The 54,557-nt window shown below is 61.0% G+C and carries 59 protein-coding genes and 1 pseudogene (2 of these 60 cut by a window edge); 34 read left to right on the top strand and 26 right to left on the bottom strand.

From position 1 onward, the window contains the following. The 6 genes from PYR65_RS21075 to rsmI all read right to left on the bottom strand — a co-directional run. Window positions 1–337, bottom strand: partial view of a sn-glycerol-3-phosphate import ATP-binding protein UgpC gene (locus PYR65_RS21075; protein ID WP_276119379.1) — the beginning only. Its footprint begins 773 nt before the window's first position; only the first 337 of its 1,110 coding nucleotides appear in the window; it begins with the start codon at window positions 335–337; its stop codon lies beyond the left edge, outside the window. 13 nt (window positions 338–350) lie between these two features. After that, window positions 351–1,193, bottom strand: coding sequence for a sn-glycerol-3-phosphate ABC transporter permease UgpE (gene ugpE / locus PYR65_RS21070; protein WP_113246747.1), 843 nt, complete (start codon window positions 1,191–1,193; stop codon window positions 351–353). Window positions 1,194–1,207: 14 nt separating this feature from the next. Next, window positions 1,208–2,032 carry an ABC transporter permease subunit gene (locus PYR65_RS21065; RefSeq protein ID WP_060638173.1) on the bottom strand — a complete coding sequence of 275 codons (825 nt, stop codon included), beginning with the start codon at window positions 2,030–2,032 and terminating at the stop codon, window positions 1,208–1,210. A gap of 449 nt (window positions 2,033–2,481) precedes the next feature. Beyond that, entirely contained in the window at window positions 2,482–3,780 is a 1,299-nt protein-coding gene (locus tag PYR65_RS21060; protein ID WP_276119378.1) for an extracellular solute-binding protein, read from the bottom strand. A 104-nt stretch (window positions 3,781–3,884) separates the two neighbouring features. Further along, a complete protein-coding gene (locus PYR65_RS21055; RefSeq protein ID WP_276119377.1) occupies window positions 3,885–4,253 on the bottom strand; it encodes a YraN family protein in 369 nt (122 codons plus the stop codon). Continuing rightward, window positions 4,243–5,277: a 16S rRNA (cytidine(1402)-2'-O)-methyltransferase gene (rsmI, locus tag PYR65_RS21050; RefSeq protein WP_407951260.1), complete on the bottom strand. Its 1,035-nt coding sequence runs from the start codon at window positions 5,275–5,277 to the stop codon at window positions 4,243–4,245. Before rsmI ends, PYR65_RS21055 begins: the two co-directional genes overlap by 11 nt. Before the next feature lie 151 nt (window positions 5,278–5,428). On the opposite strand from rsmI, the gene dnaN reads away from it, so the two are divergent. From dnaN to pyrF, 4 genes are all read left to right on the top strand, one after another. Beyond that, window positions 5,429–6,547 (top strand): DNA polymerase III subunit beta, encoded by a 1,119-nt coding sequence (dnaN, locus tag PYR65_RS21045; RefSeq protein ID WP_060638053.1) that lies wholly within the window; start codon window positions 5,429–5,431, stop codon window positions 6,545–6,547. Between the two features lie 237 nt (window positions 6,548–6,784). After that, window positions 6,785–7,381 carry a phospholipid N-methyltransferase PmtA gene (gene pmtA / locus PYR65_RS21040; RefSeq protein WP_060638054.1) on the top strand — a complete coding sequence of 199 codons (597 nt, stop codon included), beginning with the start codon at window positions 6,785–6,787 and terminating at the stop codon, window positions 7,379–7,381. A gap of 9 nt (window positions 7,382–7,390) precedes the next feature. After that, a complete protein-coding gene (locus PYR65_RS21035; RefSeq protein WP_276119376.1) occupies window positions 7,391–7,981 on the top strand; it encodes a histidine phosphatase family protein in 591 nt (196 codons plus the stop codon). Further along, the gene (gene pyrF / locus PYR65_RS21030; RefSeq protein WP_276119375.1) at window positions 7,978–8,691 is read left to right on the top strand and encodes an orotidine-5'-phosphate decarboxylase; all 714 of its coding nucleotides are present in this window, start codon (window positions 7,978–7,980) and stop codon (window positions 8,689–8,691) included. Before PYR65_RS21035 ends, pyrF begins: the two co-directional genes overlap by 4 nt. Window positions 8,692–8,703: 12 nt before the next feature. On the opposite strand, the gene PYR65_RS21025 is transcribed toward pyrF, so the two are convergent. After that, complete coding sequence (locus PYR65_RS21025; protein ID WP_276119374.1) at window positions 8,704–9,771, bottom strand: right-handed parallel beta-helix repeat-containing protein; 1,068 nt, start codon at window positions 9,769–9,771, stop codon at window positions 8,704–8,706. A gap of 150 nt (window positions 9,772–9,921) precedes the next feature. Between PYR65_RS21025 and PYR65_RS21020 the strand changes: the two genes are divergently transcribed. The 3 genes from PYR65_RS21020 (at window position 9,922) to PYR65_RS21010 (ending at window position 11,727) form a co-directional block, all read left to right on the top strand. Beyond that, complete coding sequence (locus PYR65_RS21020; RefSeq protein ID WP_060638058.1) at window positions 9,922–10,209, top strand: DUF1330 domain-containing protein; 288 nt, start codon at window positions 9,922–9,924, stop codon at window positions 10,207–10,209. Between the two features lie 121 nt (window positions 10,210–10,330). Beyond that, complete coding sequence (locus PYR65_RS21015; RefSeq protein WP_060638059.1) at window positions 10,331–11,311, top strand: complex I NDUFA9 subunit family protein; 981 nt, start codon at window positions 10,331–10,333, stop codon at window positions 11,309–11,311. 251 nt (window positions 11,312–11,562) lie between these two features. After that, complete coding sequence (locus tag PYR65_RS21010; RefSeq protein WP_112834648.1) at window positions 11,563–11,727, top strand: hypothetical protein; 165 nt, start codon at window positions 11,563–11,565, stop codon at window positions 11,725–11,727. 95 nt (window positions 11,728–11,822) lie between these two features. Here the strand turns inward: PYR65_RS21010 and PYR65_RS21005 are convergent, their stop codons facing one another. Continuing rightward, window positions 11,823–12,629, bottom strand: coding sequence for an undecaprenyl-diphosphate phosphatase (locus PYR65_RS21005; RefSeq protein ID WP_276119373.1), 807 nt, complete (start codon window positions 12,627–12,629; stop codon window positions 11,823–11,825). Window positions 12,630–12,806: 177 nt separating this feature from the next. On the opposite strand from PYR65_RS21005, the gene PYR65_RS21000 reads away from it, so the two are divergent. From PYR65_RS21000 to PYR65_RS20955, 10 genes are all read left to right on the top strand, one after another. Continuing rightward, window positions 12,807–13,499, top strand: a complete 693-nt coding sequence (locus PYR65_RS21000; RefSeq protein WP_060638061.1) for a glutathione S-transferase family protein — start codon at window positions 12,807–12,809, stop codon at window positions 13,497–13,499. Window positions 13,500–13,510: 11 nt separating this feature from the next. Next, on the top strand, window positions 13,511–14,671 hold the full coding sequence (gene queG, locus PYR65_RS20995; protein ID WP_276119372.1) for a tRNA epoxyqueuosine(34) reductase QueG: 1,161 nt from the start codon (window positions 13,511–13,513) through the stop codon (window positions 14,669–14,671). Continuing rightward, window positions 14,671–15,543, top strand: a complete 873-nt coding sequence (locus PYR65_RS20990; protein WP_276119371.1) for an SDR family oxidoreductase — start codon at window positions 14,671–14,673, stop codon at window positions 15,541–15,543. Before queG ends, PYR65_RS20990 begins: the two co-directional genes overlap by 1 nt. 463 nt (window positions 15,544–16,006) lie before the next feature. After that, window positions 16,007–16,408, top strand: a complete 402-nt coding sequence (locus PYR65_RS20985; protein WP_276119370.1) for a septal ring lytic transglycosylase RlpA family protein — start codon at window positions 16,007–16,009, stop codon at window positions 16,406–16,408. Window positions 16,409–16,590: 182 nt separating this feature from the next. Then, the gene (locus PYR65_RS20980) at window positions 16,591–17,880 is read left to right on the top strand and encodes an RsmB/NOP family class I SAM-dependent RNA methyltransferase (protein ID WP_276119369.1); all 1,290 of its coding nucleotides are present in this window, start codon (window positions 16,591–16,593) and stop codon (window positions 17,878–17,880) included. A gap of 229 nt (window positions 17,881–18,109) precedes the next feature. Then, a complete protein-coding gene (locus PYR65_RS20975) occupies window positions 18,110–19,390 on the top strand; it encodes an imelysin family protein (protein WP_276119368.1) in 1,281 nt (426 codons plus the stop codon). A 308-nt stretch (window positions 19,391–19,698) separates the two neighbouring features. Beyond that, window positions 19,699–21,210: a di-heme oxidoreductase family protein gene (locus PYR65_RS20970; RefSeq protein ID WP_276121124.1), complete on the top strand. Its 1,512-nt coding sequence runs from the start codon at window positions 19,699–19,701 to the stop codon at window positions 21,208–21,210. Beyond that, complete coding sequence (locus PYR65_RS20965; protein ID WP_276119367.1) at window positions 21,210–22,337, top strand: imelysin family protein; 1,128 nt, start codon at window positions 21,210–21,212, stop codon at window positions 22,335–22,337. Before PYR65_RS20970 ends, PYR65_RS20965 begins: the two co-directional genes overlap by 1 nt. Window positions 22,338–22,554: 217 nt before the next feature. Next, complete coding sequence (locus tag PYR65_RS20960) at window positions 22,555–23,544, top strand: magnesium transporter CorA family protein (protein WP_060638068.1); 990 nt, start codon at window positions 22,555–22,557, stop codon at window positions 23,542–23,544. Window positions 23,545–23,683: 139 nt separating this feature from the next. Next, a complete protein-coding gene (locus PYR65_RS20955) occupies window positions 23,684–24,787 on the top strand; it encodes a DUF1513 domain-containing protein (RefSeq protein ID WP_276119366.1) in 1,104 nt (367 codons plus the stop codon). Window positions 24,788–24,797: 10 nt separating this feature from the next. Here PYR65_RS20955 and PYR65_RS20950 read toward each other — a convergent pair whose 3' ends face one another. Further along, window positions 24,798–25,337, bottom strand: coding sequence for a GNAT family N-acetyltransferase (locus PYR65_RS20950; protein ID WP_276119365.1), 540 nt, complete (start codon window positions 25,335–25,337; stop codon window positions 24,798–24,800). Window positions 25,338–25,420: 83 nt separating this feature from the next. Between PYR65_RS20950 and PYR65_RS20945 the strand changes: the two genes are divergently transcribed. The 4 genes from PYR65_RS20945 (at window position 25,421) to guaA (ending at window position 28,684) form a co-directional block, all read left to right on the top strand. Beyond that, the gene (locus PYR65_RS20945; protein ID WP_276119364.1) at window positions 25,421–25,873 is read left to right on the top strand and encodes a TspO/MBR family protein; all 453 of its coding nucleotides are present in this window, start codon (window positions 25,421–25,423) and stop codon (window positions 25,871–25,873) included. A gap of 22 nt (window positions 25,874–25,895) precedes the next feature. Beyond that, complete coding sequence (locus PYR65_RS20940) at window positions 25,896–26,378, top strand: PaaI family thioesterase (RefSeq protein ID WP_276119363.1); 483 nt, start codon at window positions 25,896–25,898, stop codon at window positions 26,376–26,378. Beyond that, the gene (locus PYR65_RS20935) at window positions 26,375–27,013 is read left to right on the top strand and encodes a 5'-methylthioadenosine/S-adenosylhomocysteine nucleosidase (protein WP_276119362.1); all 639 of its coding nucleotides are present in this window, start codon (window positions 26,375–26,377) and stop codon (window positions 27,011–27,013) included. The genes PYR65_RS20940 and PYR65_RS20935 overlap by 4 nt, the downstream gene beginning before the upstream one ends. A gap of 108 nt (window positions 27,014–27,121) precedes the next feature. Next, on the top strand, window positions 27,122–28,684 hold the full coding sequence (gene guaA, locus PYR65_RS20930) for a glutamine-hydrolyzing GMP synthase (RefSeq protein WP_060638078.1): 1,563 nt from the start codon (window positions 27,122–27,124) through the stop codon (window positions 28,682–28,684). Window positions 28,685–28,747: 63 nt separating this feature from the next. On the opposite strand, the gene PYR65_RS20925 is transcribed toward guaA, so the two are convergent. From PYR65_RS20925 to PYR65_RS20915, 3 genes are all read right to left on the bottom strand, one after another. Continuing rightward, window positions 28,748–29,851, bottom strand: coding sequence for an agmatine deiminase family protein (locus PYR65_RS20925; protein ID WP_276119361.1), 1,104 nt, complete (start codon window positions 29,849–29,851; stop codon window positions 28,748–28,750). Between the two features lie 145 nt (window positions 29,852–29,996). Then, complete coding sequence (locus tag PYR65_RS20920; RefSeq protein WP_276119360.1) at window positions 29,997–30,560, bottom strand: methylated-DNA--[protein]-cysteine S-methyltransferase; 564 nt, start codon at window positions 30,558–30,560, stop codon at window positions 29,997–29,999. Between the two features lie 60 nt (window positions 30,561–30,620). After that, window positions 30,621–31,118: a methylated-DNA--[protein]-cysteine S-methyltransferase gene (locus PYR65_RS20915; RefSeq protein WP_276119359.1), complete on the bottom strand. Its 498-nt coding sequence runs from the start codon at window positions 31,116–31,118 to the stop codon at window positions 30,621–30,623. A 375-nt stretch (window positions 31,119–31,493) separates the two neighbouring features. Between PYR65_RS20915 and PYR65_RS20910 the strand changes: the two genes are divergently transcribed. The 5 genes from PYR65_RS20910 (at window position 31,494) to PYR65_RS20890 (ending at window position 35,698) form a co-directional block, all read left to right on the top strand. Continuing rightward, window positions 31,494–31,985, top strand: a complete 492-nt coding sequence (locus tag PYR65_RS20910; protein ID WP_276119358.1) for a 2'-5' RNA ligase family protein — start codon at window positions 31,494–31,496, stop codon at window positions 31,983–31,985. Window positions 31,986–32,152: 167 nt separating this feature from the next. Continuing rightward, window positions 32,153–33,211: a M14 family zinc carboxypeptidase gene (locus PYR65_RS20905; RefSeq protein WP_276119357.1), complete on the top strand. Its 1,059-nt coding sequence runs from the start codon at window positions 32,153–32,155 to the stop codon at window positions 33,209–33,211. A gap of 172 nt (window positions 33,212–33,383) precedes the next feature. Continuing rightward, window positions 33,384–34,514 carry a TIGR03364 family FAD-dependent oxidoreductase gene (locus PYR65_RS20900; protein WP_276119356.1) on the top strand — a complete coding sequence of 377 codons (1,131 nt, stop codon included), beginning with the start codon at window positions 33,384–33,386 and terminating at the stop codon, window positions 34,512–34,514. Then, entirely contained in the window at window positions 34,511–35,290 is a 780-nt protein-coding gene (gene phnX / locus PYR65_RS20895) for a phosphonoacetaldehyde hydrolase (RefSeq protein ID WP_276119355.1), read from the top strand. The genes PYR65_RS20900 and phnX overlap by 4 nt, the downstream gene beginning before the upstream one ends. Before the next feature lie 63 nt (window positions 35,291–35,353). Next, window positions 35,354–35,698 carry an ArsC family reductase gene (locus PYR65_RS20890; RefSeq protein WP_276119354.1) on the top strand — a complete coding sequence of 115 codons (345 nt, stop codon included), beginning with the start codon at window positions 35,354–35,356 and terminating at the stop codon, window positions 35,696–35,698. 49 nt (window positions 35,699–35,747) lie between these two features. On the opposite strand, the gene PYR65_RS30485 is transcribed toward PYR65_RS20890, so the two are convergent. Beyond that, the gene (locus PYR65_RS30485) at window positions 35,748–35,954 is read right to left on the bottom strand and encodes a hypothetical protein (RefSeq protein WP_328518493.1); all 207 of its coding nucleotides are present in this window, start codon (window positions 35,952–35,954) and stop codon (window positions 35,748–35,750) included. A 36-nt stretch (window positions 35,955–35,990) separates the two neighbouring features. Here PYR65_RS30485 and ybaK point away from each other — a divergent pair. The 4 genes and pseudogenes from ybaK (at window position 35,991) to PYR65_RS20865 (ending at window position 39,471) form a co-directional block, all read left to right on the top strand. Further along, window positions 35,991–36,463 (top strand): annotated as a pseudogene (gene ybaK, locus PYR65_RS20880) (Cys-tRNA(Pro) deacylase). Between the two features lie 10 nt (window positions 36,464–36,473). Beyond that, window positions 36,474–37,358 carry an MBL fold metallo-hydrolase gene (locus PYR65_RS20875; RefSeq protein WP_276121123.1) on the top strand — a complete coding sequence of 295 codons (885 nt, stop codon included), beginning with the start codon at window positions 36,474–36,476 and terminating at the stop codon, window positions 37,356–37,358. An 86-nt stretch (window positions 37,359–37,444) separates the two neighbouring features. Next, complete coding sequence (locus tag PYR65_RS20870; protein ID WP_276119352.1) at window positions 37,445–38,692, top strand: aminopeptidase; 1,248 nt, start codon at window positions 37,445–37,447, stop codon at window positions 38,690–38,692. Further along, window positions 38,689–39,471 (top strand): pyrroline-5-carboxylate reductase family protein, encoded by a 783-nt coding sequence (locus tag PYR65_RS20865; RefSeq protein ID WP_276119351.1) that lies wholly within the window; start codon window positions 38,689–38,691, stop codon window positions 39,469–39,471. Before PYR65_RS20870 ends, PYR65_RS20865 begins: the two co-directional genes overlap by 4 nt. Here PYR65_RS20865 and PYR65_RS20860 read toward each other — a convergent pair. After that, window positions 39,461–40,363: an EamA family transporter gene (locus PYR65_RS20860; RefSeq protein ID WP_276119350.1), complete on the bottom strand. Its 903-nt coding sequence runs from the start codon at window positions 40,361–40,363 to the stop codon at window positions 39,461–39,463. The genes PYR65_RS20865 and PYR65_RS20860 overlap by 11 nt on opposite strands. A gap of 57 nt (window positions 40,364–40,420) precedes the next feature. Here PYR65_RS20860 and PYR65_RS20855 point away from each other — a divergent pair, with 57 nt between their 5' ends. Beyond that, window positions 40,421–40,933, top strand: coding sequence for a MarR family winged helix-turn-helix transcriptional regulator (locus PYR65_RS20855; RefSeq protein ID WP_276119349.1), 513 nt, complete (start codon window positions 40,421–40,423; stop codon window positions 40,931–40,933). 3 nt (window positions 40,934–40,936) lie between these two features. Here PYR65_RS20855 and hemW read toward each other — a convergent pair whose 3' ends face one another. The 4 genes from hemW to rph form a co-directional block, all read right to left on the bottom strand. Next, entirely contained in the window at window positions 40,937–42,112 is a 1,176-nt protein-coding gene (gene hemW / locus PYR65_RS20850) for a radical SAM family heme chaperone HemW (protein WP_276119348.1), read from the bottom strand. 311 nt (window positions 42,113–42,423) lie between these two features. Next, window positions 42,424–43,068, bottom strand: coding sequence for an RdgB/HAM1 family non-canonical purine NTP pyrophosphatase (gene rdgB, locus PYR65_RS20845; RefSeq protein WP_060638091.1), 645 nt, complete (start codon window positions 43,066–43,068; stop codon window positions 42,424–42,426). A 40-nt stretch (window positions 43,069–43,108) separates the two neighbouring features. Then, window positions 43,109–43,528 (bottom strand): VOC family protein, encoded by a 420-nt coding sequence (locus PYR65_RS20840; RefSeq protein WP_276119347.1) that lies wholly within the window; start codon window positions 43,526–43,528, stop codon window positions 43,109–43,111. Window positions 43,529–43,668: 140 nt separating this feature from the next. Continuing rightward, window positions 43,669–44,388: a ribonuclease PH gene (rph, locus tag PYR65_RS20835; protein WP_060638181.1), complete on the bottom strand. Its 720-nt coding sequence runs from the start codon at window positions 44,386–44,388 to the stop codon at window positions 43,669–43,671. A gap of 210 nt (window positions 44,389–44,598) precedes the next feature. Between rph and hrcA the strand changes: the two genes are divergently transcribed. Continuing rightward, window positions 44,599–45,657: a heat-inducible transcriptional repressor HrcA gene (hrcA, locus tag PYR65_RS20830; protein ID WP_407951259.1), complete on the top strand. Its 1,059-nt coding sequence runs from the start codon at window positions 44,599–44,601 to the stop codon at window positions 45,655–45,657. A 115-nt stretch (window positions 45,658–45,772) separates the two neighbouring features. Continuing rightward, entirely contained in the window at window positions 45,773–46,387 is a 615-nt protein-coding gene (gene grpE, locus PYR65_RS20825) for a nucleotide exchange factor GrpE (protein ID WP_060638093.1), read from the top strand. 128 nt (window positions 46,388–46,515) lie between these two features. Here grpE and PYR65_RS20820 read toward each other — a convergent pair whose 3' ends face one another. The 8 genes from PYR65_RS20820 to lptC form a co-directional block, all read right to left on the bottom strand. Beyond that, window positions 46,516–47,751, bottom strand: a complete 1,236-nt coding sequence (locus PYR65_RS20820; protein ID WP_276119346.1) for a D-arabinono-1,4-lactone oxidase — start codon at window positions 47,749–47,751, stop codon at window positions 46,516–46,518. A gap of 23 nt (window positions 47,752–47,774) precedes the next feature. Further along, complete coding sequence (locus tag PYR65_RS20815) at window positions 47,775–48,542, bottom strand: SDR family NAD(P)-dependent oxidoreductase (protein ID WP_060638095.1); 768 nt, start codon at window positions 48,540–48,542, stop codon at window positions 47,775–47,777. A 173-nt stretch (window positions 48,543–48,715) separates the two neighbouring features. Next, window positions 48,716–49,180 carry a PTS IIA-like nitrogen regulatory protein PtsN gene (gene ptsN / locus PYR65_RS20810; protein ID WP_060638096.1) on the bottom strand — a complete coding sequence of 155 codons (465 nt, stop codon included), beginning with the start codon at window positions 49,178–49,180 and terminating at the stop codon, window positions 48,716–48,718. Window positions 49,181–49,356: 176 nt separating this feature from the next. After that, the gene (gene hpf / locus PYR65_RS20805; RefSeq protein ID WP_060500852.1) at window positions 49,357–49,932 is read right to left on the bottom strand and encodes a ribosome hibernation-promoting factor, HPF/YfiA family; all 576 of its coding nucleotides are present in this window, start codon (window positions 49,930–49,932) and stop codon (window positions 49,357–49,359) included. A 295-nt stretch (window positions 49,933–50,227) separates the two neighbouring features. Further along, a complete protein-coding gene (gene rpoN / locus PYR65_RS20800) occupies window positions 50,228–51,754 on the bottom strand; it encodes an RNA polymerase factor sigma-54 (RefSeq protein WP_456238696.1) in 1,527 nt (508 codons plus the stop codon). 441 nt (window positions 51,755–52,195) lie between these two features. Next, window positions 52,196–53,005 (bottom strand): LPS export ABC transporter ATP-binding protein, encoded by an 810-nt coding sequence (lptB, locus tag PYR65_RS20795; protein WP_060638098.1) that lies wholly within the window; start codon window positions 53,003–53,005, stop codon window positions 52,196–52,198. Between the two features lie 13 nt (window positions 53,006–53,018). Then, window positions 53,019–53,579, bottom strand: coding sequence for an LptA/OstA family protein (locus PYR65_RS20790; protein WP_276119344.1), 561 nt, complete (start codon window positions 53,577–53,579; stop codon window positions 53,019–53,021). Between the two features lie 15 nt (window positions 53,580–53,594). Further along, window positions 53,595–54,263 carry an LPS export ABC transporter periplasmic protein LptC gene (gene lptC / locus PYR65_RS20785; protein ID WP_060638100.1) on the bottom strand — a complete coding sequence of 223 codons (669 nt, stop codon included), beginning with the start codon at window positions 54,261–54,263 and terminating at the stop codon, window positions 53,595–53,597. A 247-nt stretch (window positions 54,264–54,510) separates the two neighbouring features. Between lptC and sppA the strand changes: the two genes are divergently transcribed. Then, window positions 54,511–54,557, top strand: the 5' portion of a protein-coding gene (sppA, locus tag PYR65_RS20780; protein ID WP_276119343.1) for a signal peptide peptidase SppA. Its footprint extends 913 nt past the window's final position; only the first 47 of its 960 coding nucleotides appear in the window; its start codon is at window positions 54,511–54,513; the stop codon falls past the right edge of the window.

Below are 54,557 nucleotides of genomic sequence, written 5' to 3'. Positions count from 1 at the left end.
CATCGATCTCGGCCTTTGGCGTGCCGCGGTTTTTCAGGCCATAGGCGAGGTTGTTGTAGACGGTCATGTGCGGATAGAGCGCATAGTTCTGGAAGACCATGGCGATATCGCGCTCGGCCGGTTCGACATCGTTGATGACGCGGTCGCCGATCTCGACGGTGCCCTTCGATATGGCCTCGAGCCCTGCCACCATGCGCAACAGCGTGGACTTGCCACAGCCGGACGGGCCGACCAGCACGATGAATTCGCCGTCGGCAATGTCGATGGAAACGGATTTCACCGCCTCGACGCCGCCGGCATAGATCTTTGAAACATTGGTGATGTTGATCGCTGCCATAGCGGCGTCTCCCTTACTTGTCGCTTTCGGTGAGGCCTTTGATGAACCAGCGCTGGAAGATCATGACGATCATCACAGGCGGCACCATGGCGAGGATCGCCAGGGCAAAGGCCTCGTTGTAATCGGGAATGTTGGAGCCGACCCAGACAAGCAGGATCTGCTTGATGCCGCGCACCAGCGTGAAGAAGCTCTCGTCGGTGGTCATCAGGGTTGGCCAGAGATACTGGTTCCAGCCATAGACGAACATGATGATGAAGATCGCCGCGATCATGGTTTTCGAGAGTGGCACGATCACGTCGATGAAGAACTTGAAGGGTCCGGCGCCATCGATGCGGGCGGCTTCCAGAAGTTCATCGGGGATCGATTTGAAGAACTGGCGGAAATAGAACGTGCCGGTGGCGGACGCCAGGAGCGGCACGATCAGGCCGGTATAGGTGTTGGTGAGTTTCAGCGTGTTCATCACCTCGTAGGACGGCAGGATGCGCACTTCGAGCGGCAGGAGCAGCGTCGTGAAGATCATCCAGAAGGTGATGGTGGCAAAGCGGAAGCGGAAATAGACCAGCGCATAGGCCGCCAGCATCGACAGGATGATCTTGCCTGCGGCAAAGCCGATGCCGAGGATCAGCGAGTTCATCATCATCCGCAGACCGGTAATCTTGCCGGTAAAGCCGCCCTGCTTGGTGAGCACGGTGGTGTAGGTATCGATGAAATGGCCGCCGGGCAGGATCTGCAAGCCGTTGCGGTGGATATCGGCGGCCTCGTGGCTGGAGGTCATCAGCGCCACCAGCAAAGGGCCGACCATGAAGAAGACGCCCATCATCAGGATGACATGGTCGAAAAGTTTCGTGCGATGCATTGTCTCGCCCCCGCTCAATTATAGTGGACGCGCCGCTCGATGAAGCGGAACTGGAAGATGGTGAGCACGAAGACGATGATCATCAGGATGACCGACTGGGCCGAGGAACCGCCAAGGTCGTTGCCGCGAAAGCCGTCCATATAGACTTTGTAGACCAGCGTGATCGGGTTGTTGGCAGCCTTGTCCTTCACCATCACGTCGATGACGCCGAACGTGTCGAACAGGGCATAGGTCGTGTTGATGATCAGGAGGAAGAAGGCGGTGGGCGCCAAGAGCGGCAGGATGACCGTCCAGAAGCGGCGAAAACCCGAGCGGCAATCCATCAGCGCCGCCTCGCGCACCGAAACCGGAATGCCCTGCAGGCCGGAGAGAAAGAAGATGAAGTTGTAGGGGATCTGCTTCCAGACCGAGACAACGATCATCGCAAAGGCGGTGTCGTTGTAGTTGAGCCCGACTTTCAAATCCCAGCCGAAGAAGGCGGCGAATTTTACCAGCGGGCCGATATGCTGATCGAACATCATCATGCCCATCAGGCCGGCAACCGGCGGGGCAATGGCATAGACCCAGATCAGCAGCGTCTTGTAGGTGGCATTGCCGCGAATGACGCCGTCGGCCTTGACGGCGAGGAGCAGGCCGATCGACAGCGAAAAGAAGGTTACGAGGACGGTGAAGACGGCGGTGAAGCGGGCAATGCCCAGATATTCGCCGGATTTCAGCACGTCGGTATAGTTGGCAAGGCCAACGAAAGTGGAGCCGAAGCCGAACGGGTCCTCCAGGTAGAAGGACGACTGGATCGCCTGCACCGAGGGCCAATAGAAGAACACGAAGATGATCGCCATCTGCGGCGCAAGAAAGAGATATGGCAGGAGCCGCGAATTGAACTGCACGCGCTTGGCACCGGTCTCTTCCGGCGGCTTGGCGGCGGATTTGTTCAGGCCGAAAATGCGCCAAAACCCGCCGGGCGCGGGGGCAGTTGATTGAGGCGACAAGGATGATGAGTGCGTCATTTCCGGATCTCAAATGCGTTTGGTGGATGGGCTATGATGGCTCTGCGTGTGCCGCGTCACCCCCCTCTGTCACTTCGTGACATCTCCCCCTCAAGGGGGGAGATTATTCTTTCCGCTCGTAACGCTGTTGCTGCTAGCGAGGGAGTGCCGGCTGCCGATCTCCCCCCTTGAGGGGGAGATGCCCGGCAGGGCAGAGGGGGGTGGGCGGCATACTCTGAATGTCAGGCCCCCTCATCTGGCCTTTGGCCATCTTCTCCCCGAGGGGAGAAGAGGACCGGAGATCAACCAGCCGTCTTTGCGAAGCGGGCGAGAAGTGCGTTGCCTTCCTTCTCGATCGTGTCGAAGGCGTCCTTGACGGAGACTTCGCCGGCGAAGATGCGGCCGTATTCGCGTTCCATGATTTCGCGGATCTGCGGGTAGAAGCCGAGGCGGTAGCCCTTCGACCATTCACCGGCCGGCAGCATCAGCTGCTGGATGCCGACTTCCGCAGCAGGCTTTTCCTTGTAATAGCCCTGGCTCTTGGCCAGCTCGTAGGCTGCCTTGGTGATTGCGACGTAACCCGTGGCTTCATGATAGAAGACCTGGATTTCCGGCGAGGTCAGGAACTGGAAGAAGTCGGCCACGCACTTGTTTTCCGCTTCCGGCTTTCCGGCCATGGCGAAGAGTGCTGCACCGCCAATGAAGGACGAGGTGCCCGCACCCTTGATCGAACCCCAATAGGGCAGGAAGGTTGCCGAGAACGGCATCTGTGCCGTCTTCTGCAGGCCGCCGAACGAACCCGACGAGCCGATCCAGAGCGCTGCCTTGTTTTCCTCGAACATCTTCTGGTTATCGTTCCAGCCGGCGCCGTAATAGGCGAAATAGCCTTCGTCGGCCCAGGCCTTCAGCTTGTCGAACATCATGACGAGGTTCGGGTCGGTAACCTTCAGCGTCGTGTCGGTGACGCTGTCATAGCCGTTATTGTTGGAAGCGAACTGGATGTTGTTGCGCGAGAAAAAGTTCTCGGTGAACTGCCAGGTTAGCTGCGACTGGACGAGCGGGATGAAACCGGCTTCCTTCAGCTTCGGAGCGGCCGCTTCGAATTCCTCCCAGGTCTTCGGGGCTTCGACACCGGCCTTCTTCAGGGCTTCGTCGTTGATATACATGATCGGCGCCGAGGAATTGAACGGCATGCCGACGAACTTGCCGTCGCTATCGGCGTAGAAATAACGGACGCCATCGATGAAGGCTTCGCGGTCGAATTTATAGCCGGCGTTGTTGATCAGGTCTTCAGCCGGGATGACGGCACCCTTGGCGTTGATGATGGTTGCCGCACCAGCGTCGAAAACCTGCAGGATGTTGGGCTGTTCGCCCGAACGGAAAGCGGCGATGCCGGACGCGAGCGCCTCCTCATAGGTGCCCTTGGAAACCGGGGTGAGCGCGCAAGCCGTCTGCGAGGCGTTGAACTTGGTGGCGATCTCGTTGATGACTTCGCCGTTGCGGCCGGCCATGCCGTGCCACCAGCTGATATTGGTCGCGGCAAAGGATGAGGTGGCGGAGAAGGCCAGCGCGAGGCCGGTCATCGTGAATTTCCTGATCATGGCAGTTCCTTTCACCAGGGTTAAGGTGAGGAACCGGCTAAAGCTCTTTCATGACATCAGGATAACGCTTTTGTGTCGGGACGATTACAACTGTGCACAGCTGTTCAAAAGGCATCGGGAAGATGGATCGGCCAGCGCCGGGGTATCACGGCGATGATGTCGTAGCGGATTGAAAGTGCCGCGCAATCCCGTTGTTTTCCGAGCCAGAGGTCGCTTGCAGCGCGAATGCGGCGTTGTGCAAAATCGGAAACGGCAAAGACGGAATCCTCCAGCGAGCTGCGGGCTTTGACCTCGACGCAGGCGACCAGATTGCCCTTGCGTGCAATAATGTCGATCTCACCCAGCTTCGTGCGGTAGCGGAATGCGACGATACGGTAGCCCTTGAGAAGAAGGCAAAGCGCGGCGCGATATTCCGCCAGCGCGCCGCGCCGGAGCGCTTTTCGTCTTTTCTGGCTTTCCGGCTCAGGTCTCATTCCGGTCTTTGAGCTCCAGCAGGCGGTCGTAGAGGTCCTTGCGGTTGAGGCCGGTCTGTTTTGCGGCCTCGGTCGCTGCCTTGCCGGTCGGCATATCCTTGACGAGCTTCAACAGGATGGCATCGACATCATCGGCCTCCGGCGCTGCCGGCGCATCCGGCGGGCCGATGACCAGCACGATCTCGCCCTTGACGGTGGCGCCCTCGTCATAAAAGGCCTTGAGTTCGGCCAGCGTGCCGCGCCGGAATTCCTCAAACGTCTTGGTCAGCTCACGGCAGACCGCTGCCCGCCTCTCTCCGCCCAAAACATCATGGGCGGCAACGATGGCGGCCGCGATCCGGTGCGGGGATTCAAAGAACATCAAGGTGGCTGGAACATGGGCGAGTTCGGCAAAGCGGTCGCGCCGCGCCTTGTCCTTGGAGGGCAGGAAACCGGCAAACAGGAAAGCATCGTTCGGCAGGCCCGAACCGACCAGCGCTGCGAGCGGCGCTGAAGCGCCGGGAATGGGCACAACCCGGTGCCCGGCCTCGATGGCGATCTGGCCGAGCCGGTAGCCGGGATCGGACACCAGCGGCGTGCCGGCGTCGGACACAAGCGCAACGGACTTGCCGTCGTCGAGCGCTGCCAGAAGCTTGGGGCCAACCTCGTTGGCATTATATTCGTGATAGGCATAGGGACGGTTGACGATGCCGTAGCGATCGAGCAGCACGCGGGTGACGCGCGTGTCCTCGCAGGCCAGCACATCGGCGCCAGCCAATGTTTCCAGCGCGCGAAGCGTAATGTCGGAGAGATTGCCGATCGGGGTTGCGACCAGATAAAGCGCCGGTTCCAGCGGCCGGGCGGGCACGGAGATATTGTGCAGCCGGTAGCTTTTCTGCCGCTCGTTCGTCTGCGTTTCGCCCGATGCCTGCTTTTCCAAAACGGTATGCCCTTCAGCCTTTGCCCGCCGTTCAGCCGGCGCCCGGTCTTTATGGGTGAGCGGCAGCGCTTCGGCAAGAGAGCCGATTTGCGGCAATGCAAACATTACTGGGGCGCAACCTGCGTTACCCCTTGCTTTTCACGGCTTGTTTCTGCCATTTTGCCCGTCCACATCTTGCCCCTCCGAAAGGGGACACTTCAAAGTTCAAGCCGGGAGGCGCGGCCCGCCCGGCGATGGTTGAAAGCGGTAGCATCTCATGCGCATTACTCTCGAGCGGTCCAATCTCCTGAAGTCGCTGAACCACGTTCACCGCGTGGTCGAGCGTCGCAATACCATTCCGATCCTCTCGAACGTGCTTCTGCGCTCCGACGGCGCCAGCCTTGAGATGAAAGCAACCGACCTCGATCTCGAGATCACCGAGGCGACGCCGGCGCAGGTGGAAACGCCTGGTGCGACGACCGTGCCTGCGCATCTGCTCTACGACATCGTCCGCAAGCTGCCTGACGGTTCCGAGGTGGTGCTCGCCACCAATGCCGAGGGCACGGCCATGACCGTGCAGTCCGGCCGCTCGAAATTCTCGTTGCAATGCCTGCCGCAGTCCGACTTCCCGGATTTGACCGCCGGCGCCTTCACCCATACCTTCCGCATGAAGGCAACGGACCTGAAGATGCTGATCGACCGCACCCAGTTTGCGATCTCGACGGAAGAGACCCGCTATTACCTGAACGGCATCTATATCCACACGATCGAAAGCAAGGGTGCGCTGAAGCTGCGTGCCGTCGCCACCGACGGTCACCGTCTTGCCCGCGCAGACCTTGAAGCCCCGGCAGGCTCGGAAGGCATGCCCGGCATCATCATTCCGCGCAAGACGGTCAGCGAATTGCAGAAGCTGGTCGACAATCCGGATGTGGTCGTCACCGTCGAAGTGTCGGATGCCAAGATTCGCCTGACGATCGGCTCGATCATCATGACCTCGAAGCTCATTGACGGCACGTTCCCGGACTACCAGCGGGTCATTCCGGCCAATAACGACAAGGAACTGAAGATCGACTGCCAGTCCTTTGCACAGGCCGTTGACCGCGTTTCGACGATTTCGTCCGAGCGTGGCCGCGCCGTCAAGCTGGCGCTGTCGGACGGACAATTGACGCTCACCGTCAACAACCCGGATTCGGGCAGTGCCACGGAAGAGCTTGCGGTCGGCTATGACAACGAGCCTCTGGAAATCGGCTTCAATGCCAAATATCTGCTGGATATTACCGCCCAGCTTTCCGGCTCCGACGCCGTTTTCATGCTGGCCGATGCCGGCTCGCCGACGCTGGTGCGCGACATGGCGGGCGACGACGCTCTCTATGTTCTGATGCCGATGCGGGTTTAGGCTCGGTACTGCGTTTTGAGATGGAAAACGGCCGGACCTGATCCGGCCGTTTTCGTATGCGCTTGTCAGTTGGGGACTGGATTTACCCGGTTGTTGGCTACGTAATATAATGGCGCGAAATGACTTGTTTTTGTCGCACAGGGTACGACATAATCATGGCGCGGTTGGAGCCGCTAAGTTTGCGCCATTGGGTATGATGCCTGTTTGAGCGTGGGCGAGGGATTGCTGGAGATACGCATGAATTTTCGTCTGAAAGAGCGTTTTGGCAAGAAATTCGATGAGGAAATCCGTTTCTTCAAAGGGTGGCGAAGCAATATGAAGGCCGTCGGCTCGATCGTGCCGACATCCGGCATCACCGCCCGGCGCATGGCGAGCGTCGTCAATCCGCATTCAGGCCTTCCCGTTCTCGAGCTTGGCCCGGGCACCGGCGTCATCACCAAGGCGATCCTGCAGAAAGGCATTCTGCCGGAAAATCTTGTCTCCGTGGAATTTTCCACCGATTTCTATCAGCACCTCGTGAAAACCTTTCCCGATGTCGGTTTCATCAATGGCGATGCCTTCGATCTCGACAAGACGCTCGGCGCGCGGCGCGACCAGCAGTTCGACAGCGTCATTTCCGCCGTGCCGCTGTTGAACTTTCCGATGCATATGCGGGTCTCGCTGATCGACGATCTTCTGTCGCGCATTCCCGTCGGCCGTCCCGTGATCCAGATTTCCTACGGGCCGCTCTCGCCCGTCGTTGCCATGCCGGATCGCTATCAGATTTCCCATTATGATTTCGTCGTGCGCAATATCCCGCCGGCGCAATTATGGGTGTACCGCAAGACGCATTGAGGCCGGCGAATGTTCGGGGTCTACATCACGCATCCGCAAATCCGCATTGAGCCGGATGTGCCGGTGCCGCGCTGGGGACTGTCCGAGACCGGCATCGCGCGGGCGCAACAGGCGGCGCAGTGCGATTGGGTACGCCAGCTTTCCCGTATTCTCTCTAGCGACGAGACCAAGGCGCTGGAAACGGCGGCAATCATAGCCCATCCCGGCGGCATTGATGTCGAAATGCTGGCGCAGTCCGGTGAAAACGACCGCTCCGCCACCGGTTTTCTCGTGCCAGACGAATTCGAGAGGGCGGCGGACTGGTTCTTTGCCTATCCTGAACAGAGTTTTCAGGGCTGGGAGCGGGCCATCGATGCGCAGAAGCGGATCGTTGACGCAGTAACGACAGTGCTTGACCGGCACGATCCGGCAAGGCCGATTGCCTTTGTCGGGCATGGCGGCGTCGGCACGCTGCTGAAATGCCACCTTTCGGGCCTGCCGATTTCACGCGGCGGCGATCAGCCGGCAGGCGGCGGCTGCCTCTACGCATTTTCCCTTGCAGACCGTTCCCTTGCATGCGACTGGACCGCGATGGAGCTCTGGCAAGGATGGCAAAAATGACTGAGACCGCTCGCGACCGGCTGATTGTCGGGCTTGATATCGCAACCGTCGGCGAGGCCGAGGGCATCGTCAAGACGCTTGGCGACGACGTGCTGTTCTACAAGATCGGCTATCAACTGGCCTTTGCCGGTGGACTGGAATTTGCCCGCGATCTCACTGCTGACGGCAAGAAGATCTTCCTCGACATGAAGCTGCTCGATATCGACAACACCGTTGCCAAGGGCGTCGAGAACATCGCCAAGATGGGCATGTCGATGCTGACGCTGCATGCCTATCCGAAGGCGATGAAAGCGGCGGTCGAGGCGGCGCAGGGGTCCGGTCTCTGCCTGCTCGGGGTGACCGTGCTCACCTCCATGGACGAACAGGACGTCATCGACGCCGGCTATCAATATGATCCGCGCACGTTGGTGCTGCGGCGCGCCGCACAGGCCCGCGATGCAGGCATGGGCGGTATCGTCTGCTCGGCCGAGGAATCCACCGCCGTGCGCGATATCGTCGGTCCCGACATGGCCATCGTCACGCCCGGCATCCGCCCGGCCGGCAGCGAGGCCGGGGACCAGAAAAGAGTGATGACGCCCTACGATGCCCTGAAGGCCGGCTCCAGCCATCTCGTGGTCGCCCGCCCCATCGTGAAAGCCGCCGATCCGAAGGCCGCCGCACGCGCAATCCTAAACGAGATGCTGACGGCGTCCTGGCCTGCCAACCGGTAACGAGCCGTCCGGTCACTGCCCGCTATTGCCGGTTACGATATTGCTGGGGTCGGAATTCCAGATCAGCGACGGCGTTGCGCCGGTAAAGCGGTTGCCGGTCACGGTGTTGAACTGGGCGAAGTCCTGCGAACTGAGGCTGCTGCCGAACGGGTGCGCGGGGTCGCGGAAGCAATAGAGCCGCATGCCGTTGCGCGAGTTCATCCAGACCGCAGGCTTGACCAGGAATGTCCTGCGATATTCGAATATATTGCCGGAAATCGTATTGTGCTGCGGTTTCTGGTGGCGGATCGTTCCGCCTTCGCCGCAGTTGCGATAGAGAAAAATGCCGCCGCGCACCGGGTTGTCGAAGGTGTTGGCGCTGATCGTGTTCCTTGCTGACCCGTCGATGGCGATCTGCTCGCGAGCGCTGTCCACCGCGAACCGGTTTTCGGAAATGGTGTTCTCAGCCGATTCCGCATCGAGATAAAGGGCCGGGCCGTTGCTCCGTCCCGTAAACGTGGATTTTTCGACACGCACTTTGGTGACCCCAGGTCCGATATAAAGCGGCACTCTCTCGTCTGCGACGATGGTCAGAGCGGACAACAGGATGTTCGCCGGAGCCGATGCCTGGGCAAAGGCGGTGTGATCCTCCGTGAGCGACGACGCTTTGACGGCCTTTGCCTGGCCGTTGGTGCCCAGCCCCTGAAGGCGGACCGCGCCCTTGATGACGCAGTTGCGCACCGTGATATCCGAGGGCGCGCTCCAGGCGCCGTTTCCGGGCTTGGTAGAGCGGATGAGGATGGATGGCCGGCTGAAATTCACCGTACCGCGCGACCCGTCCAGCGTCGCCCCCTTGCAGTCCAGCACCGTTCCCGAAGCTGCAGCGCCGGATAGGATCAGGCGTTTGGTGATGATATCGCCGGGTGACAGGGTCAGATTGCAGCTGAGCTCGACGGTTGCATCCTGTTTCGTCGCGGGCGCCCTGACCCTTTCATAGACGCTGGCATCGCATTGCACGGGCTTGGCGGCCGACAATCCGGGGGAGAGGAACAGGGCAAACAATCCGGCTGAGAGGGCTGCAAATTTTGTGCCGGCAAACATGCGCAATCTTTCCAATTCCAGAGGTCTTTTTAAGCCGGTTGCACGGCTGTCGCACTTTCCTGAGAAGATTGTATATCTTGACCGGTCAGGTGATTTGGCTGACAAACCGGGACGATACGTCCAGCTTGCGACGAAATAAGGGAGATTGCCATGGCCAAGGGCTACTGGATTGCGCGGGTCGATGTCCGCGATGCCGAACGTTACAAGGATTATGTTGCTGCCGCCAAGCCGGCCTTTGAGAAATACGGTGCGAATTTTCTGGCCCGCGGCGGTGCTTTCCAGCGTCTGGAGGGCGATGTGCGTGCCCGCAACGTGGTGATCGAGTTCCCGTCGATGCAGGCGGCGATCGACTGCTACAATTCGCCGGAATACCAGATCGCCGCCGCGATCCGCCAGGAAGCCGCCAGCGCTGAAATGGTCGTCGTCGAGGGCGCCTGAGACAGCTGTGCACCTGCGGCGAAAAGCGGTGCGAAAGCCGTTGCGATAAGCCTTCCCGTGGCCCGCCGATTGGTCTATGTAGCTCTGAGACGCCATACTGCAGATCAGGAGTGCCTGTGCCATGACTTTGTCCAATCTTCCGCCGCTCGTCACCGTTTTCGGCGGTTCCGGATTTGTCGGCCGGCATGTGGTGCGGGCTCTGGCCAAGCGCGGGTTTCGCATTCGCGTCGCCGTGCGCCGCCCGGATCTGGCCGGTTTCCTGCAGCCTTTGGGCAATGTCGGGCAGATTTCTTTCGTCCAGGCCAACCTGCGCTACCGCAAATCGGTCGATGCGGCCGTCCATGGCTCCGATCACGTCGTCAATTGCGTCGGCATCCTGTTTGAGGCCGGGCGCAACACGTTCGACTCAGTCCAGGATTTCGGTGCCCGCGCCGTGGCCGAAGCCGTGCGCGCCACAGGCGCCACGTTGACGCATGTGTCGGCCATCGGGGCCGATACCAAGGCCGAATCGATTTATGCCCGCAGCAAGGGCCGCGCGGAAAAGGCGATCCTTGAGACAGTTCCGGAAGCGGTGATCCTGCGGCCGTCGATCGTCTTTGGGCCAGAGGATGGCTTCTTCAACAAGTTCGCGGAAATGTCGCGCTTCTCGCCGGTTCTGCCGCTGGTGGGCGGTGGCAATACGGCGTTCCAGCCGGTCTATGTCACCGACGTTGCCGAAGCGGTTGCCAAATCCGTCGAGGGCAAGGTGGCGCGCGGCCGTATCTACGAGATCGGCGGCCCGGATGTTCTCACCTTCAAGAACTGTCTTGAAATTCTCCTGAAAACCATCGATCGCAAGCGCACCCTGCTGCCGCTGCCCTTCGGTGTCGCCTCCCTGATCGGCTCTGTCGCCTCGCTGGTGCCGTTCGTGGCGCCGCCGCTCACGGCCGACCAGGTTACGCTGTTGAAGAGCGACAATGTCGTCTCCGCGACGGCTGAAGCGGAAGGCCGCACGCTGAAGGCGTTCGGCATCGAGCCGACATCCGTAGAGGCCGTGCTGCCGTCCTACGTGGTCCGTTACCGCCCGCAGGGCCAGTATACCCGCTCCGGCAGCGCCGCCTGATCCTCTGCATACACTGCTTGAAACGATCGTGTTCCATGAGCCGCCGGTGCCCACCGGCGGCTTCTTTTTGACTGTCGCAGAACAAACCGTTGCAGTTCTGCCTCACTAAAAAAAGCGATTGGTCTTTACCGTCGATTCAACATGTATCGATATTGATAAGAACAGTTCCAGCACATACACAGCAGCCGCACCGCATCGTTTACCCAAGGAACGGCCGGGGCAGTCACATCACCTTGAGAGGCACATTTTTTATGGGCAAGTCGATCGCGATTTTCTTTGCGTGCGCGGCACTTATTATCCTGGCTGGATCCTTCGCTGCGCCGAAGACGGTCGCCAGCAATCACAGCGGTTGCGCGCCGGCCTATGGCGTCGATCCCTGCACGACGGCGTCGATCGGCACGCTCGCTGCAGAATAAGAATTTCCGCCCGTAACACGGCGGCACGGACTATGGCGGGGGCCAGGGACCGCATGCATCCTCTTCAATGAGGTGCATGCGGTTTTTTATTGGCTTCAGCCGAACAGCCAGAGGCCGATAAGGCCGGCAGTGCCGACCAGGATGCGCCAGATGGCAAAGGGCGCAAAGCCGCGGTTCGAGACGAAATTCAACAGCGAGCGCACCACAATCAGCGCGGACACGAAGGCGGCGATGAAGCCGACCGCGATCACCGTGACGTCGTTGAAATCGAGTGCGGCGCGGTTCTTGTAGAGATCGAGCGTGAAGGCGCCGAGCATCGTCGGCATGGCGAGGAAGAACGAAAACTCGGCGGCGGAGCGCTTGTCGGTTCCCATCAGCAGCGCGCCTGCAATCGTCGCGCCGGAGCGCGAGGTGCCGGGGATCATCGCCAGGCACTGGAACAGGCCGATCTTGAAGGCGAGCGACGGCGGATAATCCATGACGTCGCGATAGACCGGCTTCAAGGGCATGCGGTCGATCGCATAGAGAATGACACCGCCGACGATCAGCACGACGCAGATCAGAGCTGGCGTTTCAAACAGAACCGTCTTGATGAAGTCATGCGCGATGGCGCCGATCACGGCAGCCGGCAGGAAGGCAACCAGAACCGACAGAACGAAGCGGCGTGCCTTTTCGCTGGAGGGCAGGGCAAGGGCGATGGACAGCAGGCGCTGGAAATAGACCAGCAGGATGGCGAGGATCGCGCCGAGCTGGATGAGAACCGCAAAGGTGTTTCCGGGAGACTTGAAACCCAGGAAATGCCCGGCGAGCAGGACATGGGCGGTGGACGATACCGGAATGAATTCGGTCAGGCCTTCGATAAGGCCAAGGATAAGCGCACTGATGATCGATTGATCGGCCATGAATTAAGCTTCCCTGAAGCATTGGAGGTTAGGCTCTGGGGCCAACGAGGGGCTTTGGCTGATTCGCTTGTGTTTGCGGCAGCAAGTTCCTATAGCTTTTTCTAACGCATCGTGGCCAGACGAAACCGCCACGCAACATCCGTTCCCTCCCAACGAACTGACGAAATCCGATCGCTGATGCCGACACTTTATCACCACCCGATGTCCACCTCCTCCCGGTTCGTCCGCCTGATCCTGTCGGAATACGGCTATCAGACGGAACTGGCGGAAGAGCAGCCCTGGGAAAGGCGGCGGGATTTCCTGACGCTCAACCCGGCCGGCACATTGCCGGTTTATGTCGATGACAGCATGCGGGCGCTCTGTGGCGCGATGGTCATTTCCGAATATGTCGATGAGACCCACGGTGTCTTGAAGCGCGACCGGCGGCTTCTGGCGGAAGACCCGTTCCAGCGGGCGGAAATCCGCCGGCTGGTCGAGTGGTTCCTGCAGAAGATGGAAGCCGACGTGACGCGGCCGCTGGTGCGCGAGCGTATCTTCAAGCTGCAGATGACGCCCGACCAGGGCGGTGGCGCGCCGGACTCCAAAATGCTGCGAACATCGCGGTCCAATATCCGCCAGCATCTGAAATATCTGGGCTGGCTTGCGGGCTCGCGCACCTATCTGGCCGGCGACCGGCTGTCCTATGCCGACCTCGCGGCGGCGGCTGCCATTTCGGTGCTGGACTATCTCGGCGAAATCGACTGGTCGGAGGCGCCGGCCGTCAAGGACTGGTACCAGCGCCTCAAGTCGCGCCCGTCGTTCCGGCCGTTGCTGGCCGAGCGCGTGCGCGGCGTCACGCCGGTGTCCCATTACGCCGATCTCGATTTTTAAGGAGCGGTCCAGTGCCCGGCAATGCGCTCCTTGAGGAGAAGCATGACAGGAGGCGCCGGACGCTCACCAGTTTCCTGAAGGATGAGGCCCGCGACAAGGGTTTCGACGTCTGCCGGGTGACGCTGCCCGATTCCATTCCCCAAGCACCTGAGCGGCTCGCCGATTTCCTCTCGCACGGCTATCACGGCACCATGGACTGGATGGCGGAGACGCAAGCGCGCCGCGCCGATCCCCGCGTGCTGTGGAGCGACGTGCGCTCCGTCGTGCTGTTCGGCATGAACTATGGGCCGGACGAAGACCCGCGCACCATTCTCGACAAGCGGGAGCTTGGTGCGATCTCGGTCTATGCGAGAAACCGCGACTATCACGATGTGATCAAGGGCAAGCTGAAAGAGGTGGCGACGCGCTTTGCCGCGAGGGCAGGCGAAGACGTCAAGGTTTTCGTCGATACGGCACCTGTGATGGAAAAGCCGCTGGCAGAACAGGCCGGCCTTGGCTGGCAGGGCAAGCATACCAATCTTGTCAGCCGCGAATTCGGCTCCTGGCTGTTTCTCGGCAGCCTGTTCACCACCGCCGATCTTGCGATCGACTTGCCCGAACGGGATCATTGCGGCTCGTGCCGCGCCTGTCTCGACGCCTGTCCGACCGATGCGTTTCCGGCACCCTACCGGATCGATGCGCGCCGTTGCATTTCCTATCTGACGATCGAACATAAGGGCCCGATCGATCCCGCCCTTCGCCCCCGGATCGGCAACCGCATCTATGGTTGCGACGACTGTCTGGCCGCCTGTCCCTGGAACAAGTTTGCAGCCGCAGCCTCCGAGATGAAGCTGAAGGCGCGCGAGGACCTGAAGGAGCCGCCGCTCTCGTTTCTGCTGCAGCTCGACGATTCCGCATTTCGCACCTTCTTTTCCGGATCGCCGGTGAAGCGTATCGGCCGCGACCGGTTTGTCCGCAACTGCCTGATCGCTGCCGGAAATTCCGGCGATAGCGGGCTGACCAGCCTCTGTCTCACCCTTTCGGCCGATCCATCGCCAGTGGTGCGGGGCATGGCGGTTTGGGCGCTGTCGCGGCTGATGACGGCGGGCGATTTCTCCGCTATTGCGGCAAGACGGCAGGACGAGACCGATCTCGAGGTCATCGCCGAATGGAAACTGGCAGGAGTTGTCTGATGCATGTTCTGGTTCTGGGCGCCGGGTTTTCCGGCTCGGCGATTGCCAAGGCTTTCCTGCCCGCCGCGCAATCGGTCACGGGAACCACCCGGTCTGAGGAAAAGGCGTCGGGCCTGCGCACGCTCGGGATCGATGCGCTGGTTTATGACGGCGCCGTGATCTCGTCAGAGCTTGCGGCCGTCATGAAGCGCACGACGCATCTCATCCAGTCGATTGCGCCCGGGCGCGACGGCGATCCGATGATGCGGGAGGACGCGCCGGCGCTTGCCGGTCTGATGCCGAACCTCAAATGGGCGGCCTATCTCTCGACAGTCGGCGTCTATGGCGACCATGGCGGCGCATGGGTGACGGAGGACGCGTCGCTGGAGCCGGTCTCAGCACGCTCCGTCGAGCGGGTCGCTGCCGAACAGGCATGGCTGGCTTTTGGCGAAGCGAGCAACATTCCTGTGGCGGTCTTGCGGCTGTCCGGCATCTATGGACCCGGCCGCAATGCGTTCTGCAATCTTGCCGCCGGCACCGCGCGCCGCCTGATCAAGCCCAACCAGGTTTTCAACCGCATCCGTGTCGAGGATATTGCCGGCGCTGCCCTGTTTTTGTCCGGACGGGCGACGGGTGGCATCTATAATGTCACTGATAACGAACCCGCACCGCCGCAGGATATCGTGGCCGAGGCCGCCCGCCTCATGGGTATCGCGCCACCGCCGGAAATCCCCTTCGAAACCGCCGAACTCTCGCCGATGGCAAGGTCTTTCTATGGCGAAAACAAGCGGGTTTCCAATAGACGCCTGCGCGACCTTGGCTTCGACTTCCGCTTTCCAGACTATCGGATTTCGCTAGCTGATTTATGGAGTAACGGCCACTGGCGTGGCTAATATTTCAAGTAAAAACAGCTGCGGATAGTCTATGTTCCGGTTCCGATAGATCGGGGCGAATTGTGGCGAAATATCGCCCCCGAGATGGCGGTTTGGTCTGCCCAAAAGGCAAGAATATCCCTTTAGTGCCGCCAAAATCATGCACCTATGGCGCGCATATCGGATTCTCTAGCTTCGAAACGGGATGGATTTAGCCAATTTCAAAAAATTGAATCCTTTTTCTTCGGCCGATAGATGATCGAACGGGTGCGTACGGCCTTCAGAAGGTTAAGCGCTGAATCCAAAGGGTTTAACTGGCTGAATCATAGAATTTCAAAATTTCGCAATTTTAAATTATCCCAGATTGTTAATAGAGCCTAATGCAACGTTAAAGGTTGAGGCACGTTTTCGCCATTTTTCCCCCCGAAAAACCAAGCCTTCGTTATTAAGACTTAACTAAATTTCAAGCGTAGGGGTCATCTGTTTGATCAAGATGAAGATAACGTCCGTTGCTCTGGCAACGGTGTTTGCCTTGGGGGCAACATTTACTGCGGTGACGCCGAGCCAGGCTGCACCTGGTCAGGGAAAGCCAAGCCAGGCACGGGCCGGTAATTGCGGCGGTGCATCCTGGTATGCCCTGTCATCGCGCACCGCCTCTGGCGAACGGATGAATGCCAGCTACCTCACAGCGGCTCATCGCAATCTGAAGTTCGGCACCAAGGTCGCCGTCACCAACAAGCGCAACGGCAAGACCGTCGTCGTTCGCATCAATGACCGTGGCCCCTTCATTCGCGGCCGTGTTCTCGATCTCTCCAAGGCCGCCGCGTCCCATATCGGCATGGTCAGCTCCGGCACTGCCAGCATCTGTTATCGCGTCGTCAGCTGACGCAAAACACCCCTGTCCGGGATTTGTTCCGGATAGATTGATAGGGGTTTCGCCGGGACGAGATGATCTTCCGGTCTGAAACCACAGCCTCCCATCTGGTCAGCATTCGTCATCGGCTTTCGCCTCCCGGCTTGCTCTTGACGGCCTTCACCGCTACCACGGCGGAAAATGGAGTTTGAAAGATGCGACTGGGTGGCAGGCTCGCCGGAGCCATTGAGGTTCTCGCCGATATCGAAACGCGCAAGCGTCCCGTTGCCGATGCCCTCAAGGATTGGGGGCTGGCACATCGTTTCGCCGGGTCCGGCGATCGTGCCGCGATCGGCAACATCGTCTATGACGCGCTGCGCATGAAACTCTCGCATGCCTATCTGATGGACAGCGACAGTGCGACAGCGCTCGGCCATGCCGTCATGTTCCGCCAATGGGGCGTTTCGCCAGAGCAGCTGGCGGCCGAGCTGGACGGCGACAAATTCGCGCCCGAGCCTTTGACGCAGGACATGTCCGCCGCCTTTGCCAGCCGCAAGCTCGAAGATGCGCCGCTGTATGTGCAGGGTGACATCCCGGAATGGGTCCAGCCTTCCTTTGAGGAAAATTTCGATGAAGACTGGCTTGCCGAAGCGCAGGCCCTTGCCGGCCGCCCGGCGCTGGACCTCAGGGTCAATACGTTGAAATCGACGCGCGACAAGGTTTTGAAGGCGCTCGATCGCAGCGCGGTCGAGCCGGCGGCGATTGCCCGCAACGGCATCCGCGTCAAGGCCGGCGAGGGCGCCTCCCGCCTTCCCAACGTAACCGCCGAAATCTCCTTCGAGAAGGGCTGGTTCGAGGTCCAGGACGAAGGCTCGCAGATCGTTGCCGATCTCGTCATGCCCAAGGAGGGCGACCAGATCCTCGATTATTGCGCCGGCGGCGGCGGCAAGACCCTGGCCATGGCGGCAGCCATGAACAACAAGGGCCAGATCCACGCCTATGACACCGACCGCAAGCGCCTGGCGCCGATCATCGAGCGCCTGAAGCGCGCCGGTACCCGCAATGTCCAGGTGCATGACCGGCTGGACGGCCTGATGCCGTTTACCGGCAAGTTCGACCGTGTCCTCGTCGATGCGCCCTGCACCGGCACCGGCACCTGGCGCCGCCGTCCGGACACCAAGTGGCGGCTGACGCAGAAGAACCTTGAGGAGCGGCTCGGCCAGCAGCAGGAAGCCCTTGCCGGCGCCGCATCTTTCGTGCGTCCCGGCGGTCACCTGATCTACGTCACCTGTTCGGTTCTGCCGGAGGAAAACGAGGCGCAGGTCTATGCGTTCTGCGAAGACAATCCGGAATTCGAAATCCTGTCGGCAGCCGATGCCTGGGCCGATCTGTTCGGCACCGACAAGAAGCAGCCCTGGTCGGCGGACATGAAGACCGTGACGCTGACCCCGGCCTCCACCGATACGGACGGCTTTTTCTTCTGCCTGATGGGCCGCAAGGTTTAAGTTTAGAAGGCGTTTTGACCAGACCTGGCGCAGCTGTTGCGGCGGGTCTGGTCAGCCCCATTCGAATTTGAAAACGTTCTAAACTATACACTTTGACACAAGTTTAGTTTTGGTTCATGAAAACGCGGCTGAACAGCCACGTCCATCCATCGGGCCGCGCGGCTTGCGCGACCGGGGGAGCCGGGCGGTGGGGAACGCCGAATTCATTCGGACAATACCAGGAGAGGTCATGACCAAATCATTCCTTCGCAGCGCGGCGCTCGCGCTTGCCACTGCCACCTCGATGCTTGCGCTGCAGCCGGCGCAGGCCGCGACCGATGCGGCCGCAGTCGTCAAGCATTATGCCGATGTGGCGCATGCCAAGTTTTCGGATGCGCTTTCGACCGCAGAAGCCCTCGACAAGGCCGTCGATGCGCTGATCGCCGCACCGAGCGACGCAACGCTGAAGGCAGCCCGCGAAGCCTGGCTTGCCGCGCGCAATCCCTATCAGGAAACCGAGGTCTACCGTTTCGGCAACCCGATCGTCGATGAATGGGAAGGCAAGGTCAACGCCTGGCCGCTGGATGAAGGCCTGATCGATTACGTCGATCCGAGCTACGGCGCGGAAAGCGACGAGAACGCGCTGTTCACCGCCAATGTCATTGCCAACAAGACGATCAAGATCGACGGCAAGGATGTGGACGCCAGCAAGATCACCCCGGAATTTCTCGCAGGAACCCTGCAGGAAGCCGGCGGCATCGAGGCGAACGTGGCGACAGGCTACCACGCCATCGAATTCCTGCTCTGGGGCCAGGACCTGAACGGCACCGGCCCGGGCGCCGGCAACCGCCCTTACACGGACTATGACACGACAGCCTGCACCAACGGCAATTGCGACCGCCGCGCCGCCTATCTGAAGGCTGCCAGCGACCTGCTGGTCTCCGATCTCAAGGACATGGTGGCCAACTGGACGCCGGACGGCGCTGCCACCAAGAATGTCGAAGCCGATCCGAAGGCTGGCCTTGGCGCCATCCTCACCGGCATGGGCTCGCTGTCCTACGGCGAACTGGCGGGCGAGCGCATGAAGCTTGGCCTTCTGCTGCACGATCCGGAAGAAGAACATGATTGCTTCTCCGACAACACCTACAACTCGCATCTGCATGATGCGATCGGCATCCAGTCAGCCTATACCGGCGAATATACCAGGGTCGATGGCACCAAGGTGACCGGCCCGTCGCTCTCCGAACTCGTTGCCGCCAAGGATCCGGCGCTCGACAAGGAAATGAAGGAAAAGCTGGCGACTACGATCGCCGCAATGCAGGCCATGGCCAAGCGCGGCGAAACGGTTGAAAAATACGACCAGATGATCGGCGAAGGCAATAAGGAAGGCAATGCCGTGGTGCAGGCTGCCATCGATGGCCTTGTTGCGCAGGCAAAGACGGTCGAGCGCGTCATTGCGTCGCTGGAACTTGGTACGATCGAGCTTGAAGGTTCCGACAGCCTGGATAATCCTAACGCTGTCTTCCAATGAGAAAGCAAAGGCGGGCCGCCGCTTGTGGTGAGCGGCCCGGTTTTTTCTGAATGTGTGCTTGGCTTGTCCGACGCCTGATCCTGCCGTCTGCCGTTCTGTTCCTGACAGCGGCGGGCGGCTTTTCCGTTTCTGGCGGGGGCATCTTGGCGGGGGAGGCATACCCCCCTCTGCCACTGCGTAACATTTCCTCTTCAAGGGGGGAGAGTGGTTCCGAGCTAGACCAACTTTCAGAGGCCTTGCCGGTAAAGACTGAAAAATTCGAGAGGGTGCGCGAGATCGCCACATCGATCTCCCCGCTTGAGGGGGAGATGCCCGGCAGGGCAAAGGGGGATAAACCGCCGGCAAAAACGGAAGGACGCGCGGAAACGCTTCCTCAATCCGCCACCCGCGATGACCTGACCGAGGCCGACCGCGCCCGTGTCGAAGCCGTGACCCGCCCCGCGACCATTTTTTCCAAGGCGGAAAAGTTCGAAGCCATGTCCGGCGGTGCCGGCACGTCGATCGCCTCCGTCAACCAGGACAGCCTTTCGCAGTTTTCCGCCAATATCAGTTTTGCCGAGGAAGAGAGCTTCAAGCTTGGCAACGCTCTGTTTCGCAAGCTCTGGGTCTCGTCGCCCTCCTCGACGCAGGCATCGGATGGTCTGGGACCGCTCTACAACGCCCGTGCCTGCCAGACCTGTCATCTGAAGGACGGCCGCGGTCACCCGCCGGAAGGCTCTAGCGACGCCACGTCGATGTTCCTGCGGCTGGCGCGCGCCCCTCGAACCGACGCCGAGCGCGCGGCGATCGCCGCACATGAGATGCTGAACTTCCCCGACCAGGTCTATGGTCAGCAATTGCAGGACAGTGCTGTCCCCGGTCTTCCCGCCGAGGGGCATATGCGCATCCGCTACAGCGAGATGCCGGTCAAGCTGGCGGGTGGAGAGACCGTGTCCCTGCGCAAGCCAGAATATGCGATCGACACGCTGGGTTACGGCCCGCTCGATCCGGCGACAACGCTGTCGCCGCGTGTGACGCAGGTGATGTCAGGGCTCGCTCTGATCGAAGCCATTCATCCCGCCGACATCATCGCCAATGCCGATCCCGATGACACGGATGGCGATGGCATCAGCGGCAAGGTGCCTGTCGTGCGCGATCCGCAATCGGGAAAGCTGGCGCTCGGTCGGTTCGGCTGGAAAGCCCAAAGTGCCACGGTGCGCCAGCAGGCGGCCGAGGCGCTGGCCAACGATATCGGCATCTCCTCGCCCGATGCCCGGCGCAGCCATGGCGATTGCACGGCCGCGCAGACGGCGTGCCTCTCGATGGCCGATGGCGTGCAGGCGCGTCTCGGCGATACGGAAGCGCCCGACCCGGTGCTCGGTCTCATTACCTTCTATTCCGAAAACCTGGCCGTTCCGGCCCGCCGCAAGGCAAGCTTTGCCGAAACGCTTGGCGGCAAGAAGGTGTTTTACGAGGCGGGTTGCGTCTCCTGCCACGTGCCGAAATTCGTCACCCGCCGCGATGCCGCCAACCCCGCACATGCGTTCCAGCTGATCTGGCCCTATTCCGATTTTTTGCTGCATGACATGGGCGATGGGCTTGCCGATGGGCAGCCGGTGGGTGTCGCGTCCGGCAGCGAATGGCGCACGCCCCCGCTCTGGGGGATCGGATTGACGAAGACGGTCAGCGGCCACACGTTCTTCTTGCACGATGGGCGCGCGCGGAACCTGACGGAAGCCATTCTGTGGCATGGCGGCGAGGCCACAAAAGCCCGCGACCGGTTTGCCGCGCTGGAAAAAGCCGATAGACAAGCCCTGATCACATTTCTGGAGTCCCTCTGATGCGCCACCGGCATATCCTGCTTCTCGGTTTGAGCCTTTCCTTCCTGCCGCTGCCCGCCATGGCAGACGATGAAGAGACGGTGGCGCCGCGCGCCGGGCTGAAACAGGAGGCGGTGGCTGAAGTCATGCGAAAGGCTGTCGATGATTTCATCCGGCCCGGCTACCGCGATCTGCTGGAGGGAACCGAAACCCTGGCGGAGGCGGCGCATATGCTGTGCGAAAAGCCATCCGATGAGACGCTCGGCGATGTACAGATGAGCTTCGACGAGGTCATCCAGCAATGGTCGACCATCGAGATCGTCCGGGTGGGGCCGGTGATCGAAGGCAATCGCTTCGAGCGCTTCCTGTTTTTCCCCGATCGCAAGAGCACCGGCCTGAAACAGGTCCAGCGCATTCTGGCGACCAATGACGAAACGGCAACGTCGGCGGACAGCCTGAAAGGCAAGAGCGTGGCGGCACAGGGGCTCGGCGCGCTCGAATATGTGCTCTACGGCGCGGGAGCCGACGTCCTGACGGCGGAAAAGAACGGCTTTCGCTGCCGCTATGGCGCAGCCATTGCCGACAACCTGAAAGCGGTGGCCGGCGAGCTGCATGCCGAATGGGAAAAGCCGGATGGCATCCAGTCCGCCTGGAAGAACCCGGGGCCGGACAATCCGGTCTACCGCGACGGCAAGGAAGCGGCAACCGAACTGCTCGGTATCCTCGTCCACGGTGTCGAGGCGATCCGGGACCAGCGGTTGCGGCCGTTCTATGCCGGGATCATCAAGGGAGAGCCCGACAAGGGGCATCCGAAAATGGCGATCTACTGGCGCTCCGGCAACACCATGCCGGCGCTCTCGGCGAATTTCGCCGCGCTGCAGACCCTGTTCGACACGGCCGGCATGAAGGCGCTGCTGCCGGATGGCAATGCCGATGTGGTCACCGCCGTAAACTACCTGCTGCAGGCGATCGTCGATGATCTCGACGAGATCGATCTGCCGGTCGAAGAGGCGATTGCCAATGATGAGCAGCGCGGCCGGCTGAACCGTATTTTGCAGAATACCAACGACGTCCTGCAGCGGCTGAACCTCGATTTCGGCGCCGCGATCGGGCTGAGCTCGGGCTTCTCTTTTGCCGATGGCGACTGAGCGAAAAAGACTGCATTCCGGCATCCGGCAAGCGGTTGACAACAAACGTACATTGGCGCAATGGATCGGCCGTGTTCACCTGTGGGCACTGCCAAACAAGGATCAACGGATCATGAACCCCGACAGTCGAAGTAGAGCTTCGATTTTTTCGACCGTCAGGCCCTGATCACACGGGGTTTCCGCTGGCGGTCGATGACTTGCCAGATTGGAAACCGACATGCTGCGCATCTATTCCTGCCAGAACAATCACCTTGCCGTTATCGACGCCATCCCGGAACTGAGCGATATCACGCCGGTCGTGTGGTTCGACCTGTTCAATCCCGCTCAGGATGAAACCCGCATCGTCGAGCAGCAGCTCGGCATCGAAATTCCCACGCGTGACGAAATGCAGGAGATCGAGCTCTCCGACCGCCTCTATCAGGAGGACGGCGCCGAATTCATGACGATGACGGCGGCGACCGAGCTCGATGGCGACAACCCGATCAAGGTGCCCGTGACCTTCATCCTGAAGGGCGCCACGCTTGTCACCGTGCGCCATGCCGATCCCAAGCCGTTTCATCTCTATGCCGCGCGCATGCAGCGGCTGAACGGCGTGTCCTGCGAAAGCGGCGAGCTGGTGATGCTTGGCCTTTTGGAAGCGATGATCGACCGCACCGCCGATGCCCTCGAGCGGATCGGCAACGAGATCGACGGTATCTCGCGCGAAGTGTTCCGCAAGAACCATTCGAGCGTTACCAAGAAGACCCGCGACCTGCAGTCGCTGATCGAGCAGATCGGCCAGAAGGGCGATTTCTTGAGCGTCATCCGCGAAAGCCTCGTCAGCGTCGGCCGGCTCGTCGCCTATCATACGGCGCTGGATGGGATCGGCACGCGCAAGGCGATTAAGGAAAGCCGGCAGCGGATCAAGCTGATCCAGCGCGATGCCGCCTCGCTGGGCGATCACGCGCTGTTTTTGTCGAACAAGATCAATTTCCTGCTCGATGCGACGCTCGGCCTGATCAATCTGGAGCAGAACCAGATCATCAAGATCTTCTCGGTCGCCTCCGTCGTCTTCCTGCCGCCAACCCTGGTCGCCTCGATCTACGGCATGAACTTCGATGCCATGCCGGAACTGAAATTCGACTTCGGCTATCCGCTGGCCCTGTTCATGATGGTGCTGTCGGCTCTGTTGCCGTTCCTCTATTTCAAGCGGCGCGGCTGGCTTTGACCGGCATTTTCGCCCCGGTGTCTCTGGCGATTTTCCAGATTCTCCGTCATCCTCCCCCTTGCGGCGGGGATACAGTTGCGGCGCGGACGCGCCGCAAGAGGCTCTAGAAAGCGCCACCGGCCAATTTGGATCTGTTTACATGGCCTATCGACACATCTCCGGTCAAAATCTCACCGATCGCCGCACCTTCCTGACGATGGCGGGTGCTGCCTGGGCGGCCACCCTTGCCCCGAAAGCCGCCTTCGCACTGTCGCGCACCGATGCGATCTATGCGTCCGCCTTCATGGCGCCCGACGGCTCCTATGGCGTGGCGACGCTGACCGAGGCCGGAGAGATTATCGAGCGGGTGCCGCTGCCCGCCCGCGCGCATGGCATGACCTGGTCGCCGGTGACCAACCGTGCTGTTGCCTTTGCGCGCCGCCCCGGCACCTATGCGATGATCTTTGCGCCGGATGACAGCATCGAGCCGATCGTCATCACGTCGGTCGAGGGACGGCACTTCTACGGCCATGGCTGCTTCTCGTCAGACGGGCGGCTGCTCTATGCCACGGAGAATGATTTTGCCGGCAATCGCGGCATGATCGGCGTCTATGACGGCACGGACGGCTTTGCCCGCATCGGCGAATTCCCCTCCTATGGCATCGGACCGCACGACATGACCCTGTCGGCCGGCGGCCATATGCTCGTCGTCGCCAATGGCGGCATCGAGACCCATCCGGATTTCGGCCGCACCAAGCTCAATCTCGACCATATGGAACCGTCGCTGGCGCTGATCGACACGGCCACAGGCGCTCTGATCGAACGCCATGCGATGCCCGATACCCTGCGGCAGCTTTCCACCCGCCATGTCGATATCGATGCCACAGGAAAGATCTGGTTTGCCTGCCAGTACGAGGGCGCCCGCAACGACCTGCCGCCGCTCGCCGGTTCATTTGCGCGCGGCGAAGACATCCGCTTTCTGGACCTGCCTGAAGAGGTGACGCTGGCGCTCGCCAACTATGTCGGCGCCATCGCCGTCAACCGGCGCGACGGGCTGGTCGGGCTGACATCGCCAAAAGGCGGAACCGCCGTGACGGTCGATGCCAGGACCGGGCTTGTGGTGCGTCAGGAACAATTGGCCGATGCGGCAGGCATTGCCCCCGCAGCGGACGGTTTCGTCGCCTCGTCCTATTCAGGCACGTTCGGGAAGACCCGCAGCCGGGTCGCCTGGGACCAGCATATCGTGCGGGTGGGCAAGCTCTGATCGCGCGCCGTTAGCGGTTCAACAGCGTGGTGATGTCGTCCCAGAGATAGGCAACCTGATCGTAATGCCTGTTGTCGAGCCAGATGCTGGAGGTTTCCACCGCCTTGGCACCCAGCCGCTCGTAAAATTTCCGGCTGGGATTGCCCGACAGGACCCAGGCAAACAATGATTTCGCCCCTTGCTGCGCGCAGTGCCCTGCCGCCGTCGAGACCAGCGCGGTGCCGATGCCCACACCCTGATATTCGGCCCGGACATAGAGCGCATAAATCTCATTTAGATCGGCCGGCACCGTGCCGCGTCCCGGACCGAAATTGGCAAAGCCGACGATTCCGCCTTCCGAAGGCTCCACCGCAACGAGATAGTTGACACCGGGAGCGCCCATGCGCCGGGCGTGGCGGACGGCCTGATCCTCGCGCGACATGCCGTCGAGAAAATCGCCCGCCAGCAGGCCGCGAAAGGCCGATCGCCAGGTATCGACCAGGACGCCGGCGATCTCGAACAGATCGTCGCCCGTGCCCGGCCTGATCTCAAAAGGATTGTCGTCGCTCATGACGATGATAGTGGGATTGCCGGCGGAAAATTAAAAGCCCGGTCCATCTGGCGCTTCGCATCTCATCGCCCTATTTCGCCCGCATGAACCGTATCCTGATCCATATTCTCTTCATTATCACCGTTCTCGGCTGCGGCCTTTTGATCGGCATCAACAATATTCCCGGCGAATGGTATCAGTCGCTGGAGAAACCCTCCTTCAATCCGCCCAACTGGATTTTCGCGCCGGTCTGGTCGGCGCTGTACATCGTCATCGGCTTTGTCGGCGCCCGCACCTTCCTCAACCACCGCGCCTCGGCGGCGATGCGGTTCTGGGTGGCGCAGATGGTCTTCAATTTCGGCTGGTCGCCATTATTCTTCGGATTTCAGGAAATCGCGCTGGCGCTGATCGTCATCATCGCGCTCCTGATCTCGATCCTCGGTTTCATGGCCATGAGCCGCAGACAGGATTATCTCTCGGCACTGCTGTTTGTGCCCTATCTCGCCTGGGGTGCCTTTGCCACTTTGCTCAACACATCGATTTTCCTCATGAATTGAGGCTTGTCCTTGTTTTTGCGCCATGCGACTGTCTGCGCAACGGCGACCGGCAGACAATAGAGAGCACACGGTGGAATTTCGCGAGCGCATCCGCAACAGCTTCGGCCGGCAGGCCGCCATGGCCACGATCGGCGCAGAATTGACGCGGGTGGAGCAGGGCTCGGTGGAGATCGAGCTGCCGTTCGATGAGAAGCTGACGCAGCAGCACGGATTTCTGCATGCGGGGATCATTTCGGCGGCGCTCGATGCCGCCGGCACCTACGCTGCCTATTCGGTGATCGATCCCGATGCGTCCATCCTCACCATCGAATTCAAGGTCAACCTGATGTCACCAGGCCGGGGCGAGCGTTTTCTGTTTCGCGGCGAAGTCACCAAGCCCGGCACGACGATCATCGTCTCGGATGGCCGCGGCTACGCGATTTCGCCGGACGGACCGGCCAAGCTGATCGCCTCGATGACCGCAACGATGATGGTGATCCGCGGGCGCGAGGGGATCGAAGGATGACATATGAACTGAAGACGATCGCGGGCCGGACGATCCTCTACGTCATGGCCGTCGATGCCGAATATGGCGTGCATCTGCGCGAGCGCATTTCGCCGCTGATGACCGGCGTCGGCCCGGTCGAAGCGGCGGTGACCTTGACCCGCACGCTTGCTGAGCTCGGCGGCCGTGGCAGCCCGCCCGGCCTTGTCGTCTCGCTCGGCTCTGCGGGCTCCGCCCGGCTGGAACAGGCCGAGGTCTATCAGGCCACATCGGTTGCCTATCGCGACATGGATGCCTCGCCGCTCGGCTTTGAAAAGGGCGCGACGCCGTTTCTCGACCTGCCCGTCACTGTCGATCTGCCCTTGCGCATTCCCGGCGTGAAGACCGCAAGCCTTTCGACCGGCGCCAATATCGTTTCGGGCGCCGCCTATGACGGCATCGCCGCCGACATGGTGGAAATGGAAACCTTCGCCGTCCTTCGCGCCTGCCAGTCCTTCCGCATTCCGCTGATCGGCCTGCGCGGCATTTCCGATGGCAAGGCCGAGCTCAAGCATATCGGCGACTGGACAGAATATCTGCACGTGATCGACGAGAAGCTGGCAAGCGCCGTCGATGCCCTGGAAACAGCCGTCAAAACCGGCGAAATCACGGTTTGAGGCCGCAAAATTGTCCGGGTGCAATGTAATCATTGCGCTTGGAGCCACCTTTAATTAAAGGCTCGGCCTTAGTTCCCCATCACATAAGCCAAGCCACGGAAGCGCGTTATGACAGCGACAGTCCATCCCGATACCGTTCTCATCATCGATTTCGGCAGCCAGGTCACCCAGCTGATCGCACGGCGCGTGCGCGAGACCGGCGTCTATTGCGAGATCGTGCCCTTCCAATCGGCGGAAGAGGGCTTCAAGCGCCTCAATCCGAAGGCGATCATCCTGTCCGGCAGCCCGGCCTCGACGCTCGACATCGGCTCGCCGAGGGCGCCACAGGTCGTGTTCGACAGCGGCCTGCCGGTGCTCGGCATCTGCTACGGCCAGCAGACCATGTGCGAACAGTTGGGCGGCAAGGTTGAAGCCGGCCATCACCGCGAATTCGGCCGCGCCTTCATCGAGATCGACAAGGACTGCGCGATTTTCGACGGCATCTGGACCGTCGGCTCCCGCCACCAGGTCTGGATGAGCCATGGCGACCGCGTCACCGCGATCCCGGATGGCTTCGAAGTCGTCGCCACATCGCCGAACGCGCCGTTCGCCTTCATCGCCAATGAAGCCAAGAAATTCTATGCCGTGCAGTTCCATCCGGAAGTCGTACACACCCCTGATGGCGCCAAGCTGCTTGCCAATTTCGTCCACAAGATCGCCGGTCTGAAGGGCGACTGGTCGATGGCCGCCTATCGCGACAAGGCCGTTGCCAATATCCGCGAACAGGTCGGCGACAAGCGCGTCATCTGCGGCCTCTCCGGTGGCGTCGACAGTTCCGTTGCCGCACTTTTGATCCACGAGGCGGTCGGCGACCAGCTGACCTGCATCCTTGTCGATCACGGCCTGATGCGCAAGAACGAGGCGGCCGATGTGGTCGCCATGTTCAAGGAGCACTACAACCTGCATCTTGTTCATGTCGATGCGTCCGACATGTTCATCAATGCGCTGGAAGGCGAGAGCGATCCGGAAACCAAGCGCAAGACCATCGGCCGCCTGTTCATCGACGTCTTCGAAGCCGAAGCCAAGAAGCTCGGCGGCGCCGATTTCCTCGCCCAGGGCACGCTCTATCCGGATGTGATCGAAAGCGTGTCCTTCACCGGCGGCCCGTCTGTCACCATCAAGTCGCACCACAATGTCGGTGGACTTCCGGCCCGCATGAACATGCAGCTGGTCGAGCCCTTGCGCGAACTGTTCAAGGACGAAGTGCGCATCCTCGGCAAGGAACTGGGTCTTCCCGACAGCTTCATCGGCCGCCACCCGTTCCCGGGTCCGGGCCTTGCCATCCGCTGCCCGGGCGGCATCACCCGCGAAAAGCTGGAGATCCTGCGCGAAGCCGATGCCGTCTATCTCGACGAAATCCGTAAAGCGGGCCTCTACGATGCCATCTGGCAGGCGTTTGCCGTGCTTTTGCCGGTGCAGACCGTCGGCGTGATGGGCGATGGCCGCACCTACGAATTCGTCTGCGCCCTGCGCGCCGTCACCTCCGTCGATGGCATGACGGCGGATTTCTACCACTACGACATGGACTTCCTCGGCCGCGCCGCCACCCGTATCATCAACGAAGTCCGCGGCATCAACCGCGTCGTCTACGACGTGACGTCAAAGCCGCCGGGAACCATCGAGTGGGAATGAGGCAATAGCGGAAATCTGGCCGCGCATGTCGCGGCCAGCGTTATGTTCCCGATCCAGTTGGTTTCAAGCGGGCTGCTGCTGCGTCGTGCAGTGAATTCCACCGCCACCGGCGGCGATGCCGTCAATGTTCAACTGGATGATGTCACGCCCTGGAAACAGATCCCGTAAGGCGTCGCGGGCATTGTTATCGGCTTTCCGGTCGCCGAACTCCGGGGCGATGACGGCGCCGTTGCAAACATAAAAATTGATATAGCCGGCTGCGAAATCCGCATTCTCATAGGCCTTGCGTATGGTTGACGGCCCCGGCATGACCACCACATCCAGCTTATGTCCTTTGACGTCGGTGGATTGCCGCAGGATGTCGAGGTGGCGCTGGGTGACGGCGTGGTCATAGGATTGCGGGTCCAGATCCAGTCCGGCAACGACCACGCCGGGGGTCGCAAACCGCGCATAGAAATCGGTGTGACCATCGGTGATGTCCATACCGGCAATGCCCGGCAGCCAGATGACTTTTCGCACCCCCAGCAGGCGCGAGAGTTCCTGTTCGCATTGCGCCTTGCTGACGCCCGGATTGCGATTGGCGTTGAGCACGCAGCTTTCGGTGATGATGGCGGTTCCTTCACCATCCACCTCGATACCGCCGCCTTCCAGCACCAGATTGGTCTCGATAAACTCCGAGTTAACCGTTTGGGAGATGAAGCCTGCAACTTCGGCATCATCAGCGTGCGCCTGCTTTCCGCCCCAGCCATTGAAATTAAAGCTGACCGCGCCGGACTGCGCGGCCTGATTTTTCACGAAGACCGGCCCTGTATCGCGCATCCACAGATCGTCGATGGGCTGTACCACGAGCGTCACCGAGGAGCCGCACAGGCGCGCCGCGATATCGTATTCCTCCGCGCGCACCAGCATCTTCACCGGTTCGTGCGCTGCAATCGCCTTGGCGATGCTGGCCAGGTTTTCTCTGGCAACGGGAAGCAGCTTTCGGCCCCAGATATCCACGCCCGGACCGAAGGCCATCCACGTTGCCGCATGCGCTGCTCCTTCATCCGGCATCAGCCATGTGCCGTCAGGCGCGGCGGCGGCCGTGTTGACATCATGCGCCAATGCGCCGGTTGCCAGAGCGCCGCCCAGCAGTCCCCGCGTCAACAATTTTCGCCGCGTCATCATCAAGGGCTCCATTTCTGACTGGGTCACTGCGATGTATCACCGGTGAGCGGACCGGGCACGGAATTTCAAACGCGTCAAGCAATGGCAAAAGCGGCTGCGTGCACACCGGCTGCGAAACGGCTGTTCAGGTGTCAAAGCCGTTTGTTCACAAGAGCAGCGACTGCTGCGCCGGTTCCGGTGTGCCGACATGTACGCCTTCCAGTTCTAGCATATGAACCTTGGCAGTCGCGCCACCGGGGGCGGAAAAGCCGCCGACCTTGCCGCCGGCGGCCAGCACGCGGTGGCAGGGAATGATCAGCGGCACCGGGTTCTTCGCCATGGCCTGGCCGACATCGCGGGCGGCCTGCGGTCCGGCGCCGAGCGCCTTGGCCAGCGTGCCATAGGTCGTCGTACGGCCCCAGCCGATGGCGCGCAGCGCCTGGTAGATCTGCCGGAAAAAGTCGTCCTGGTCGTCAAGGTCGAGGGCAACGCTGGAGAAATCGATAATCTCGCCGTCAAAATAGCGTTGCACCGCAGCGATGACCTCGCGGATCGCCGGGGTGGGGTCCCCGCGTTCAGCGTCCGGCACGCGGCGCAGAATGTTGCGTTCCGTGGCCTCGGCGCTGCGTGCCGGCAGCTGGAACCGGGTGATGCCGATCGCGTTCCAGGCAATGCCGCAATAGCCGCCGGCAGTCTCAAAAACATGATAGGTCTGTGCTTTCTCAGCCATCGGTCCGTTCCTTGTCCAACTCCCGCGCCAATGCGTGGGGTCAAAATACGCCTCTGTTTGTCACGCTGCCACGCTCATGCGCTTGCGTTCCAGTGCCAGCAGATATCGCTTGGCCTCCAGCCCGCCGGCAAAACCGTGCAACTGCCCGTCCGATCCGATCGCGCGGTGGCAGGGGACGATGATCGATACCGGGTTTCTGCCGTTTGCCGCCCCCATCGCGCGATAGGCTTTGGGGTGCCCGATCTGCCGGGCAATGGCGGCATAGGTCCGGGTTTCGCCAAACGGGATCGTCAACAGCGCCTGCCAGACCGCCTTCTGGAATGCGGTACCGGTGAGATCCAGCCGGATGCTGAATTCCGTGCGCTCGCCCGCAAAATATTCCGCCAGCTGCCGTTCGGTTTCGAGCAGGATCGGATGGTTGGCGCTTTCCACGCGTTCGCCAAGCCTGACGCGGTTGGGCGCGTCGTTCTCCCACAAAATGGCAGCCAGCCCGTCGCCGCGGGTAACCAGCTCCAGTGCCCCGACCGGCGAGGCGATGATTTTGGAAACAGTGATCATGGTTCGAGTTTCGCTCAGTTTTACCGATCCCGCCACCCGATTCTTGCGTCGGAAGGGGTGGATCGAACGCCGTATCCGCTTGGCTGGGGCAGGCTCGATTTGACGCAACGTCCAACCCATCCATTTCACGATCGTGGGAATAAATTCACAATGTTCATGTTTTGTTCTTGATCAAATATCCGACTCGAATATACTGGTGGCATCCAGAAAGAGATGAGGTCTGCCATGCTTGGAAAAGCCGAGGTTTTGCGCATTGAACAGCAGTCATTTTTACGCGGTCGGGCGGGCAGCACGGTGCCGGTCCAGCCCCAGCAGAAATATGCTGATGATCATGGAAAGAGCAATCTGTTCCTGGCCCTCGTGCCGGAGCGGGAGGTGGCTTTGCAAGCTGTCGAGACCGGCAGGGAGATTGCGCGGCGCTACGGCCTGTCGAAAAGTCCACGCCCGTATGAGCGCATGCATGTCTCGCTGAATGCCATCGGCACATATCCGGATTTCCCCGATGATATCGTCTTCGCCGTCTCCGCAGCCATGGCCACCGTCAAGGCAGCCCCTTTCGAGGTCAATTTCGATCGCGCCATGTCCGTCACCAATGCCAGGGCTGTCATCCTTGCCAATGCGATCCGCAGCGAAGAGATGATGGATCTGCATGTGCAGCTTGCCAAGGAAATGTGGGGTGTCGGCCTGAATTTCACCTACAATCCGCGTTTCATGCCGCACATGACGGTTCTCTATGACGACGTGCCGGTGCCCGAGCACTTGCTTGCAGAACCCGTCCGCTGGATTGCGCGGGAATTCGTGCTGATCCGCAGCGTCATCGGCAATAGCGAATATGAATATCTCGATCGCTGGCCATTGCTGGATTGACGGGATCGGGCCCGGAGCAACCGGCGTGCGGACACCGCGCGCCGGTTGCGTCTGTTTCTGTGTGCCGGGGCCGATCCACAGCACAAAGCAAGCCGCAAATTTTGGCATCTTGCGCCCGCCTGCAGCAAGCCGCATAAGCCCTTGAAACGATAAAAGGGAGGATGGTCATGGATATTTCTGAAATCGTCATCAAGGGCGATACGCCGGGTGTCGAATGGCGGCTGCCGGTCATCCGGTTCAAGGGCAGCGACGCCAAGGCGCCGAAAATCTATATCCAGGCAGCGTTGCATGCCAATGAGCTTCCGGGCACGGCTCTCCTGCATTTTCTATGCGAAAAGCTGCGGCAGGCCGATGCCGATGGGAAAATTTTCAGCGATATCACCATCGTTCCGCAGGCCAATCCGATCGGCACGGCGCAATCGCATTTCGGCGAATTGCAGGGCCGGTTCGATCTGGGCTCGCGCACCAATTTCAACCGCGAATTTCCGCTGATCGGGCTGTCCGAGCGCGAAACGCTGATCGACGATCTCGAGCGTTATCCGGTGGTGGAACAGCTGAAGCGGCAGTTGCTGCATATGGCGCTCAGTGCCGATCTGATGCTCGACCTGCATTGCGATGATGAATCCGTGCAATATACCTATGTCGATGAGGCCTTCTGGCCGGAAGCCGCCGATCTGGCATCGGCGCTCGACATGGAAGCCGTGTTTCTCGCCGATGGCGAAAGCAGCGCGTTTGAGGAATCGGTCGGCTATGCCTGGAAGCATGAAACGGCCGAAAAGGCCAAGCGGCTGCCGGGCCGGCTGGCCGTCACCGTCGAGCTTCGTGGCACGCGCGATGTCTATCCGGACATGGCCCGCAAGGATGCCGAAGGGCTCTGGCGCTTTCTGGTGGTGCGCGGCGCGGTGGGCGGCGCGGCCGCAACGATCGAGCCCTATCGCGGCAAGGTAACGCCGCTCGACAATATCGAGATGATCCGCGCGCCGCAGGCCGGCGCCGTGCTGTTTCATCGCGACATCGGCGATACCGTCGCTGCCGGTGATCTGCTGGCGACGATCATCACCGCACCGGGCATGGAGGGTGGCGCGATCGATATCCATGCGCCGCAGGCAGGGCTGGTCGCCACGCGCACCTCGCAACGCTTTGCCCGCCGCCGCGACAACCTGATGAAGATCGCCTGCGACGAGCCCACCAAGGCGGTGCGCAAGCCCGGCGCGCTCGAAGCCTGAGCGGCGGTCTTCTGGCGGCGCTGTGCCTCCCGGTGTGACGTGCCCGGCCTGAGATGAATAACGTGGACAATCGCCGCCTTGCTGGCGGTTGTCATAATCCCTTTATGGAATTGCGTTCTTTAGCCGCGAGCCAACCCGGACCTGGTCCACTGTGGCACGCAGGAGAGCGCGCATGCCCATCTATGATCTCGCCATTGCCGGTGCCGGTATCGTCGGCCTGGCGCACGCGCATGCGGCGGCCAAGCGCGGCAAGCGCGTCGTTGTCATCGACCGCGATGCGCAGGCCAATGGCGCTTCGGTGCGCAATTTCGGTTTCGTCACCGTCACGGGCCAGGAGGCCGGCGATTGCTGGACCATGGCGCGGCAGTCGCAGGATATCTGGGCAGAGGTGGCGGAAAAAGCCGGCATCGCCATCGTTCAGCGCGGCATGGTGCTCGCCTCCCGGTTCGACGAATCCGAAGCGGTGATCGATGCTTTCCTGCGCACCGAGATGGCCGATGGCTGCGAAAGGCTGACGGCGCGCCAGGCGCAGGCGCATGTCGCCTGCCTGCGCACCGACGCCGCCCGCGTCTCGCTCTACAGCCCGCACGAAATCCGCGTCGAATCCCGCACGGCGATCCCGCTGCTCGCCCGGTTTCTGGAAGAGCAGCTCGGCGTTACCTTTCTGCGCAACACCACCGTCACTGCAGTCGAACCGCCGCGCGTGGAAACGGCGGATGGTGTCATCGAGGCCGAAACCGCGATCGTTTGCCCGGGCGACGATTTCACCGGGCTTTTTGCCGAGCGCATCGCGGCCTACAATGTCACCCGCTGCAAGCTGCAGATGCTGAGGCTGCGGCCGCAACAGCCGGTCCGGTTCAACACGGCCGTCATGTCCGATCTCGGGCTTGGCCGCTATCTCGGCTATGCCGGCTTGCCCGAGGCCGCGCCGCTGAAACAGCGCCTGGATGCCGATTTGCAGGCGGAACGCGGCAATGGCATTCATCTGATCGTCACCCAGTCGGCCGATGGCTCGCTGGTGGTCGGCGATAGCCATCACTATGCCAAAACCCCTGATCCGTTTGCCTCGGATGCGGTCGATGATCTCATCCTTGGCGAATTCGACCGGGTGCTTGATCTGCCGGGACGGGTGATTGCCGAGCGCTGGCTGGGCACCTATGCCTCGGCGCCGGATCGCTGGCGTTTTACCGACAGGCCGTCCGACAATGTGCGCATTGTCGTCGTTACCGCCGGATGCGGCGCCTCGACGGCGTTCGGGATCGGCGAGGAAACCATCAACGAACTCTATGGGAGTGCCGCATGAGCAAGTTCAAGGCCGTGATTTTCGATTGGGCCGGCACCGTCATCGACTTCGGGTCCTTCGCCCCGATGGGCGCCTTTGTGGAAACCTTTGGCAAATTCGGCGTGCATGTGACCATCGAAGACGCGCGCAAGCCGATGGGGCTGCCCAAGCGCGCGCATATCAGCGCCATGCTGGCCGAGCCGCATATTTCGGCGCGCTGGGCATCCGCGCAAGGGGCAGCACCCGATGAAGGCGCCATCGACAAGGTCTATGACCTCTTCGTGCCGCTCAACGAAGAGGTGGTCAGCGACTATTGCACGCTGGTGCCCGGCACGCTCGAAACGGTCGCCTATCTGCGCGCCAAGGGCATGCGGATCGGCTCGACGACCGGCTATACGCGTTCGATCATGGAGCGGGTGCTGCCGCTGGCGGCCGAGCAGGGCTTTGCGCCGGAAAACCTGATTTGTGCCGATGATCTGCCGCTCGGGCGCCCGACGCCGATCGGCATGTACAAGTGCTTCCTCGACCTGATGGTCTATCCGGCCGGCGCCGTGATCAAGGTCGATGACACCGAGCCGGGCATTGCCGAGGGCGTGGCCGCCGGCTGCATCACGGTGGGGCTGACGCTCTCGGGCAACGAGGCAGGCCTGACCGTGGCGGAGCTTGACGCGCTGTCGCCCAATGAACGTTCGGCCCTGCATGAAAAGGTCGGCGCCAAGCTCAAGGCCGCCGGTGCCGATCACGTCATCGAAACCGTGGCCGGACTGCCGCAACTGATCGACATGCTGGAGCGCTGATCTTCCGGCATTCTCAGCAAGATATCTTCATGCTATCCCGCATACCGGCAAAAGGGATTGAGCATGAGCGTGACCATCTACGGCATCAAGAATTGCGACACGATGAAGAAGGCGCGGACCTGGCTGGAAGGCCAGGGGATCGCCTATGATTTCCATGACTACAAAGCATCCGGCATTGCCCGCCATACGCTGCAGCGCTGGACGGCAGCGCTCGGCTGGGAGACGGTTCTGAACCGCTCCGGCACGACATTCCGCGCGCTTGGTGATGCTGAGAAACAGGATCTCAACGAAGACAAGGCCATCGCCCTGATGCTCGCCCAGACCTCGATGATCAAACGGCCGATATTGGATCATGACGGGAAACTGACGGCTGGCTTCAAGCCGGAGATTTATACGGCGTTGTTTTGAAAGCAGATTTCGATTCGAATTCTGATGGCGGAGTTTTGAGATGAGCACATTAACGATAAGGCTGCCGAATGATCAGCATGAGCGTTTGAAGGCTCTGGCGTCTGCGCGCGGCACGAGTCTTAACAAGCTCTTCGAAGAGTTTTCCACCAAGGCGATAGCCGAATTCGATTCTGAGACGCGATTCCGGTTGAGGGCAGAGCGTGGGAACAGGGAGCGAGGCCTGGAACTCCTGGATCGGCTTGATCGCGACCACCAACGCTGACATTCTCCTTGTTGTAACCGGCGGAAAACCATGTCGAAGAGCACCCGTGCAACGCTTGCGCTGACAAAAGCTGCGGCCGCCTTTACCGTTCATACCTATGATTACGATCCCTCTGCCGACCGGATCGGCATGGCGGCGGCCGAGGCGCCGGGGAGGAGCCGCGCCGTGTGTTGAAGACGCTGATGGCGGAGGTCGATGGCAGGCCGGTCTGCGTGGTGGTTCCGTCCGACCGCAAAGTGAGCATGAAGAAGCTGGCGGCGGCGTTTCAGGGAAAATCGGCCCAGATGATGAAACCGGCCGAGGCCGAGCGGCTGACCGGCTATCATGTCGGCGGTATCAGCCCGTTCGGGCAGAGGAAACAGGTGCCGACGGCGATCGAGGAACAGGCATTTGCCGAGCCGCTGGTCTATATCAATGGCGGCCAGCGCGGCCTGCAAGTGCGATTGGCCCCCGACGATGCCCGCAAGGCGCTGAATTCCGTTGCCGCGTCCTTGATTGCCTGAGAGATCCATGATGTCCGAGATGACCGCGACGCTTTCGATCCTTGAACCCTATCCCGGCATCTTCGCCTATTATGACGGGCGCGTGAGAGGCAAGCGGCTGCATGCCGAAGGGCCGAACTGGCTGGACGACGGCGCCTACTCGCTGGGTGTGGCCTCCTATGCCATCGTCGATGGCGCTGAAGCTGTGGTTTACGATACCCATATCTCGCTGGAACACGCGCGCGCGATCCGCGCACATCTCGAAAGCCTCGGCGTCCGCACAATCCGCGTCGTGCTCAGCCACTGGCACAAGGACCATATTGCCGGGAATGCCGTCTTTGCCGACTGCGAGATTATCGCCCTTGCTTTGACGGCGCAGAAGCTGGAGGAGAACCGCAGCAGGATTGAAGCGGCCAACCCGCCGATTGCGCCGCTGGTCATGCCGACGCGGCTGTTTGAGGAAACACTGGAACTCTTTGTCGGCCGCCGCCGCATCGAACTGCATCATTTCGCGGTTCACAGCTCGGACGGCAACGTCATCTGGTTACCCGACGAAAAAGTGCTGCTCGCCGGGGACACGCTGGAAGATACCGTCACTTACATTGCCGAGCCCGGCCAGATCAGCACGCATATCGCCGAGCTGCGGCGCATGCGGGAATGGCCGATCAAAAAAATCCTTCCGAGCCACGGTGACAAGGCCCGGATTGCCGAAGGTGGATATGCGCCGGCGCTGATCGACGCGAACCGGAATTATCTGGAGCGCCTGTCCGCCGCAATTGCGCAGGGCGAAACCGTGATCCCGCCCCTGACGGATTTCGCCGCCGCCGATATCGCGTCGGGCGCTCTCGTCTATTTCGAGCCCTATGAAACGGTTCATCACAGCAATATCGCGGCCGTGACGGCCGCCATGCGATGAGACCTGCCAGCGCAAATGCACCTTCAAATTCGCCGCAAAGCGCTCTAAGTCTAACCCTGATGTAAATTCAGCAGACAGGCACTCCCATGACCTCTTCCACGCACCAAGCCGTCGATCCCGTCAAACTGGACAAGCTCGCCGAAGTCGCCATCAAGGTGGGTTTGCGGCTCGAGCGCGGCCAGGATCTCCTGATCACGGCGCCGATCGCCGCCCTGCCGCTGGTGCGGCTGATCACCAAACACGCCTATATTGCCGGGGCCGGTCTGGTGACGACGTTCTATTCCGATGAGGAAACGACGCTCGCCCGCTACGCCCACGCCCCCGACGAGAGCTTCGACAAGGCCAGCGGCTGGCTTTACGACGGCATGGCCAAGGCCTTTGCCGGCAATACCGCCCGCCTTGCCATATCCGGCGACAACCCGATGATGCTGGCAGCGCAGGACCCGGCCAAGGTGGCCCGCGCCAACAAGGCGATGTCGATGGCCTACAAGCCGGCGCTGGAGAAGATCTCCAATTTCGACATCAACTGGAACATCATTTCCTATCCGAACGCCGCCTGGGCGCGGCAGATGTTTCCGGATGATGCCGAGCAGGTTGCCGTCGAAAAGCTGGCCAATGCCATCTTTGCCGCCTCCCGCGTCGATGTCGCCGACCCCATTGCCGCCTGGGCCGAGCATAATGCCAATCTTGCCAAGCGTTCCGCATGGCTGAACGGCGAACGCTTCTCGGCGCTGCATTTCACAGGACCGGGCACGGACCTGACCGTCGGGCTGGCCGATGGCCATGAATGGCACGGCGGTGCATCGACCGCAAAGAACGGCATCACCTGCAATCCCAACATTCCGACCGAGGAGGTCTTCACCACGCCGCATGCGCTGCGCGTCGAAGGCCATGTGTCGAGCACCAAGCCGCTGTCGCATCAGGGCACGCTGATCGACAATATCCAGGTTCGTTTCGAGGCCGGCCGTATCGTCGAGGCCAAGGCCTCGAAGGGTGAGGAAGTGCTGAACAAGGTGCTGGATACGGACGAGGGCGCACGGCGTCTCGGCGAAGTGGCGCTGGTGCCGCATTCCTCGCCGATCTCGGCCAGCGGCGTCCTGTTTTACAACACGCTGTTTGACGAGAATGCCTCCTGCCATATCGCGCTTGGGCAATGCTATTCGAAATGCTTCCTCGACGGCGCCTCGCTGACGCAGGAGCAGATCACGGCGCAGGGCGGCAATTCCAGCCTGATCCATATCGACTGGATGATCGGTTCCGGCGAGGTCGATATCGATGGTGTGCGTCCCGATGGCGCCAAGGTTCCCGTCATGCGCAAGGGCGAGTGGGCTTGACCACGCTCGGCGTCATCGGCGGCACAGGCTGGCTAGGCGGCGCTCTGCTTCGCCCGGCCCTTGCCAGGGGCTTCATCGCCCCCACAGATCTCATCCTGTCGTCGCGCAGCGGCAGGACGGCAGGGTTCGAGGCCTGGCCGCATATCCGGTTCACCACCGACAACCGTTCGCTGGCGGCGCAGTCGGATATCGTCATTCTGTCGGTGCGGCCGGAGGATATTGATGCGCTGGAACTCGATCTTTCCGGCAAGCTGGTGATGTCCGTCATGGCCCGGCTGCCTGCGGCGGCGCTTCGAAAGCGCTTCAAAAGCGGCCGCATCATCCGCGCCATGCCGAATGCCTGTGCTGAGCAGGGGCTGTCCTTCACCCCCTGGCATGCAACGGACGAAACAACGGCCGCAGACGCGGATTTTGCGGACGGCTTCTTTGCCTGCTCCGGAAAGACGGCGAAGCTTTCGACGGAAAGCGAGCTTGATTATTTCACGGCCCTGACCGGCTCCGGCCCGGCTTTCATCGCCGCCTTTGCCGATGTCATGGTCCGTGACGCCATCGCCCATGGCGTTGCGCCCGATAATGCCGACATCGCCGTTCGCCAGCTCTTTCTGGGCGCCGGAGCGTGGATGGCCGATGCGCCGGAGACACCGGCGGATACGGTGCGGATCTTCACCGATTATGGCGGAACCACCGCCGCCGGCCTGACGGCGATGCTCTCGGCCGATATTGCCGGGCCGATCTGCAAGGGGCTAGCGGCTGCGGCGGAGAAGGCCGCTAAAGGCTAACGGTTTTCGCCGGGACCGTTGCTGCGGCGCGCGGTGCCATCTGCGCCCGCTGGCCGAGCCACACGCTCGTGAGCACTGCGGCCATGCCGGCGATCTGCAGCGGCGTCAGGTTCTGGTTCAACACGCCCCAGCCGAGCAGGGTTGCCACCAGCGGGCTGAGAAAGCCGAGCGAGGCGACGGCTGCAGGGTCAAGTCTGGACAGGCCGCGAAACCACAAAAGATAGGTGAAGGCGGCGCCGATCAGGCCGAGCCAGGCCATGCCCAGCACATTGGCCATGGTCGGCACCGGCAGAGCTGGCTCAAACAAAAGCGCCACCGGCAACAGCAACAGGCCGCCGGCGGTCAGCTGCCAGGCGGTGAAGGTGAGGCTCGAGACGGGCGGTGCCCAGCGGCGCGTCAGCACCGTGCCGAACGCCATGGAGACTGCACCTGCGAGCCCTGCGGCAATGCCGATCGGATCGAGTGCCGCTCCGGGCGTCAGCACCAGCAGGCCGACACCGGCCATGCCGACAATACCGGCGGCGATTGCCTGCGCCCTCACCGGCGAGCCGATCAACAGGCGGGCCAGCATGACGACGATCAACGGCTGGATCGCGCCGACAGTTGCCGCGACCCCGCCCGGCAGGCGATAGGCCGAAATGAACAGCATCGCCCAGAAGAACGAGAAATTGAGCGCGCCCAGAATGAAGCTGCGCGCCCACCAGATGCCCTGTGGCAACTGCCGGACGATCAGAAGCAGGATAAGGCCGGCAGGTAAGGCGCGCAGCATGGCGACGGTGAGGGGATAACCGTGCGGCAGGAATTCGGTCGTGACCACATAGGTGCTGCCCCAGATGGCGGGCGCTATCGCGGTCAGGCCGATATCCGCGAGGGAACTGGATTTTATCTTCATTTAAAGTATCTCTATTTCAAGATAAATCAATGTAGCATCGATTATCTTGACGTCAAGATGAATGCTGCGTACCAAACAGGTATGGCAGAAGATCACGTCGATAGAATTTTGGCACAATGGACCCGGGAGCGTCCGGACCTGGATATTGGCCCCATGGGCCTGCTGGGCAGGCTGGCGCGGCTCTCGACCTATCTCGGCCGCGAGGTGGAGAAGACGTTTTCGCAGTTCGGATTATCGTCGGCGAGCTTCGACGTGCTGGCGGCGCTGCGCCGTTCCGGTCCGCCTTACCGGCTCTCGCCGGGCGACCTCCTGGCAACCACGATGATTACGTCGGGAACGATGACCAACCGCATCGATCAGCTGGAAAAGGCCGGTCTCGTCGAGCGGCTGACCCATCCGGAGGATCGCCGCAGCGTGCTGATCGCGCTGAAGCCGGAAGGGCTTGCGCTGGTGGAGCGCACAGTCACCGCCCATGTCGCCAACCAGCACCGGCTGACGGCGCTGTTGGAGCCGGATGAACGGGCGGCGCTGGATCGGATCATCAGGAAATATCTGGCTGCGTTCGAGTAAAATTTAGCAGGCGAGGTCGGCCACCACCGCATCGAGGATCAGCATGCCGGCCGGGGTGCAGCGCAGGCGCGAATTGCCCAGGCGCTCGATGAAACCATGTTCGATCAGGAACTGTTCACGGTCCGGATCCGGTTCGCGGCCGGACAGGTCCTGCCAGCGCACGAGATCGATGCCTTCCTTGAGCCGCAGGCCCATCAGCAAAAGCTCGTCGGCCTGTTCGCCGTAGCCCAGCACTTCCTGATCCACCATGCCATGGCCATGATCCTCAACCAGCTGCAGCCAGTCTTCCGGCTTGCGCTCGGTTGCCGTGGCAATCTTGTTGCGGCCGCGCGTCAACCGGCCATGCGCACCCGGGCCGATGCCGGCATAGTCGCCATAGCGCCAGTAGGTGAGGTTATGGCGGCTTTCGGCGCCCGGTGCGGCGTGGTTGGACACCTCATAGGCAGGCATGCCGAACCCCTCAGTGATCTGCTGCGTCGCCTCATAGAGCACGGCGGAATGTTCGCCATCCGGAACGATCAGCTTGCCCGCCTTGTGCAGGCCGTAGAAGGGCGTGCCTTCCTCGATCGTCAGCTGGTAGAGCGACAGGTGATCGACGGCATAGGAGACGGCCTGTTTCAGCTCCTGCTCCCAGGCTTCGACGGTCTGGTTGGGGCGGGCGTAGATCAGGTCAAACGACATGCGCGGAAAGATATCGCGCGCCAGGCCGATGGCCTTCAGGGCGTCCTCGACATTGTGCAGCCGGCCGAGAAACTTCAGGTCGCGGTCGTTCAGCGCCTGGACGCCGAGCGAGACCCGGTTGACGCCGGCGGCGCGATAGCCGCGAAACCGCGTCGCCTCGACGCTGGACGGATTGGCCTCCATGGTGATTTCGATGCCGTCGGGCATATGCCAGAGATTGGCAATGCCGTCGAGAATGGCCTCAACCGTCGAAGGGTTCATCAGCGACGGCGTGCCGCCGCCCATGAAGATGCTGGTGACGGTGCGCGGGCCCGACATATGCCGCATCGCCGCCATTTCGGTGAGAAAGGCCGTGACGAAACGCGGCTGATCGACCGGCTGATGCCGCACATGGCTGTTGAAATCGCAATAGGGACATTTGGCAGCACAGAATGGCCAATGCACATAGACCCCGAAACCGGGCTCCTTGCTGTCGCCGATGGAAGAAAAAGTAGCCATTCTGTTTCAGGTCTTTCAGGCGCTTTGGCGCGGAGTTAAGGTCGTGTTGTCTGCATGTCTAGAGGCCGGAGACGCTGAGCGTCTCTCCCGTCCCTTATATGATTTGCTTCATCTTCTCTATGTCCGAAATCGGAGAGCTGCGTCACCCCCTCTGTCGGCGACGCCGGCATCTCCCCCGCAAGGGGGGAGATGAGCCGCAGGCTTTCGGGCAGCTAGGAAAAAGAATGATCTCCCCCCTTGCGGGGGGAGATGTCATGAAATGACAGAGGGGGTTAATTCACCTCGCATTCGGAACTATCCCCCTGTTCCCTTCAAGCACTCAAGCATGTCTCGGCAAAAAGCTTGAACGCGCGCGCCCGGTGCGACAGCGCCTCGGCATCGCCCGGCTTCCAGCCATGCTTTTCCTCGGCACTCATTTCGCCGAATGTGGTGTCGTAGCCGAGCGGTTGGAAGACCGGGTCGTAACCAAATCCCTGGCTGCCACGCGGCGGCCAGACGATATGGCCTTCCACCTCGCCCCGGAACAGCTCGACATGGCCATCCGGCCAGGCCAGGCAGAGCACCGAGACGAAGCGGCCGGTGCGCCGGTCAAAGGCAGTGGCGCCGGCGTCCTGGATGGCGGTCTCGACCTTTTCCATCGCCATGGCAAAATCCCGCGTGCCATCGGCGGTCTCGGCCCAGTTGGCGGTGTAGACGCCGGGATCGCCGTTCAGCGCATCGACGACAAGGCCGGAATCGTCCGAAAGGGCAGGCAGGCCGGAGGCTTTCGCCGAGGCCAGCGCCTTGATCGTGGCGTTTTCCTCGAAGGTGGTGCCGGTCTCGTCCGGCTCGACGAAGTTGAGATCGGCCGCCGACTTGGCTTCAAAGCCCATCGGGCCGATCAGATCGCGGATTTCGCGGATCTTGCCGGCATTGTGGCTGGCAACGATCAGGGTCTTGTCTTCAAGCTTGCGCATCTGCGTCTTTCTCAATCCGGCGGGCTTTTGCCCATTCGTGTCAGTCGATATTCCAAAGGCTGGCCTCGGCGCATTCCAGACTGTTTCCGGCGGGGTCGCGGAAATAGAAGGACCGCGCGCCCGATGGCCAGAGCACTTCGGTTTCGATCGCGATATCAGCGGTCTTCAGTTTGTCTTCCCAGGCCTGAAGCTTGCCCTTCTGCACCCGCAGGCACATATGGCCGTTGCCTCGCGTTCCATGCGGCGGAACCTGCAGTCCCTCTGCCGGCGGCGGCTTGACCGTCTCTGCCGGGTTGAAGATCAAAAGGACGCCGGGTCCGCAGCGGAAGAAGATATGCCGGTTGCCGGCGCGGCTGATTTTTTCAAGGCCGAGAACGGAGCCGTAAAACGCCTCCGCCGCATCGAGATCATCCACATAAAGTGCTGTTTCCAGAATGCCTTCAAACGTCAGCTTATCCATGCGAATTGCCCCTCACCCTAGCCCTTTCCGCGCTTGCGGGGAGAGGGGACGCCAGAGATTGCCGTCCGGTCCTTCTCCCCGTTAGGACAGGGAGAACGTGCCCGATAGGGCGGATGAGGGGCATTGTCCGCATGAACGCCTCAGCCCCCGATGGCCTGCTTCTGCATGGTGACCAGTTCTGAAATGCCGTTCTTGGCAAGGCCGAGCAGCGTGCCGAATTCTTCCTCCGAGAACGGCTTGCCTTCGGCCGTGCCCTGGATCTCCACGATGCCGCCCGAGCCGGTCATGACGAAATTGGCGTCGGTTTCCGCTGCCGAGTCCTCCAGATAATCGAGGTCGATCACGGGCTGGTTGGCAAAGATGCCGCAGGAGATCGCGGCGATATGGTCCTTCAGGACTTTCTCGACCTTGATCATGTTGCGGGCTTCCATCCAGGCGAGGCAATCGCGCAGCGCAATCCACGCGCCGGTGATGGAAGCGGTCCGGGTGCCGCCATCCGCCTGGATGACGTCGCAGTCGATCGAAATCTGGCGTTCGCCGAGTTCCTTCAGATCGACGACGGCGCGCAGCGAACGGCCGATCAGGCGCTGGATTTCCTGGGTGCGGCCGCTCTGCTTGCCGGATGCCGCCTCGCGCTTCATGCGCTCGCCGGTAGCGCGCGGCAGCATGCCGTATTCGGCGGTGACCCAACCCTTGCCGCTGTTGCGCAGCCATGGCGGCGTCTTTTCCTCCAGGCTCGCCGTGACCAGCACATGCGTGTCGCCGAACTTCACCAGGCACGATCCTTCTGCATGTTTGGAAACATTGCGCTCGAAGGAAACCTTGCGCATCTGGTCGGTTTTTCTGCCGGAAGGCCGCATCATGAACTCCTGTGATGTTTGTCAGCCTTCTAACCTATGTTGCGATGAAGGGAAATCATTTGCGCCAAAAGAGTGGCGGAGAGCCAAAAGCCGCTGTACGGCGGGCATTCCAGCCAATTTCTCTTTTGCTATCCGGGCTGGGATCACTATATTTCAATTGTCTTCAACAACATGGGTTCCCGCGTTCGAATGGTCCTGGATAAATCTGCAATGCGGGAAAGGCTTTCGGCGCTCGACGAGCGGTCGGGCGAAATTTTCCGTCGCATCGTGGAAAGCTATCTGGAAAGCGGTGAGCCGCTGGGGTCGCGCAGCCTGTCGCGCATCCTGCCAATGTCGCTGTCGCCGGCCTCCGTCCGCAACGTCATGAGCGACCTCGAAGAGCTCGGCCTCATCTATTCGCCGCATATCAGCGCCGGCCGCCTGCCGACGCAGAACGGTCTGCGCTTTTTCGTCGATGCCTTCATGCAGGTCGGCGATCTCTCCGCCGAGGATCGCGCCTCGATCGACCGGCATGTGCGCCGCGCCGATCGCGACCAGCCGGTCGAGACCTTGCTGAACGATGCCAGCCAGATGCTGTCGGGCATGTCGCGCGGGGCAGGGCTGGTGATCACCGCCAAGAATGATCCGGTGCTGCGGCATGTCGAGTTCGTGCGGCTGGCGCCCACCAAGGCGCTGGCGGTGCTTGTCGGCGAGCATGACCAGGTCGAAAACCGCATCATCGAGCTTCCGGCCGGCGTCACCAGCTCGCAGCTGACCGAAGCCGCCAATTTTCTGAACGCCCATCTCGCCGGGCAGACCCTGCCCGAGGTGCGCGGCCAGCTGGAAAAAGTCAAGGAAACCGTCCGGCGCGAACTCGATACGCTGAGCCAGGATCTGGTCGAGCGCGGGCTTGCCATCTGGTCGGGCAGCGAGGCGGATGACAAGCCGACGCAGCTGATCGTGCGCGGCCGCGCCAATCTTCTCGAAGGGCTGGCGGGTGCCGAGGATGTCGACCGGTTGCGCATGCTGTTTGATGATCTGGAAAAGAAGGACAGCCTGATCGAAATCCTCAATCTGGCCGAGAGCGGGCCGGGGGTGCGGATCTTTATCGGGTCGGAAAACAAGCTGTTTTCGCTGTCGGGCTCGTCGCTGATCGTCGCGCCCTACAGGGACGGCGACGACAAGATCGTCGGCGCCGTCGGGGTCATCGGCCCGACGCGGCTGAATTATTCGCGCATTGTGCCGATGGTGGACTATACTGCGCAATTGATGTCGCGTTTGTCGCGCTAACCGGCGCTGGATCGGCCGGTTTTTCCGGCAGCTTTCGATTGTACCCTTGATTTTTCGGCTTCAAAGCTCGATATCGAGACCAAATCCTAGACATGTTGACAGTGCGGAGACCGTCATGACCGACGATATGAACAAACACGGTGCGGAAGCGAACGCGGACGAAGCAGCTGCCGCCTATGCGGAAGCTGCCGATGAGCAGGTCGATGCTGCCGTTTCCGAGCCGGATCCTTTGGAGCTTGCCAAGGCTGAAGCGGCCGATATGCGCGACCGCTACCTGCGCCTGGCTGCGGAAATGGACAATCTGCGCCGCCGCACCGCCCGCGACGTCAAGGATGCCAAGTCCTATTCCGTCGCCGGCTTTGCCCGCGATATGCTTGCCGTTTCCGACAACCTGCGCCGCGCGCTCGATGCCATTCCGACGGAAGCCCGCGAATCCGGCGATGCCGGCTTCAACGCGCTGATCGAAGGCGTGGAGATGACCGAACGGGCCATGCTGTCGGCGCTGGAGCGCCACGGCGTCCAGAAGCTGGAGCCCGTCGGCCAGAAGTTCGACCCGAACTTCCACCAGGCGATGTTCGAAGTCCCGAACACGGAAGTGCCCAACAACACCGTCGTCCAGGTCGTTCAGGCCGGCTACACCATCGGCGAACGCGTCCTGCGCCCCGCCATGGTCGGCGTCGCCAAGGGCGGCCCGAAGATCGTTGCGGCGGAAGAAACACCGGCGGTTTGATCTTTACCCTCCCCTTGAGGGGGAGGGTCGGCACGTGAGTGCCGGGGTGGGGTGACGCTTCACGCGTCCCTGACGGTCACCCCCACCCGCCGCTTCGCGGCGACCTCCCCCCTCAAGGGGGAGGTGGGTTACCCAAACAACTGCTTCAGATGATCGTTCAGGAACCGCCCTTCCGGATCGAGCCTGTTGCGCAGCGCCTTGAAATCCCCGGCGCGCGGATAGAGCGCGTCCACGTCCCCGTTGCCTAGGAAATGCAGCTTGCCCCAATGCGGGCGGGAGCCGAATTGGCGCAGGATATCATCGACATCCTTCAGGTAGTTCCAATAGTCGGTGCCCGGCTGGCCGGAGACCGAGAGCGTGATCGAATCCTGCTCGAAGAACGGGCTGATCCAGCCGCCGTCGCCGGCGGTGAAGCGGTATTCGATGGGATAGATGCAGGTCGGGTGTTTCTCCAGCATCAGCTTGCGCACTTCGGTGCAGGCCTGCTTGCCGTATTGAACCGGCACGGCATATTCCAGCTCGTGGAAATTCGGCACATATTCGATCGGGTAGATTTCCGAGGAATAGGCGATCTTCTCGAACGCGCTTTCCATCGGCGGCGCATCGGTGATGTCGATCGTCTTCATTTCGCAGACATCGGACAGGCTCGCCGTGGTCGAGACGGAGGATGTATCCGGCAGGCAGTAGCAATGGCGGCTTTCCGGCACCGGGCACCAGAAGAAGCCAAAATGCCGGTGGTTGGCAGCCAGTTCGTCGTGTTGCTCCATGCATTCGTCGAAGGTGCAGCGCCACAGTTTTTCATGCAGATTATAGCTGTCCATCACCTGCAGGGTGATTTCGGAGATGACACCGAGCATGCCGATGGAAACGCGGGCGGCGTTCAGCATGTCCGGTTCGCTGTCGTCGATGGCGAGAATGCTGCCATCCGGCTGCACCAGCCGCATCCCGACGATCTGCGAGGCCATGTTGCCAAGCGTAAGCCCGGTGCCGTGCGTTCCGGTGGTGAGTGCGCCCGCCAGCGCCTGGCTGTCGATATCGCCCTGGTTGATCATCGACAGACCGCTGCGCTTCAAGGCCTTGCCGAGCGTGTTGATCGTCGTGCCGGCATGGACGGAGACGCGCTTGCGAGCCGTGTCGATATGGCTGATGCCCTGCAGGCCAGACAGCGTCAGATGCAGCCCGCTGGTCAGCGCCACCGGAGTGAACGAATGCCCGGAGCCGGCGCAGCGTACGTTCAGCCCGTTCGACGTTGCCTCGCGCACCATCTGAGCCAGCGCCGCCTCGCTATCGGGCGCGCCCCGGTGCCGGACGATGCACGATTGATTTCCCACCCAGTTGCGCCAGTGGCCGCCTGATTCCATCATGGTCCCGTTCTCCCCTTTGGTCTTCACATCGCGGTGAAGCAATTGTCGACGAACAGATGCGTGCCGTTGACGAAGCTGGATTCGTCGCTCGCCAGGAAAAGGGCCGCCTGCGCCACCTCCATCGGGTCGCACAGGCGGCCCTGCTGCGCGGCTATGGCCGCATCGGAAACATCGACGCCATATTTGGCCAGGCCAACCAGTTCGCGCTTGCCGTGGTCGGTGGCGATAAAGCCGGGGCAAACGGCATTGGAGCGGATGCCGCGGTCGCGGAACTCGACCGCAATGGCGCGCGCAAACATATGGCAGGCGCCCTTGGTCGTATCGTAGAGCACCTCCATCGGCGTCGCTGCCACGGCGGAGATCGAGGAGGTCGAGACAATGCTGCCGCCTCCGGCGGCCAGCATGCCCGGCAGCACGGCCTTGGTCATCAGAAACATCGAGCGCACATTGACGGCCATCAGCCGGTCCCACTCGTCCTCCCCGGTTTCCAGAAATGGCCCGACAGCCAGAATGCCGGCATGGTTGAAGAGCACCGTGATTGCGCCAAACGTGTCTTCGACCGCCTTGACCGCCGCCTTGACCTCTGAGGACACCGAGACATCAGCCGGTGCGAAGAAGGCCTCTCCACCCTCGGCGCGGATCTGGGCGGCAACCTCCTCCCCCTTGCTGCGCGGCAGATCGACAATGCCGACGCGGGCACCTTCACGGGCAAAAAGCTCAGAGGCGGCAAGGCCGCATCCGCCCGCACCGCCGCTGATCAACGCGGTCTTTCCTGCCAAACGTCCTGCCATGCCCGTCCTCCTCCATGTTGATTGAACGGGAGTATTGTCGAGCCATGAAGCCGTGTCGATATCTCTTCGAGCCCAGTCGGGTAATTTGTGGATGCCGGCCTGATCGCGTGATGAAAACGCAAAAAAACGCGACCCTGCGGCCGCGTTTCACGAAATCATTCCGGTTGTATCGGTCAGGCGGCGTTGGAGGCCTGGTCGTCACTGAGGAAGGCGTAGATGGCAGAGGCGGAATCCGTTGCGCGCAGGCGGGCGACCATTTCCGGATCGCGCAGCACGCGGGCAATCCGCGACAGGGCCTTCAGGTGATCGGCGCCCGCACCTTCCGGGGCAAGCAGCAGAAACACCAGATCGACCGGCTGGTCATCCAGCGCTTCGAAATCGACGGGCGATTCCAGCCGGGCAAAAATCCCGACGATCGACGAAAGATGGGCGAGCTTGCCATGCGGGATGGCAATGCCGTTGCCGACACCGGTCGAGCCCAGTCGTTCGCGCTGAAGAATGACGTCGAATATTTCCCGTTCGGGTAGATCAGTGATCTTGGATGCTTTTGCCGCCAATTCCTGAAGCAACTGCTTCTTGGAATTGGCCTTCATGGCCGGAAGTATCGCATTCTGCTGCAGCAAGCCTGCCAATGCCATTCTTTTGTCCTCGTTCGCAGGTAGAAACCGCATCGCCCGGCAAAATGCCGGACGGCGGCTCCATCCATCTTTCTCTCGGCGCTTTACCGGCGGACCGTCAACGGTCTTCCCTATGTAAACCACCAGAAAAAAGCAGACTGCCCCGAGCCGGCGAACCGGCCCGGGACGTCATCCACTTAGCTCTTTATATTGGCTGCGTCGATCCAGCCAATGTTTCCATCATTGCGTCGATAGACGATATTCAACTGTTCATTGCCAGGACTACGGAACATCAGAACGGGATCGTCAGTCATGTCGAGCGCCATAACGGCATTTGCAACAGACATCGTCTTCAGTTGTTTTGAACTCTCCGCCACGATCGTCGGTGCATAATTATCCGGAAGCTCGTCGTCTTCATCGGGCACTGAATCCATAACGGTGTAGGCTACTTCAGCAAATCCAGCATGGCCATTGCCATTGTGGTGGTCCTTGAGCTTCCGCTTGTAACGGCGGATGCGCTTGGCAATCCGCTCAGACGCTGCGTCAAACGCAGCTTGCGGGTCGTTCGCTTCGCCGCTCGCCTGCAAGGCAGCACCAGAATCGAGGTGAATCTTGCAATCGGCGCTGAAGCGGGATCCAGACTTTTCCACAGTGACTTGGCTTGAATATCCTCCGTCAAAATATTTGGTTACGGCTTGTTCTATCTGATCTTCGATCCGCAGACGAAACGTTTCGCCGATTTCCATATGTTTACCGGATACACGCACACTCATGGAGTTTCCTCTCTTTTCGTGATTTGCGTAGCCAGTCTATTCCAACCGCATCCGTCATCCAAGCACTTCACGCACGCAAAACAATTTTGCGCCAGAAAGCCCAGAATTTAAAGGGATATGCGTGAGCAGGCTCTATGTCCCATGCCCATTGCGGCCGCCTCATACTACCGGTTGTTGCTGGAGTCAATAAAACAGTTAAGAAAACAAGAATCCGGGGCCGAAAGCCTGCGGATTGCCGGGATATCGGGGATAATTATGGGCATCTGGCGTGGTTTCGGTCAAGCACTCCAAAGGATCAGGCAGACACCTTGGCGATCGCCTTTTTCTCTCTGCGGCGCTGAACGGAGGAGGCGATGTTCATCGCTTCGCGGTATTTCGCCACAGTCCTGCGGGCGATATCGACGCCGCCCTTCTTCAAGAGATCGACGATATCGTCATCCGAAAGAACGGCGTCCGGGCTTTCGAGCACGATCATGTTGCGGATGCGGTGACGCACGGATTCGGCCGAGTGGCTGTCGCCGCCCTCTGCCGATCCGATCGAGACGGTGAAGAAATATTTCAGCTCGAACAGTCCACGCGGCGTCAGCATGTATTTGTTGGAGGTGACGCGGCTGACGGTCGATTCATGCATCTTGATGGCATCGGCCACGGTTTTCAGGTTGAGCGGCCGCAGATGATCGACGCCGTTGATCAGAAAAGCGTCCTGCTGGCGCACGATCTCCGTCGCAACCTTCATGATCGTCTTGGCGCGCTGGTCAAGGCTGCGGGTCAGCCAGTTGGCGGTCTGCAGGCATTCGGTCAGGAAGGCTTGGTCGGCGCTGTTCTTCGGGGCATGCCGCGAGACCGTCGCGTAATAGGTCTGGTTGACGAGAACGCGCGGCAGCGTATCGGGATTGAGCTCCACGGCCCAACTGCCGTCCTGCGCCGGGCGAACGACGATATCTGGCATGATCGCTTCCGAAGGGCTTGCCTCGAAGCCGGTACCGGGCTTGGGGTCGAGCTTGCGGATTTCGGCGAGCATGTCGAGCAGGTCTTCCTCGTCCACGCCGCAGATCCGCTTCAGGCTGGTGAAGTCGCGCCGCGCCAGCAGTTCGAGATTGTCGAGCAGGGCGGCCATGGCGGGATCCAGCCGGTTGCGCGCCTTGAGCTGGATCGCCAGGCATTCGCTGAGCGTGCGGGCAAAAACGCCCGGCGGATCGAACTGCTGCAGGCTGTCGAGAACCCGCGCCACCTCCACCGTCGCGCATCCCAGACGTTCCGCCATCTCCGCGATGTCGGCATGCAGGTAGCCGGCTTCGTCGAGCTGGTCGATCAGGTGCTGGGCGATCAGAAGGTCGGCGGCGCCGTGGACGCTGAAGGGAACCTGCTCGTTGAGAAAATCGCGCAGCGTCACGCGGTTGGCGACGAAATCGTCGAGGTCATACCCCTCGCTGCTCTCGCCTTCGCCGCCGCCGGGCATGGACTTCCACTGGCTGAGCAATTCCGGCGCGTCGGCGCGCTGCGGCGCGGTGTCGTCTGGAAAGACATTCTCGAAATTGGCATCGAGCTGTTCGCTCATCCGTTCGCCGGTCGCAGAGGTCGCGCTGTCATAGACGTCGCCCAGCGGATCGAATGTTGCGCCGTCGGCATTGTCCCGATCGCTGCGATCATCCTGGGTGATATGCAGATCGTCCTTGCCATGCCGGTCGATTCCCGCCGGCGCATCGTCATTGGCGGCGAATTCAAGCAGGGGGTTCTTCTCGACTTCCAGCTCGATGAACTGGTTCAATTCAAAATGCGTCATCTGCAGCAGCTGGATCGACTGCATCAGTTGCGGCGTCATGGCCAGAGTCTGGCTTTGACGCAGGAAGAGGCTGGCTGAAAGTGCCATTCTGACGCAAAACTCCCCTTGATGATCGGAGCTGGCTCACATGTTTCGAGGGGGTGAAAATGCCAGTTCGTCAACTGGCCCAAAAATTGCGTATTAATGGGGTTTGGTCAAGCGGCAACCGGAAATAAGGTGAAGAAGGCCCGTGCCGCGCATTTTATGTGCAATCATCGTCTAATATGAGCGAATTGCACACATCCCGCCCGGATCGACGGCTCTCGATCGCGGACTGTCGACGGTCGTTTTTCGGCCTCAAAAACAATACCGCATTGCAGCATTTCCGGGCAGGCAAAATTTGCGCAATTCCGGGTGGTGGTCAAGAGAAACCTGTTCCAGAAGCGGCAGATTCTTACCTGCTGCCGCCGGTTTCATTCATCATGTGGCCGGATCGCGGCTTTAGAGGCTGAAATTGTCGCCGAGATAAAGACGGCGGACGTCCGGGTTGGTGACGATATCGTTGGCCCGCCCATGCGTCAGCACTTCGCCGGCATGGATAATATAGGCGCGGTCGATCAGACCCAGCGTTTCGCGCACATTATGGTCGGTGATCAGGACGCCGATCCCGCGTGAGGTCAGATGCCTCACCAGCGCCTGGATATCGGCAACCGAGATCGGATCGACACCGGCAAAAGGCTCGTCCAGCAGCATGAACGTCGGGTCGGTTGCCAGTGCACGGGCGATTTCGAGGCGCCGCCGTTCACCGCCGGACAGCGCAACGGCCGGCGATTTGCGCAAATGGGAAATGTTGAATTCGCCGAGCAATTCGTTAAGCTTGCTCTCGCGCCGCTCGCTGTTCTTGTCGTGAACCTCAAGCACGGCGCGAATGTTTTCTTCCACCGTCAGGCCGCGAAAGATCGAGGCTTCCTGTGGCAGGTAGCCGACCCCAAGGCGGGCGCGGCGGTACATCGGCATCGAGGTGACATCGTTGCCGTTGATCTCGATCGTGCCTTCATCGACCGGCACAAGCCCGGTGATCATGTAAAAACAGGTGGTCTTGCCGGCACCATTGGGCCCGAGCAGGCCGACGGCCTCGCCGCGGCGCACCACGAGCGACACGCCGTCTACCACGCGGCGTCCGCGATAGGCCTTCGTCAAGCCGCGCGCGATCAGCGTGCCCTCATAGCGCGCCTTGTCGACTGCGCGGGCAGGCGCGGCGGCTTCAGGCTTGACGCCCCGTTTGCGTTTTTGAAGAAAGGGAATGTTCACTTCGGCGTCTGCATCAATTCGTTTTCTGGGACTTCGGGTCGAGCTGAATCTGGACGCGGCCGCCACAGGCCTCCAGCTGTGCCTCGCCGGTATCCATCTGAACGTTCAGCTGGCAGCCGCTGAAGACGTTCTTGCCTTCCGACAGGACAACCTGCTTGCCCTTCAGCACCAGCGTCTGAGCCGTCATGTTGAACTCGCCGGTATCGGCTGTCGCCTGCTGGGTTCCCGATTGCAGGAAGACCTTCTGATCGACCTCGATGCGATCGATCTCGGCATTGCCGCCGGAAATCGAACCGCCACCTTTCTTGTAGAAAACCACCATCTTGCCGGCCTGCAGCGTCGTCGTTCCCTGAACGACCTTCACATTGCCGGTAAACATGGCCTTGCTTTCGGCGTCCTTGATTTCCAGCTTGTCGCTTTCGATCTGGATCGGTTCGTCGTTGGAAAGCTGCATGCCTTTCATCTTGCTGGTCGTCGCCTGGGCGGCGGCCGGAGACAGGGAGGCGCTGGCAAAAAGGCTTACAAGAATGACTGTTCCGGCAAGCCGAAAGGAAAAGGCTGAAATGGCCGACATATGTGCCCCGGTTTTCTAGTTTGCGGTTTTACGGATGGTTGCGGGATCGGCGACGACCTTCACCATGCCTTCAAATGTTACAATGCGTCCCTTATCCGTCATTCTCAGCGTCTGTGCAACAATGGAACCGCCCTTCATGCTGATTGCAATAGGCTTCTTCGTTTCCATCTCGCCGGCATTGATATCGAGATAGGCCGCCTCGAAATCGGCGACGAGCCCATTGTTCATGGTAATGCTGAAGGGAGCGTTCATATCCAGCGTATTGTGGCCGCGATCGTAGATGCCGCTGTTTGCCTCGACGGTGGCGATCAGCGTGTCATTGACGGGCATTTCCGCATGGATCGTTTCAAGGGTGATGATGTCGGGATTGGCAATATCCTGCAGCGCCCGCTTGGCTTTCATCGAATAGCTGATGTCCTGCTTGTTGCGCCCGGAAATCGCCGGGTTCTGCATGACGATCTTGCCGTTTTCGATCGTGGCATTCTCGATCTGCAGGCTTTCCGGCAAAAAGGCCCTGACCACGGAAACAGCGACGAAAATGGCGCCGATCAGCACCGCGATCAGCGGCAGCATGATCTTCAGCCGCCTGACACGCCGCGAATGGCGTGAAGCAACCGTGTAAGCGTCGGTCAGAACCGGCCCTGAATGCGGCAAGGCGCCAGAAAATTGCACGTCATTCAGCATGAAATAAAACCCGTTATTCAAATGCATCGCGGCGCAATGGCGCGCAGGCCCCGTCTGTCGAGCGATGTGAGTGAGCCTGAATATGGAGATTTTTTTGTTCCACCACAATGTAAGGCGCGAATTTTGTTCTGGCCGGGTTACAACGGGCGTGCGCTGCGGTTATTGAACTGTGCGTTTGCGTAGGCCGCGACACCACTTTTGCAGCCGGGGCGATGTGCCCTGGCGCGCGTCAACAGGAGAAAAGATCATGGATCAGCTTGCCATCGCCGACCGGCGCCAGCTGCGGCGGAAGCT

The sequence above is a fragment of the Pararhizobium qamdonense genome, from assembly GCF_029277445.1.
Lineage (GTDB): Bacteria > Pseudomonadota > Alphaproteobacteria > Rhizobiales > Rhizobiaceae > Pararhizobium > Pararhizobium qamdonense.
Note: the sequence above shows the minus strand (reverse complement) of the source record. Positions and strands in the feature narration are given on the sequence as shown.

Excerpts from the sequence above, each read along its gene's own strand:
- ugpE (WP_113246747.1), bottom strand. The coding sequence starts at position 1,193 with ATGCATCGCACGAAACTTTTCGACCATGTCATCCTGATGATGGGCGTC.
- PYR65_RS21065 (WP_060638173.1), bottom strand. The coding sequence starts at position 2,032 with ATGGCGATCATCTTCGTGTTCTTCTATTGGCCCTCGGTGCAGGCGATC.
- PYR65_RS21060 (WP_276119378.1), bottom strand. The coding sequence starts at position 3,780 with ATGATCAGGAAATTCACGATGACCGGCCTCGCGCTGGCCTTCTCCGCC.
- PYR65_RS21055 (WP_276119377.1), bottom strand. The coding sequence starts at position 4,253 with ATGAGACCTGAGCCGGAAAGCCAGAAAAGACGAAAAGCGCTCCGGCGC.
- rsmI (WP_407951260.1), bottom strand. The coding sequence starts at position 5,277 with ATGTTTGCATTGCCGCAAATCGGCTCTCTTGCCGAAGCGCTGCCGCTC.
- dnaN (WP_060638053.1), top strand. The coding sequence starts at position 5,429 with ATGCGCATTACTCTCGAGCGGTCCAATCTCCTGAAGTCGCTGAACCAC.
- pmtA (WP_060638054.1), top strand. The coding sequence starts at position 6,785 with ATGAATTTTCGTCTGAAAGAGCGTTTTGGCAAGAAATTCGATGAGGAA.
- PYR65_RS21035 (WP_276119376.1), top strand. The coding sequence starts at position 7,391 with ATGTTCGGGGTCTACATCACGCATCCGCAAATCCGCATTGAGCCGGAT.
- pyrF (WP_276119375.1), top strand. The coding sequence starts at position 7,978 with ATGACTGAGACCGCTCGCGACCGGCTGATTGTCGGGCTTGATATCGCA.
- PYR65_RS21025 (WP_276119374.1), bottom strand. The coding sequence starts at position 9,771 with ATGTTTGCCGGCACAAAATTTGCAGCCCTCTCAGCCGGATTGTTTGCC.
- PYR65_RS21020 (WP_060638058.1), top strand. The coding sequence starts at position 9,922 with ATGGCCAAGGGCTACTGGATTGCGCGGGTCGATGTCCGCGATGCCGAA.
- PYR65_RS21015 (WP_060638059.1), top strand. The coding sequence starts at position 10,331 with ATGACTTTGTCCAATCTTCCGCCGCTCGTCACCGTTTTCGGCGGTTCC.
- PYR65_RS21010 (WP_112834648.1), top strand. The coding sequence starts at position 11,563 with ATGGGCAAGTCGATCGCGATTTTCTTTGCGTGCGCGGCACTTATTATC.
- PYR65_RS21005 (WP_276119373.1), bottom strand. The coding sequence starts at position 12,629 with ATGGCCGATCAATCGATCATCAGTGCGCTTATCCTTGGCCTTATCGAA.
- PYR65_RS21000 (WP_060638061.1), top strand. The coding sequence starts at position 12,807 with ATGCCGACACTTTATCACCACCCGATGTCCACCTCCTCCCGGTTCGTC.
- PYR65_RS20990 (WP_276119371.1), top strand. The coding sequence starts at position 14,671 with ATGCATGTTCTGGTTCTGGGCGCCGGGTTTTCCGGCTCGGCGATTGCC.
- PYR65_RS20980 (WP_276119369.1), top strand. The coding sequence starts at position 16,591 with ATGCGACTGGGTGGCAGGCTCGCCGGAGCCATTGAGGTTCTCGCCGAT.
- PYR65_RS20975 (WP_276119368.1), top strand. The coding sequence starts at position 18,110 with ATGACCAAATCATTCCTTCGCAGCGCGGCGCTCGCGCTTGCCACTGCC.
- PYR65_RS20970 (WP_276121124.1), top strand. The coding sequence starts at position 19,699 with ATGCCCGGCAGGGCAAAGGGGGATAAACCGCCGGCAAAAACGGAAGGA.
- PYR65_RS20965 (WP_276119367.1), top strand. The coding sequence starts at position 21,210 with ATGCGCCACCGGCATATCCTGCTTCTCGGTTTGAGCCTTTCCTTCCTG.
- PYR65_RS20960 (WP_060638068.1), top strand. The coding sequence starts at position 22,555 with ATGCTGCGCATCTATTCCTGCCAGAACAATCACCTTGCCGTTATCGAC.
- PYR65_RS20955 (WP_276119366.1), top strand. The coding sequence starts at position 23,684 with ATGGCCTATCGACACATCTCCGGTCAAAATCTCACCGATCGCCGCACC.
- PYR65_RS20950 (WP_276119365.1), bottom strand. The coding sequence starts at position 25,337 with ATGAGCGACGACAATCCTTTTGAGATCAGGCCGGGCACGGGCGACGAT.
- PYR65_RS20945 (WP_276119364.1), top strand. The coding sequence starts at position 25,421 with ATGAACCGTATCCTGATCCATATTCTCTTCATTATCACCGTTCTCGGC.
- PYR65_RS20940 (WP_276119363.1), top strand. The coding sequence starts at position 25,896 with ATGCGACTGTCTGCGCAACGGCGACCGGCAGACAATAGAGAGCACACG.
- PYR65_RS20935 (WP_276119362.1), top strand. The coding sequence starts at position 26,375 with ATGACATATGAACTGAAGACGATCGCGGGCCGGACGATCCTCTACGTC.
- guaA (WP_060638078.1), top strand. The coding sequence starts at position 27,122 with ATGACAGCGACAGTCCATCCCGATACCGTTCTCATCATCGATTTCGGC.
- PYR65_RS20925 (WP_276119361.1), bottom strand. The coding sequence starts at position 29,851 with ATGATGACGCGGCGAAAATTGTTGACGCGGGGACTGCTGGGCGGCGCT.
- PYR65_RS20920 (WP_276119360.1), bottom strand. The coding sequence starts at position 30,560 with ATGGCTGAGAAAGCACAGACCTATCATGTTTTTGAGACTGCCGGCGGC.
- PYR65_RS20915 (WP_276119359.1), bottom strand. The coding sequence starts at position 31,118 with ATGATCACTGTTTCCAAAATCATCGCCTCGCCGGTCGGGGCACTGGAG.
- PYR65_RS20905 (WP_276119357.1), top strand. The coding sequence starts at position 32,153 with ATGGATATTTCTGAAATCGTCATCAAGGGCGATACGCCGGGTGTCGAA.
- PYR65_RS20900 (WP_276119356.1), top strand. The coding sequence starts at position 33,384 with ATGCCCATCTATGATCTCGCCATTGCCGGTGCCGGTATCGTCGGCCTG.
- phnX (WP_276119355.1), top strand. The coding sequence starts at position 34,511 with ATGAGCAAGTTCAAGGCCGTGATTTTCGATTGGGCCGGCACCGTCATC.
- PYR65_RS20890 (WP_276119354.1), top strand. The coding sequence starts at position 35,354 with ATGAGCGTGACCATCTACGGCATCAAGAATTGCGACACGATGAAGAAG.
- PYR65_RS20875 (WP_276121123.1), top strand. The coding sequence starts at position 36,474 with ATGTCCGAGATGACCGCGACGCTTTCGATCCTTGAACCCTATCCCGGC.
- PYR65_RS20870 (WP_276119352.1), top strand. The coding sequence starts at position 37,445 with ATGACCTCTTCCACGCACCAAGCCGTCGATCCCGTCAAACTGGACAAG.
- PYR65_RS20860 (WP_276119350.1), bottom strand. The coding sequence starts at position 40,363 with ATGAAGATAAAATCCAGTTCCCTCGCGGATATCGGCCTGACCGCGATA.
- PYR65_RS20855 (WP_276119349.1), top strand. The coding sequence starts at position 40,421 with ATGAATGCTGCGTACCAAACAGGTATGGCAGAAGATCACGTCGATAGA.
- hemW (WP_276119348.1), bottom strand. The coding sequence starts at position 42,112 with ATGGCTACTTTTTCTTCCATCGGCGACAGCAAGGAGCCCGGTTTCGGG.
- rdgB (WP_060638091.1), bottom strand. The coding sequence starts at position 43,068 with ATGCGCAAGCTTGAAGACAAGACCCTGATCGTTGCCAGCCACAATGCC.
- PYR65_RS20840 (WP_276119347.1), bottom strand. The coding sequence starts at position 43,528 with ATGGATAAGCTGACGTTTGAAGGCATTCTGGAAACAGCACTTTATGTG.
- rph (WP_060638181.1), bottom strand. The coding sequence starts at position 44,388 with ATGCGGCCTTCCGGCAGAAAAACCGACCAGATGCGCAAGGTTTCCTTC.
- hrcA (WP_407951259.1), top strand. The coding sequence starts at position 44,599 with ATGCGGGAAAGGCTTTCGGCGCTCGACGAGCGGTCGGGCGAAATTTTC.
- grpE (WP_060638093.1), top strand. The coding sequence starts at position 45,773 with ATGACCGACGATATGAACAAACACGGTGCGGAAGCGAACGCGGACGAA.
- PYR65_RS20820 (WP_276119346.1), bottom strand. The coding sequence starts at position 47,751 with ATGATGGAATCAGGCGGCCACTGGCGCAACTGGGTGGGAAATCAATCG.
- PYR65_RS20815 (WP_060638095.1), bottom strand. The coding sequence starts at position 48,542 with ATGGCAGGACGTTTGGCAGGAAAGACCGCGTTGATCAGCGGCGGTGCG.
- ptsN (WP_060638096.1), bottom strand. The coding sequence starts at position 49,180 with ATGGCATTGGCAGGCTTGCTGCAGCAGAATGCGATACTTCCGGCCATG.
- hpf (WP_060500852.1), bottom strand. The coding sequence starts at position 49,932 with ATGAGTGTGCGTGTATCCGGTAAACATATGGAAATCGGCGAAACGTTT.
- rpoN (WP_456238696.1), bottom strand. The coding sequence starts at position 51,754 with ATGACGCCGCAACTGATGCAGTCGATCCAGCTGCTGCAGATGACGCAT.
- PYR65_RS20790 (WP_276119344.1), bottom strand. The coding sequence starts at position 53,579 with ATGTCGGCCATTTCAGCCTTTTCCTTTCGGCTTGCCGGAACAGTCATT.
- lptC (WP_060638100.1), bottom strand. The coding sequence starts at position 54,263 with ATGCTGAATGACGTGCAATTTTCTGGCGCCTTGCCGCATTCAGGGCCG.